Here is a 46,175-nt window from a genome sequence, read left to right on the forward strand (position 1 = left end):
CCAGACGTTGTCACTGTGACTTGGCCGCGATGTGTCGGCAGGGCGTGGAGTCGGCGGAGTTCCGGCGCACCCGCACCCGACGACGGGCGGCCCCTACGGCGCGACCCCTACGCCAGCAACCTTTCCAGCACCACCGCGATGCCGTCCTCCTCATGAGAGGACGTCACCTCGTCGGCCACCGAGCGGAGCTCCTCGTGGGCGTTGGCCATGGCCACTCCCCGAGCGGCCCAGGCGAACATCGGGATGTCGTTCGGCATGTCGCCGAAGGCGATCGTGTCCGCGGCCTTCAGGCCCAGGCGGCGGGCGGCCAGGGACAGCCCCGTGGCCTTCGAGAGGCCCAGCGGGAGCAGCTCCACGATGCCCTCGCCCGCCATGGCCACCGTCACGAAGCCACCGGCGGCCTGCCGGGCCGCCTCCGCCAGCTCGTCGTCGCTCAGCGTCGGATGCTGCACGTAGATCTTGTTGAGGGGGGCCTTCCAGAGGTCGGAGGCGTCCTCGAACGGCGTCGCCGGCAGCGTTCCGGTGACCGCGTAACCCGGGCCCACCAGCACCTCGCCGTCCAGACCGTCGCGGCTCGCCGCCAGGTACAGCGGGCCCACCTCGGCCTCGATCTTCGCCAGGGCCACGCCCGCCAACTGCCGGTCCAGGGTCACGGACGTCAGCAGGCGGTGCGCTCCGGCGTCGTAGACCTGCGCGCCCTGACCGCAGACGGCGAGGCCTTCGTAGCCGAGGTCGTCCAGGATGTGCCGGGTCCAGGGGACCGCGCGGCCGGTGACGACGATGTGGGCCGCGCCCGCCGCGGTGGCCGCGGCGAGCGCGTCACGGGTGCGCTGCGAGACCGACTCGTCGGAACGCAGGAGCGTGCCGTCGAGATCGGTGGCGATCAGCCGGTACGGGAACCCGGTCACTTGGCGACCGGCTCCAGGACCTCGCGGCCGCCCAGGTAGGGGCGCAGCACCTCGGGGACCCGGACGGAGCCGTCGGCCTGCTGGTGGTTCTCCAGGATCGCCACGATCGTGCGCGGTACGGCGCACAGCGTGCCGTTGAGGGTGGCGAGCGGCTTGACCTGCTTGCCGTCGCGGACCCGGATGGACAGCCGGCGGGACTGGAACTCGGTGCAGTCCGAGGTCGAGGTCAGCTCGCGGTACTTGCCCTGCGTCGGGATCCACGCCTCGCAGTCGAACTTGCGGGCGGCCGAGGAGCCGAGGTCACCGGTGGCGACGTCGATGACGCGGAACGGCAGCTCCAGCGAGGTCAGCCACTGCTTCTCCCACTCCAGCAGGCGCTGGTGCTCCGCCTGGGAGTCCTCGGGGGCGACGTACGAGAACATCTCGACCTTGTCGAACTGGTGCACACGGAAGATGCCCCGCGTGTCCTTGCCGTGCGAGCCGGCCTCGCGGCGGAAGCACGGGGAGAAGCCCGCGTACCGCAGCGGCAGCTTGTCGGCGTCGATGATCTCGTCCATGTGGTAGGCCGCGAGCGGGACCTCGGAGGTGCCGACCAGGTACAGGTCGTCCTTGTCGAGGTGGTAGACGTCCTGGGCCGCCTGACCGAGGAAGCCGGTGCCCGCCATGGACTGCGGGCGGACCAGCGCCGGGGTGAGCATCGGGGTGAAGCCGGCCGCGGTGGCCTGGGCGATCGCCGCGTTCACCAGGGCCAGCTCCAGCAGGGCGCCGACGCCGGTGAGGAAGTAGAAGCGGGAGCCGGAGACCTTCGCGCCGCGCTCGACGTCGATCGCGCCGAGCAGCTGGCCGAGCTCCAGGTGGTCCTTGGGCTCGAAGCCCTCGGCACCGAAGTCACGGATCGTGCCGTGCGTCTCGAGGGTGGCGAAGTCCTCCTCGCCGCCGACGGGCACGTCGGGGTGGACGAGGTTGCCGAGCCGGAGGAGCAGCTGCTGGGTCTCGGCGTCGGCCGCGTCGCGCTCGGCGTCGGCGGCCTTGACGTCGGCCTTCAGCTGCTCGGCACGCTTGAGCAGCTCTGCCTTCTCGTCGGCGGTGGCCTTGGGGATCAGCTTGCCGAGCTGCTTCTGCTCGGCGCGCAGCTCGTCGAAGCGGACGCCGGAGGACCTGCGCCGCTCGTCGGCAGACAGGAGGGAGTCGACGAGCGCGACGTCCTCTCCACGGGCGCGCTGGGACGCGCGCACACGGTCGGGGTCCTCACGAAGCAGGCGAAGGTCAATCACGTGGCCAAGGCTACCGGTGCGGGGTTGTCGCTCACGAATCACTATTCCGAGGAGCCGTGATGCGTCGCTTACGTTCCGTTATGCGTGAATTGCGCAACGTGTCAAGGAAAAGTGTCTCACTCCCTGGGACGGAGCACCCGTGGGGCGCCCGGTTGACCGGATTCCCTTGTGGGGAGCGGGACTTACTGGTCTCGCTGTCCACAGGAATCCACACCCTCACGAGAGTTATCCACAGGCTGTGTGGAAGGACTGTGGATTTCGGAATTGATCACTCCGGAAGTCTTCGCCGGACTGAGGAATTCCCGGGTCAAAGGTGGTCGACACCCGCCTTCGGGTGGAAAAAGGTCGCCCTAAAAGATGAACCAAAGGAAACGAGTGGACGAAGGGTGACCTGCCGGACGGTGGCCCCATCGGGGACTTGTAGGGCGATTTGTCGACCGACTCGCACACCCTTGTCGACTTGTCCCCAGGTCGAGAAGCGGACCTGTGGATAACTTCTGTGGATAACGAAGATATGCAGGTAGTACCGACCGGCAGCAGCCTACGACTCCGCCGAAACCGTTCTGCAACCCGGCCGCCCCAGGGCTGGCCGTCCTGGAACCGGTCTCCCTAGAACCGGCCGTCCTGGCAGCGCGCCACCCAGTCCGCCGCCGCCATGAACTCGCCGTCCGACGTGCCCGGCAGCGTCGGCCTCGCCTCGCCGGGGGTGATGTCGGCGCGCGGATAGGAGCCGAGAAAACGCGCCTGGAGGCAGATCCGCTTCAGGCCCATCAGCGCCTCCGCCATCCGGCGGTCGGAGATGTGGCCCTCGGCGTCGATGCAGAAGCAGTAGTTGCCGATGCCGGCACCGGTCGGCCGGGACTGCAGCAGCATGAGGTTGATACCGCGGGAGGCGAACTCGCCGAGCAGGTCGCGCAGGCCACCGGGGTGGTCGTCCCGCTGCCACAGCACCACCGAGGTCTTGTCGGCGCCGGTCGGCGCTGCGGGCCGGGCCGGGCGGCCGACCAGCACGAACCGGGTCTGCGCGTTCTCCGCGTCGTGGATCTCGGTCTCCAGGGCCTCGAGACCGTACCGGGCGGCGGCGAACTCGCCGGCGAAGGCGGCGTCGTAGCGTCCCTCCTGGACCAGGCGGGCGGCGTCCGCGTTGGAGGCGGCCGACTCCCAGACGGCGTCCGGGAGGTTCGTGCGCAGCCAGTTGCGGACCTGCGGCTGGGCCGCCGGGTGGGCGGAGACCGTCTTGATGTCCGTGAGCTCGGTGCCGGGCCGGACGAGCAGCGCGAAGGTGATGGAGAGCAGCACCTCGCGGTAGATCATCAGCGGTTCGCCCGCGACCAGTTCGTCCAGGGTGGTGGTGATGCCGCCCTCGACCGAGTTCTCGATCGGAACGAAAGCCGCCTCGGCCTCGCCGGCCCGCACCGCGTCCAGTGCGGACTGCACCGACACGTACGGGATCAGCTCGCGGGTGGCCGCTTCCGGAAGCGTGCGCAGGGCGACTTCGGTGAAGGTGCCCTCGGGGCCGAGATACGCATAGCTCGCTGGCATAGCCTCACCCTAATGGCCGCGGGGCGCCCGGGCTCAGGCGTCTCACCAGAGCCACTCGACCGTGTGGTTTGAGCCCCGAAAACCCAGTCGGTCGGGTCAACCCCGTAACTCGTCGGGCTCCGGACCGGCGCGCACTCGGAACTCCCCCCGGCTCCTCCGCTCCGGGCCCCCTCCGCTCCGGGCTACCCCTCCAGCAGACGCTGTCCCACGTACTCGCCCTTCGCCGCCCCGCCCGGCACCGCGAACAGTCCGCTCGCCTCGTGCCGGATGAACCTCGACAGCGCGTCACCCCGGTCGAGCTTGCGCTGCACCGGGACGAAGCCGCGCAACGGGTCCGCCTGCCAGCAGACGAAGAGCAGGCCGGCGTCCGGTGTGCCGTCCGCGTCGAAGCCGTCGTGGTAGGAGAACGGGCGCCGCAGCATGGCCGCGCCGCCGTTCTGGTCGGGCCGGGTGATCCGGGCGTGCGCGTTGATCGGGACGGCGTACCCGCCCTTGGCGTCGGTCTTCTCCAGGTCCATCGCCGTCGTCTCGCCGCCCCCGGACAGCGGTGCGCCGTCGGCCTTGCGGCGCCCGATGACCTGCTCCTGGGCGGTGACCGACAGCTTCTCCCAGTCGTCCAGGAGCATCCGGATGCGGCGTACGACGGCGTAGGAGCCGTTCGCCATCCAGGCGGGGTTGCCCGTGGCCGGGACGAAGAGCCGCTGGTCGAAGTCGGGGTCGGCCGGCTTCGGGTTGCGGGTGCCGTCGAGCTGGCCCATGAGGTTGCGGGCCGTCATGGGGTGGGCGGTGGCGCCCGGCGTGCGGTTGAAGCCGTTCATCTGCCAGCGGATCCGGGCCGCGCCGCCCGCGTCCTTCTGGATCGCGCGCAGGGCGTGGAAGGCGACCAGGGCGTCGTCGGCGCCGATCTGCACCCACAGGTCGCCGTCGCTGCGTGCCTTGTCGAGACGGTCGGAGGAGAAGTCCGGCAGCGGGTCCAGTGCGCTCGGCCGCTGCTTCTCCAGGCCGGTCCGTGCGAAGAAGCTGTGCCCGAAGCCGAAGGTGACGGTGAGCGAGGAGGGACCCGCGTCCCGGGCCACGTCGGTGTCGTCGTGCGGGGCGGCCTCGCCCGCCATCAGCCGCTCGGCCGTCGTCGACCAGCGGCGCAGCAGGGCCGCCGCCTCCTTGCGGCCCGCGCCCGCCACCAGGTCGAAGGCGACGAGATGGCCGCGTGCCTGGAGCCCCTCGGTGATGCCGGGCTGATGTTTCCCGTGAAACATCGCCCGATCGGATCCCACCGAGGTCAGCGGGGTGGCCTGGGCGGGCGCGGAGGCATAGCCCACGGCCCCGCCGGCCGCGCCGAGGACGAGCCCGGTGGCACCCGCGGTGCCGAGCAGGGCGCGCCGGGAGATGCCGCCGCTGTCGGAGACGGGCTCCGGCAGGACGGACTCGGGCTTGCGGGCCTGGGGGACGGACTGGTCGGGCATGGTGTCGTTCAGCCGATCTGCGCGTTCTTGGAGACGGTCACCTGGTCGATGTCGGAGGTCCGCACGGTGACGGCGATCTGCCAGTCGCCGGCCATGGGGATCTGTACTCCGCTCGCCGACCAGTGGCCGGTCGTGATGTGGTCGGGACTCACCGGAAGCGGGCCGATCTTCTTCGCCTCGAGGGTGAAGGAGACCTTCACCTCCGGGATGTCGAAGGCCTGGCCGTTGGGTCGCTGGACGTAGACGTGCATCTCGTTGCCGCCCACGCGCGCGGGGTCGAGGTCGATGCTGACCACGCCCTTGCCGTCGGTGCCGCCGGTGTCGAAGGGCATGTCCAGGGTGAGGGCACTGCCCGAGGGGGTGGTGGCGGAGCTGGACGACGAGCTCGCGGCCTTGGCCTCCTGCTCGGTGCGGCCCGGCTCGGTCTGGGTCAGCGCGGTGGTGACGGCGAGCAGGACGATCGCGACACCGGCCTCGGCGAACACCGAGCGGCGCAGTCCGAAGCGGTTCGGATCGGCGTCCCGCAGCCGTTTCTGCCGGGCGGCGTCCATCGCGGCCCGCTGCCGGGCGAGCTGGTCGGCGCGCCGGGAGTCGCCGTCGCCGGATGCCTTGCCAGTACCGATCCCCTTGCTCGCACCGGCTCCCTTGCTCGCACCGGCTCCCTTGCTCGCACCGGTTCCCTTGCTCGCACCGGATGCCCTGGACGCGGACACCTGCGCCTTCTCGGCCGTCTCGGCCTGGCCGCCCCTCTCGGCCTTCTTCGTCTTCCCCGTGGTGGCGACCACGTCCCCCAGCCGCCCCGTCCACCGCCGCGAGACCGACGCGATCCCGATCAACAGCGCCACCAGTCCGATCTTGACCAGCAGCAGCTGCCCGTACCCGGTGTCGGTGAACGCCGACCAGGAGCCCAGCTGGCGCCAGGACTGGTAGGTGCCGGTGGCGACCAGTGCGAGGACGGAGCCGAAGGCCACGCGGGAGAAGCGGCGGACGGCGACGGTCTCGACCGGGGTCTCGGCGGGTGCCCGGTAGAGGGCGACCAGGAGGGCGGTGAGGCCGCCCAGCCAGGCGGCGACGGCGAGCAGGTGGACGACGTCGACGGGCATGGCGATGCCCGACTGGAGTCCGACCGAGGCGTGCTCGGCCATCGCCCAGCTGCTGGCGAGTCCGGCCGCGACGACCGCGCCGCCGATCGCGAGCCCGAAGGTCAGGTCCCGCTTCTCCTCGCCCTCCTCGCGCCGGGTGTAAGCACCGAAGAGGACGGCGATGAACAGCGCGGCGGCGGCGAGCAGCAGCAGCCGGGAGACCAGCGCCGCACCGGTCTTGGTCTGCAGCACCTGGCCGAGCAGGTCGAGGTCGAAGATGTCGCCGACCTTCCCTGAGGTGGTGTACGAGCCGCGCAGGAGCAGCAGCCACAGCGTGGCCGCGGTGAGCGCCAGCCAGCCGCCGACGACCAGCCGCTGCAGGGCCCGTACGCCCGCGCCGCGCCGCCAGCAGGCGAGCACGAAGGCCGCGCCGCCCGCGAGCACGATGAAACCGGCGTACGACACGTACCGCCCGAAGCCGTAGAGCCAGCCGACCACCCCGCCGCCGGCCGCGGGGGCGTCACCGGAGACGACGGTCTGCGAGGGCGCCCCGATGGAGAAGGTGTAGGCGCCGGAGACGGGGTGGCTGTCCGCCGAGACGACCTGGTAGGTGACCGTGTAGGTGCCCTTGCCGAGGCCGTTCCGGAGCTGCACGGCGTACGTGGTCCCGCTCACGTTGGCGGGTGCGCCGGTCTGCACCGGCTTGCCCTTGGGATCGAGGACGCGCAGGGAGTCGCCGTTCATCGCGACGTTCTCGGAGAAGGTCAGCGACACCTGGGTGGGCGCCTTCTTGACCACCACCCCCTGTGCGGGGTCGCTGCCGGTCAGCGCCGCGTGCGCGGAAGCCGGTGGAGCGCCCGCCAGCAGCGCGCCGGCGACGGCGAGGAACAGCAGCAGCACGGTACGCAGGCGGGGGGTGATGGTCCGCGTCAAGGTGGTCCCTCCGTCAGTGGCCGGTCGACGGGTTGTACGTCGCGGACTTCACCGGCATCTCGACGGTGAGGGGCCCGGACTTGGCAAAGGTGAGTTTCACGGTGACCGTCTGGCCCTGCCTCGGCTTGCGCTTCAGCTTGTCGAACATCAGATGGTTGCCACCGCTTTTGAACACGAGTTGACCGTGCGCGGGTATGAGGAAGGCGGACTTCTCCTCCATGGCCCCGCCCATGGTGCTGTGCATGGTCACCTGCCCGGCGGCGTTACTGGTCACCGAGGTCAGCTCGTCCTTCGCCGCGCCCTTGTTGGTGATCGTCAGGAAGCCCGCGGCCATGTCGGCGGAGACCGGCTGGGGCATGTACGGTCGGCTCACCGACAGTTCGGCCGCCGACGACCCGGAGCCGGATCCGGAGCAGCCCGCGAGGACGAGGGACCCCGTGAGCGTCGCCGCGGTCAGGACGGCACGGCGCCTCACGGCTTGGCCCCCTCGACCAGCTTGGGCAGGTCCTTGGTGTAGTCGTCGACCGTGGCGTCCTCGCCGTAGAGGACGTAACCGCCGTTCGTCTTCGGGGAGAAGGCGATGACCTGGGTGCCGTGGACCGAGACGAGCTTGCCGTTCTTGTCCTTCGTCGTCGGCTCCACGGAGATGCCCACGGAGCGGGCGCCCGCCTGGACGGTGGCGAAGTCGCCGGTCAGGCCGATGAACTGCGGGTCGATGCCCTTGAGCCACTTGCCCAGCTCGGCCGGGGTGTCACGGCCGGGATCGGTGGTGACGAAGACGACCCGGAGGTCGTTCTGTTCGGCCTTGGGCAGCGCCTTCTTGGCGACGGCGATGTTGCTCATCGTCGTCGGGCAGATGTCGGGGCAGTGCGTGTAGCCGAAGTAGAGCAGGGTCGGGTGGCCCTGGGTCTCCTTGCGGAGGTCGTACTTCTTGCCGTGGGTGTCGGTGAGGACCAGGTCCGGCTTGTCGAACGGCTGGTCGAGGACGGTGCCGGCCTTGCCCGCGTCGGACCCCGCCGAGACGACGGTGACCGGCGACTTGCCGTCGTCCCCGCTGCCGCAGGCGGAGAGGGTCAGGGTGGCGGCGGCGAGCAGCACGGCCGCGGCGAACGTCTTCTTGCGCATAGAAAAATGTCCCAGATGTGAGTACTCCGGCGCGCACCGGGGTCGTACGACAGCGTCGCACGACCCCCGTGCGCGGCCCGGAACGGTGGGGCTCAGGCGGTACGGCGGCGGCCCGCGAGGACGCCGTAGGCCACGCCCGCGACACCGACGACGATGCCGACGATGCCGAGCACGCGCGCGGTGGTGTCGGTGCCGTGGGAACCGGAGTCCGTGGCGGCGGTTTTCTCGGTGGTGTCGGAGGCGCCCTTGGCGCTCGCCGTGCCGTGGTGGTCGTCGGTCGCGGCGGACAGCTGGAGCACCGGGGCCGGGTTCTCCGGCTCGTCCTGGCCGGTCTGCGGCACCTCGATCCAGCGGACGGTCTCCTTGTCGGAGTACGTCTGGACCGCCTTGAAGACGAGCTGGTCGGTGTTCTCGGGCAGGGCGCCGAGGGAGAGCGGGAACTTCTGGAAGTAGCCGGGTTCGATGCCCTTGCCGTCGGCGGTCCAGGTGACCTTGGTGACGGCCTCGTCGATCTTCTCGCCGTGCATGGTCAGCGGCTTGTCCAGCTTGGACTTGGTGACCTTCGCGGTCCAGCCGGGGACCGGCTCGGGCATGACGGAGGCCAGCGGGTGGTCCGCCGGGAGGTTCACCTCGAGCTTGGTGGTCGAGGCGTTGTCGCGCTCGTTGGGGACCTTGAAGTCGACGACCGCGTAGCCGCCCTTGGCCGCGGCGCCCTCGGGCTGCACGGTGACGTGCGCGAAGGCGGGGGCGGCGACGGTGAGGACGGCCGTGCCCGCGACGGCGGCGACGGCGGCGATACGAGAAGCCTTCATGGCAGGGAGTACTCCACTCCGAGTGAAATCCGGTGCTGAAGAGGTACGCGTGCGCGTGGTGGTGCCACTCGGAGGCGGCTGTGCGCACGCGCGCGTGCCGCGCGACGGCGGCCCCTCTCCCACGGAGTGGCAGGCGGTCGCGTCGCGTCAGGCGGCGAGAGCGAGGGCGGCGGGCGGGCCGCGCCGGATCACCGTGTGCTGGAGTGCGGTGGTGTGCGGGGCGGGGGGCTCGTCCCGGTCGGTGCGGCGGACGGACGGGCCGACGCCGGTCGCCGGGAGCAACCCGGCGCACAGGGCGTGCGCCAGCGCGAGCGCCGCGCGCAGGGATCGTACGAGCGCCCCCTCTGTGACTCCGTACGCCGACAGTTCGATCAGCCGGAGCAGGGCCAGGTCGCCGCGGCGCAGCAGCCAGCCCGCGGCGAGGGCCGCGAGGAGGTGCCCGAGCAGCATCGGCAGCGACGGCAGCAGTCCGGCGGGGGAGCCGGTCGCGTCCTGCGCGCGGGACAGGGCCGGCGAGCCGCCCACGGCCCGGCCGGACGGGTCGATGAGGTGTGCGTTCAGGAGCAGGTGGTAGGCGTGCCCGGGCGTGAGCACGGACGGGCTGGACCCGCACACCAGCCGCGCGGCCCGCTCGACGAGCGTGCCGTCGCTCAGCGACGCCGCGTGCACCGGGCTCACGGCCGCGTTCGCGCCCATGGAGCCCATCGACGAGCCCATCGACCCCATGGCCATGCCGCCGCCTGCCATCGCGGTCCCGTGCTGGCCCAGCCCGAACAGGGTGTGCAGCACGGTCTGGCCGAGTGCGAGGACCGCGGCGATGCCCGGCAGCGAGCGGGCCCGCCCGGTAAGCGGTGCCACGAGCAGCAGGGAGCCGAGGAAGCCCGCGCCCAGCGTCCACAGCGGCACGCGCGCGCAGGAGGCCAGAGTGTGCCCGGCCGCGGCCAGCACGACGCAGACCGCGGCGAACACCGCGGCCCGCAGGATCCGGAGCCCGGCTCCGGGACGCGTCGTGCGCGCGTGGGGGGCAGTCATGGCGGGCCCATCATCCCACTGCTCTCACCGGGGTCCTGCGGCAGGGCGCCGGACGCGCGCCCCCTCATACACCGGTTCCTCCCTCGGCGCATCGGCCGGATGGGCGGGGTCACGCCCACGGAACGCTTACGGCCCCTTACGGGCGGCAATACGTAACGGTATGTCGAGCCGCGGCCAGGAGGCTGGAGCATGAGCATCTGGTGGTCACTCCATCTGCGCCGCGAGGCCGCGAGCGTGCCGCTCGCCCGGCGGCTGTTGATCGGCACGATGGAGACGGCGGGTGTCGACCCGGAGATCTCCTACGACCTGTCCGTCGCCCTGAGCGAGGCCTGCGCGAACGCCGTCGAGCACGGTGGGGACGCCGCGCACGAGGGCTCCTCGGAGGCGTACCGGGTCACCGCGTACCTCGATGGCGAGAAGTGCCGTATCGAGGTGGCCGATTCGGGGCCGGGCCTCACCCGGGTCCCGGACCTGCGGCCACCGCGCGCGGACGCGGAGCACGGCCGCGGGCTGTGCCTGATCCGGGAGTTGGCCGATCACGTCCAGATCGGGGCCAAGCCCGGCCGCGGCGGGACGGTGGTCAGCTTCGACAAGGTCCTCAAGTGGAAGAAGGATCCCTCACTGCTCACGGCCTGACGGCACCCGCGCGGGTGGAGTTCATGGGCGGGTGGGGCGAAGACCTCATGGAGCACCGCCGGATTCGGGACGAGCGCGGTCCGCGTCCGTGCCGGGGCACGTACGCTTCCCCGGTCCTCCCGTTGTGATCGTCTTCGCCCGGAGTCCGCATGCCCAGAACCCGTACGCCCGCAGCAGTGTCGATCCTCTCGGCCGTGGCCGCCGGTGCGCTGCTCGCCGGCTGCTCGGCCTCGGTGAAGGTGGGCACGTCCGCGCCGAAACTGTCCCGGGAGAAGCTGGCCTCCACCGTCTCCGCGAAGCTCGCCGCCGCGACGGGCCGGCCCGAGCCGCACATCACCTGTCCCGAGGACCTCGCGGGCAAGGTCGGCACCACCACCCGGTGCACGCTCACCGCGGACGACGGCAGCACCCTGGGTGTCACGGTGAGGGTGACCTCCGTCGAGGGCGGCCGGATCCACTTCGACTTCAAGGCCGACGACAAGGCTTCTCCGGCCGCCGGCTGACCCGCGCGCCTCGCCCGCCGCCGGTCACCCGCCCGTGCCGGGTCACCGGCCCGTGCCGAGCACCTTGGCCAGTGCGTCCAGGGCCTCCGGGTAGATCCGTTCCCGGGGTGTGCCGTAGCCGACGACCAGGCCCTGGGGACGGCCGGGGCCGGGGGCGTGCCAGTGGGTGCCGAGGGTGCCGACGGCGAGGCCCTCCGCCTCCGCGCGGGCCAGCACCCCGGCCTCGTCGGGCACGTCGATCAGGGCGTGCAGCCCGGCCGCGATCCCCCGGACGCCCCGGTGCGCCCCCAGCCGGTCCAGGAGCTGGTCCCGGCGCCGCCGGTACCGCAGCCGGCACGCGCGTACGTGCCGGTCGTAGGCGTGGCTGTCGATCAGCTCGGCGAGGGCGAGCTGCCCGATGGTCTCGGTGTGGTGGTCGCTGTGCAGCTTGGCGTCGGCGACCGCGTCGACCAGATGCGGCGGCAGCACCATCCAGCCGAGGCGCAGCGCGGGGCCGAGCGTCTTGGAGGCGGTGCCCAGGTAGACCACCTGGCCGGGTGCCATGCCCTGCAGGGCGCCGACCGGCTGCCGGTCGTAGCGGAACTCGCCGTCGTAGTCGTCCTCGACGACGAGGCCGCCCCGCATGCGTGCCCAGTCGGTGAGCGCCCGCCGCCGTTCCGGGTGCAGGGTCACGCCGGTCGGGTACTGGTGGGCCGGGGTGACCACCACCGCGGCGGCCTCGCCCAGCGCGTCGGTCCGCACCCCGCGCCCGTCGACCGGCGCCGGCAGTAGCGTTCCGCCGTTGTGCCGTACGACGTCCCGGTGGAACGGCAGTCCCGGGTCCTCCATGGCGACCGGGGCGCCGCCCAGTACGCGCGTGAGGAGCGCGAGGCCCTGCACGTAGCCGGAGGTGACGACGATCCGCTCCGGGGGCGCGAGCACCCCGCGGGCCCGCCCGAGGTATCCGGACAGCGCGGTGCGCAGTTCGATCCGGCCGCGTGGGTCGCCGTAGTCGTACGCCAGCGAGGGCGCCGTCGCGATGGCGCGGCGCAGCGCCCGCAGCCAGGCCGCGGCCGGGAACGCGCCGACGTCCGGGCTGCCGGGGCGCAGGTCGAGACGGGGGGCACGCGCGTGTGCGTCGCCCCGGGGCGACGCGGAGTCCTGGGACGGTGGCAGGGCCGCGACCCGGGTGCCGGAGCCCTGGCGCGCGGTCAGGTACCCCTCGGCCACCAGCTGGTCGTAGGCCGCCTTCGCCGTACCCCGTGACACGCCGAGGTCGGTAGCGAGGCGCCGGGTGGCCGGCAGCCGGGTGCCGGGCGCGAGCCGCCCGTCCCGTACGGCATCCCGGAGCGCCCGCTCCAGGCCGACCCGGCGGCCGTCCGCCGAGTCCGGCTCCAGATGCAGGTCGACGCCGACACCGGACCAGAAGTCGTCCACGAGAACCCTCCCCCTAGGCACACGAACGGCCGGGCGCCACCCGGGTGCCCGGCCGTCAGTCTCGTATCAGCCCTTCAGCGACGCCATCCACGCCTCGACCTCGTCGGAACGGCGCGGCAGACCGGCGGAAAGGTTCCTGTTGCCGTCCTGCGTGACGAGGATGTCGTCCTCGATGCGGACGCCGATGCCCCGGTATTCCTCCGGGACCGTCAGGTCGTCGGCCTGGAAGTACAGGCCCGGCTCGACGGTGAGCACCATGCCCGGCTCCAGCGTGCCGTCGACGTACGTCTCGGTCCGCGCGGCGGCGCAGTCGTGGACGTCCATGCCGAGCATGTGGCCGGTGCCGTGCAGGGTCCAGCGGCGCTGCAGGCCCAGCTCCAGGACGCGCTCGACCGGGCCCTCGACCAGGCCCCACTCGACGAGCCTCTCGGCGAGCACGCGCTGGGCGGCGTCGTGGAAGTCGCGGTACTTGGCGCCCGGCTTCACGGCCGCGATACCGGCCTCCTGGGCCTCGTACACGGCGTCGTAGACCTTCTTCTGGATCTCGCTGTACGTGCCGTCGACCGGCAGCGTGCGCGTGACGTCCGCGGTGTAGAGGGTGTGGGTCTCCACGCCCGCGTCGAGCAGGAGCAGGTCGCCGGAGCGGACCGGGCCGTCGTTGCGGACCCAGTGCAGGGTGCAGGCGTGCGCTCCGGCCGCGCAGATGGAGCCGTAGCCGACGTCGTTGCCCTCCACGCGCGCGCGGAGGAAGAACGTGCCCTCGATGTAGCGCTCGGACGTGGCTTCCGCCTTGTCCAGGACCTTCACGACGTCCTCGAAGCCGCGGACGGTGGAGTCGACGGCCTTCTGCAGTTCACCGATCTCGAAGTCGTCCTTGATCAGGCGGGCCTCGGAGAGGAAGACGCGCAGCTCCTCGTCGCGCTCGGCGGTGACCTTGTCGGTCAGCGCGGCCTCGATGCCGGCGTCGTGGCCGCGCACCACGCGCACCGGGCCGGTGGCCTCGCGCAGCCGGTCGGCCAGCTCCCGCACGTCGGCGGCCGGGATGCCGTACAGCGCCGTGGACTCGGTGAGGGAGTGGCGGCGGCCGACCCACAGCTCACCCTGCCCGGAGAGCCAGAACTCGCCGTTCTCGCGGTCGGAGCGGGGCAGGAGGTAGATCGTCTCCTCGTGGCCGTCCGCGGTGGGCTCCAGGACCAGGACACCGTCCTCGGTCTGGTCGCCCGTGAGGTACGTGTACTCGACGGAGGAGCGGAAGGGGTACTCGGTGTCGTTCGAGCGGGTCTTCAGGTTGCCCGCCGGGATCACCAGGCGCTCGCCCGGGAAGCGGGCGGAGAGGGCGGCTCGGCGGCGCGCGGTCTCGGCGGCCTGCGGGATCGGCTTCAGGTCACGCAGCTCGGTGTCGGCCCAGCCGGACTTCATGTTCTCGGCCAGCTCGTCGGAGACGCCCGGGTACAGGCCGTTCTTCCGCTGCTTGATGGGCTCCTCGGCCTCGGTATCCGGGCCCTCTGCGGTAGCAGAGTCGGGCACAGCCGGGTTGAGCTCGTCGGACACGTGATCCTCCTCGATACGCCATGTGATCTCCCCCGGGGCCCGCGGCGCTCCTGCTTGTGGCCGAGCGGGGACCTCCATCATCGTACGGTCGTACCAGGAGCGGGCGGGGGCCGGATGCCCTGTTATGCCCGGTCATCACAGGTGGGCTCAGTCGAAGCGGGCCGCCAGCAGCACCACGTCCTCCTCGCTGTCCGCCGCGTCCAGGCCGCCCGGCAGGACCGTGCGCAGCACGTGGTCGGCGACGGCACCGGGGTCGTGGCGCAGCACGCGCGGGATGCTCGCGGCGGCGGCGTGCAGCCGGGCGAAGGCCCGGTCCATCGGGTCGCCGGTACGGTGCAGCAGCCCGTCGGTGTAGAGCAGCACCGTCTCCCCGGCCTCGGCCTGGACCTCCACGCTGGGCGCCTCCCAGCAGGCCAGCATGCCGAGCGGCGCGGAGACCGAGGTCTCGGCGAACTCGGTGCGCCGCTCGCCGATCAGCAGCGGCGGGCTGTGGCCGGCGCCGGCCAGGGTGACCTTGCGCAGGGCGGGCTCGCAGTAGGCGAACAGGGCGGTGGCCGAGCGGGCGGGCTCGGTCAGCCGCAGCAGCAGCTCCAGGTCGGACAGGACGGCGACCGGGTCCTCGCCCTCCATCACCGCGTACGCGCGCAGGGAGGCGCGCAGCCGGCCCACGGCGGCGACGGCGCTCGGGCCGGATCCGGTGACCGAGCCGACGGACAGGCCGAGCGCGGCGTCCGGCAGCGGCAGCGCGTCGTACCAGTCGCCGCCGCCGCGCGGGCCGGTGCGGTGCCGGGCGGCGAGCTGGACGCCTGCGACGCGGGGCAGCCGGGTGGGCAGCAGCTCCTCCGTGAGGGTCGCCACGCGCGCCCGTGTGCGTTCCACCTCCAGCAGCCCGGCGAGGTGCTCGGTGGCGTGGCGGACGTAGAGGCCGGCGAGGTGCCGCTGCCGCTCGTGGGGCTCGGCGGGTTCGTCGTAGAGCCAGACGGCGGCGCCGAGGCGGCCCGCGGAGTCGGTGGCGAGGGGGAGGGCGTAGCTGGCGGCGTAGCCGAGGCGGGCGGCGACTTCGCGGTGCCGGGGGTCGAGGCCGTCCTCGGCGAGCAGGTCGGGGTGGACGATCTCGCTGCCGGCCGCGGTGTCGTAGGGCAGGGCGCCGCGCGGGACCGTCTCGATGTGGCCGAGGTCGGCGCGGGCGAGGCCGAGGCCGACGGTGGTGCGGGGGCCCAGGCCGTCGGCCGGTTCCAGGACGACCAGGCCGCGGCGGGCGCCGACGAGGGCGGCTCCGGCGCGCAGCAGCTCGTGCAGGGCGGGGTCGAGCGCATGCGTCCGGGAGAGGCGCTCGGTGAGTTCGTGGAGGGTCGTGAGGTCGGAGACCCAGCCGGCCAGCCGGTCCTGGAGGAGGGTGCCGGGCGCGGGGCCGTTCGGAGCGGGGACGGGAGCGGCGCCGGGGGCGGGGGGTGCGGGTGCGGGTGCGGGTGCGACAGTGTGTGCGGGCGTGGGAACCGCGGGATCGATTCCGGCCACTTTCGGAGGGTGTGGGGCGTTCATGGCGTCCGGCCCTGAGGCCGGTGCGTAGCGCTGAAAAGCATCGCAAACCCCCATGTGATTCTGCGCCGCTAGCAGTGTCTCCACATGTACACGCACTCGTAAGGGGATGTCCAGCATTGTCCTGCGGGGATTCCTGGTGTCCGTGGGGCGGGAGAGGGTTTCTCCCGAACCCCTTGCCTTACTGCCAAGTTGGCTGAAAACTGCCTCAGGTATCGGCTCATTGCGGTCGACTGGCCTTGCTCGACAGAGCGTCACAGCGGTCGTGATGGGTACGTACTCGGTGAAGGCCAGGGGTGGTTGGGGACCACCCGGAACCTGGCGACGGACCCGGGCGTCATAGCCACCGACGGCCGAGCCCCATCCTCCCGTGGTGGAGGCGGAGAGAACCACGCGCGACGCAAAACGCCAGACTTCGCCACCCCACGCCGCAGCCGTGCTTTTGATGGACGCACCACGGACGCGGACGCGGCCCCTGCTCGACCCCGTGGGGTTCCCCCTGTCGTGTGCAGGGGCGTGATGCGCCAACAGGTACGCACAGTGAAGTGATCGACGCATGGTGTGATGTGGACCACGGTGTTGCCAGCGGTGCAACGGAAAGGAACGAGCGCTCATGCGCGAGATCCCCGGAAGGCGACGCAGGCTCCTGTCCCGGCGGACCGACGGGAGGCCTGAGCTGATCGACGCGGCCCTGACCTTCGCGACCGAATGGCAATGGCCCGTACTCCCCGGGGTGGCCCCGGACCCGCAGGGCCGGGCCCGCTGCGCCTGCCCCGACCCGGAGTGCACGGTGCCCGGTGCACACCCCTTCGACCCCGGCCTGCTCGCGGCCACCACCGACGCCCGCATGGTCCGCTGGTGGTGGACCAACCGGCCGGCCGCGCCGATCGTCCTCGCCACCGGCCGGACGGCGCCCTGCGCGGTCAGCCTGCCGGCGCTCGCCGCCTCCCGCGCCCTCGCCCTGCTCGACCGGCGGGGCATGCGCCTCGGCCCGGTGATCGCCTCGTCGGCCCGCTGGGCGCTGCTGGTGAAGCCGTACTCCATGGAGCAGTTGGGCGAGCTGCTGTACGCCAAGGACTTCGTCCCCGGCTCGCTGCGCTTTCACGGCGAGGGCGGCTATGTCGCCCTGCCCCCGTCCGAGACCGGCCAGGGCGCCGTCCGCTGGGAGCGGGCCCCGCTGCCCGGCTCGGCCTCGCCCTGGGTGCCGGACGTGGAGGCCGTGGTGGACGCCGTGGTCGACGCCCTCACTCGTACGGGTGTGAGCGCACCCGAGTTGTAGGGGTGTCGGGCGCGGCCGAGGTGGCCGGAGCCCCGCCGCTCGTTATCTTCCGCACATGGTGCGAATCTCTGGGCGGCACGGCAGGCGAGCGTCGCTGCACGGCCGGCCGGACTCCCGAACGCTGCGTCTGCTCGCCCTCGTGGGCGGTGTGACGGCGGCCGTCGTGCTGCCGTTCGCCGTGGCGTCCGCCGGACAGGTGGGCGACGCGGCCCGCCATGCGGTGGCCGGGACACCGCAGGACCCCGCCCGCCCCCGGCACCAGGACGCCAAGGATCCCTCCGCCGCCCCCAGCCGGTCCGCCGGGCTGCTAGGCATCGGCCTGGCCACCGCCGCCCGGTGCGGCCCGGCACTGACCTCGCCCGACGGCATCGAGGCACAGACCTGTGTACTGACGCAGGGCGCGGACACCTGGGCGCGCACCTACTACCGCAACGCCACCGGCGAGGCGCTGGACTCCGTGCTCAGCCTGATGGGCCCCGGCGGCCGGACCGTGCAGATGCGCTGTGCCACGGGCGCCGACGACGAGCCGGCCACCTGTGAGACGCCCCGCGAGCACAGCAGGGGCGGACCGGACGCCTACTCGGCCGTCACCGAGTTCTCCGGGCGCGGGGCCGACGGCGCTCTGCTGCTGCGCTCGGGCAGCAGCTCCTAGAAGCGGCACCACAACTCCCGCCACCGGACAGAGCGGTTGACGGGCCGCGGCGCGGCGTACACCGGATACGCACATGGAAAGACCCGGTTGCTGGCGACGGGGGATGCACCAGCAACCGGGCTACTGGAACGGTAACAAGAGATCGGCGGTTCGCAAATTCGATCCGGGTCATTCGGCCACCGATTTCCCTGTCACGACGGCGAGTTGTGACAGGAGTCACCTGCCGGTGCGAGCCGTGTCTCGACTGACCGGCCGGTCAGTCGAGACACTCGCGCGCATGGCGTCAGCTCAGGGTGACCTGCCGGTTGGTCAGCCCGCCGCGCGCCCGGCGCTCGTCCGCCGTGAGCGGCTCGGTGGCCGCGAGGGCCACGGCGAGGCGCTCGGCGAACTCGGCGGCCGGCTTCTCCACGTCCTCCGCCGTGACCCCGCTCGGCAGGTCCCACACCGGCACGGTGAGGCCGTGAGCACGGAAGGAGCCCACGAGCCGGGTGCCCTCGCCGAGGCTCGAACGGCCCGCCGCGTGCAGCCGCGCCAGAGCGTCCAGAAGCTGCTCCTCCGCGTGCGGCATCACCCAGCGCAGGTGGTTCTTCTCCGGGGTCTCGCACCAGTACGCGGCGTCGACGCCGGACAGCCGCACCGTCGGGATGGCCGCGGCGTTGGCCCGCTCCAGGGAGGCGGTCACCTCCGGGGTGGAGTTCTCCGCGTCCGGCACCCAGAACTCGAAGCCGCTCTGCACGACCGGCTCGAACGCCGCCTCGGCATCGAGCAGGTCCTGCAGCCGCGGACCGTCGGCGGGGGCACGGCGGCCCTGCACCGGGGTGCCGGGCTCCGCCCGCAGCGCGCGCTCGAGGGTGTCGGCGAGATCGCGGCTGATGTCGCCGGACGCCGTGTCGTTCTGCAGGCCGAGCAGGACCGAACCGTCGTCGCGGCGCAGCGCGGGCCAGGCCATCGGCAGCACCGTGGCGAGCGTGACCGACGGGACGCCCTCGGGCAGGCCCTCCTTCAGGGTCAGCTCCACCGTCGCGGCCGGAACCAGCTCACGCAGCGCCACCCAGTCGCACTCGCCGGGCAGTCCCTCGAACGGGCGCTGCACCAGCTCGGTCACCGCGTGCGCCGCGGCCCTGCCGTGGCACGCCTTGTAGCGTCGGCCGCTGCCGCAGGGGCAGGGCTCGCGGGCGCCGACCACCGGGATCTCACCGTCCGTGAGCTGCGGCGGCTTGGCCTTCGTCTGGGGTCGCTTCTTGGCCATCGTGGCTGTCTCCCGGTTACGGCTGGTCTCGTACGGCGGGAGCCTAGCCGTTCAGGCCATGACCGGCCGGAACCTCAGGACAACGCACACCTGCACGGCGCCGGAGGTGTGAACCTGTGGAGAACTCCGTCACCCCTCGTGATCCGCGGCGTTCGCTCCGCGATCCCCGGCGGTCCCGGGTGTCCTCAGTCCAGGTCCTCGAACGCGTCCGCGAAGTCCAGTTCGGCCAGGGCCGGCAGTGCCGACGCCGTGACGCGCGTAGCGAAACCGTCGCGGCGGCACCCGGCATCGGGATCGTGCACGTCCCCGTGGACCACCACCCAGACCGTCACCTCGCCCCGGACGTCGTCCCGGACGCCCCAGTCGTCGGCGAGCGCGGTGATGATGTTCAGCCCGCGGCCGCCGTGCGCGGTCACCGACGGGGTGGCCGGCGCCGGGCGGGTCGGGCCGCCGCCGTCCGTGACCTCGACGATGAGCCGGCCGCGCGGGTCGACCTGCCACGCGGCGCGCACGTCACCGTCCCCGGCCGGTGCGTCGCCCAGGGGCCGCCCGTGTTTGCAGGCGTTGCTCAAGAGCTCCGAAAGGATCAGTACGGCGTCGTCGATGACCGAATCGGCCACACCACCGCTGCGCAGCTGCGCCCTCATCCGGTGCCGCGCCTTCCCCACGCCCGCAGGGCCATGGGGTACGGCCATGCTCGACGACGTGGGCACCTCCTGTGCCACCACCAACGCCACCCCCGAGACCTCCTTCGCCCCACGCCACGGTGTGGATGCCCCCTTGGCCTGTACCGGAAACCGGCCAATCCCCTTCCGGTGACGCATTCGACACGGCCCTGTACGGAGCGAACGCGCCGGTGCACACCCTGTGACGAAAAGCCCTTTTCTCTGGTCGTCGCCTGGCTGGATCTCAGTGGTTGTGGCCGAGAAGTGAGGAAAACAGGGCGCCCACAACCGGGTCAAGACAGGTGCACAGCTCTTTACCGGTCTCTTGAGGTCACACCCGTCCCAGTTGGCGCAGCACCGCGCGCGGGCGGTTGGTGATGATGGCGTCGATGCCCAGCTCGACGCAGAGGTCGACGTCCTCCGGCTCGTTCACGGTCCACACATGCACCTGGTGGCCCGCCTTTTTCAGCCGCTCCACATACGCGGGGTGGTTGCGCACGATGCGCATCGAGGGGCCCGCGATCCGCACCCCCGCGGGCAGGCGCCCGTCGCGCAGCCGGGGTGAGACGAACTGCAGCAGATAGACCGTCGGCAGCGTCGGCGCGGCGGCACGCACGCGGTGCAGCGACCGCGCCGAGAAACTCATGATCCGCACCGGTGACTCGGCGGCCGAGGCCGGGGCGTGCAGGCCGAACCGCTTCAACAGCTCCAGCAGCCGCTCCTCGACCTGACCGGCCCAGCGCGTGGGGTGCTTGGTCTCGACGGCCAGCTCCACCCGCCGCCCGGAGTCGGCCACCAGCTCCAGGAGCCGCTCCAGGGTGAGCACCGACGTCTCCTCGCGGTCCTCCGGCCGGTGCTCCCAGTCGGGCTCCTCGTCCCGCCCGCGCCAGGCCTCCCGGCCCTTCCAGGAGCCGAAGTCGAGGGCGGCGAGATCGGCCAGCTCGAGCGCCGAGACGGCCCCGCGGCCGTTGGAGGTGCGGTTCACCCGCCGGTCGTGGACGCAGACCAGATGGCCGTCCGCGGTCAGCCGCACGTCGCACTCGAGGGCGTCGGCGCCGTCCTCGATCGCCTTCCGGTAGGCGGCCAGGGTGTGTTCGGGCGCGTCTTCGGAGGCGCCCCGATGGGCGACGACCTGGACGGAGCGCTGTGGTGCTTGGGTCACCGCGTCATGGTGCCACCGTCGCGGGGTACACGTGGCGGCGCGTACGCGTCCGAAGGGCGAACGGACACGCACACCCTGACCATTTATGTAACTTTTGCTCGTAATGACCTAAGTAAAGGGTGGTCCTGGACCCACAGCCACCGCTTATGGTGCTCTGACGGCCCATGGGAAAAGCTGACTGCATACACCGGGAACAACAGGACCATGCGCAGCAGCATCGCGACGGGCCCACGACGAGCGTGACCGCCCCCGCCGAGCGTGACCGAGTGTGACCGAAGCGACCGAGGACAACAGCCGTGGATCGAGGAGTAGAGCTGTGAGCACCGAGAACGAGGGCAACGCGGTACCCCCGGCCCCGTCCGCACCTCCCGTGCCGGTGGCCTCTCCTGCTGGTTCCCCGCAGGGCTCCGCACCCGAGGGCAGCGAGCCGACGGCACCGCTGCCACCGGTGCCCCATGACGCACCCGCCGCACCGACCGCACCCGGCGCTGCCCAGCCCGCGGGACCGGCCCCCGCCGGCTCCTGGCCGCCTCCCCCGCCCTCCACCCCGTCCTACGGCGAAGGCGCCTCCTACGGCGACAACCTCGCCGGCACCGGAGGCGCGGGTGGCGCGGGCGGCTGGGGAGCGTCGTACCAGCAGCCCGCCCCCAAGCCGCGCAACGGGCGCGGCGGGCTCGTGGCAGCGGTCCTCGTGGCCGCGCTCGTCGCGGGCGGCCTCGGCGGCGGCCTCGGCTACACGCTGGCCAGGGACCACGACGACCAGGGCTCCACCACCGTCTCCGCCTCCGACAGCAGCGCCGCCCAGATCAAGCGCGCCCCCGGCACGATCGCCAACGTGGCCGCCAAGGCACTGCCCAGCACGGTCACCATCGAGGCCGAGAGCACCAACGGCCAGGGCGGCACCGGCACCGGCTTCGTCTTCGACAAGCAGGGCCACATCGTCACCAACAATCACGTGGTGGCCGACGCGGTGGACGGCGGCAAGCTCACCGCCACCTTCCCCGACGGCAAGAAGTACGACGCCGAGGTCGTCGGCCACGCACAGGGCTACGACGTCGCCGTCGTCAAGCTCAAGAACGCCCCGTCGGACCTCAAGCCGCTCGCCCTCGGCGACTCCGACAAGGTGGCCGTCGGTGACGAGACCATCGCCATCGGCGCCCCCTTCGGCCTGTCCAACACGGTGACCACGGGCATCATCAGCGCCAAGAACCGCCCCGTGGCCTCCAGCGACGGCAGCTCCACCAGCAAGGCGTCCTACATGAGCGCCCTGCAGACCGACGCGTCCATCAACCCCGGCAACTCCGGCGGCCCGCTGCTGGACGCCGCCGGCGCGGTCATCGGCATCAACTCGGCGATCCAGTCGTCCAGCAGCGGCGGCTTCGGCGGCTCCGGCCAGTCCGGCTCCATCGGCCTGGGCTTCGCCATCCCGATCAACCAGGCCAAGTACGTCGCCCAGCAGCTGATCAAGACCGGCAAGCCGGTGTACGCCAAGATCGGCGCGTCCGTCTCCCTCGAGGAGTCGACCGACGGCGCGAAGATCACCGACCAGGGCACCGGCGGCTCCGCCGCGGTCGAGTCGGGCGGCCCGGCCGACAAGGCGGGCCTCAAGCCCGGGGACACGATCACCAAGCTCGACGACATGGTGATCGACAGCGGCCCGACCCTCATCGGCGACATCTGGACCCACAAGCCCGGCGACAAGGTGACGCTCACCTACAAGCGGGGCGGCCAGGAGCACACCACCGAGCTGACCCTGGGCTCCCGGGTCGGCGACAGCTGACCCGGACGACCGGTACACGCGCGTAGGGGTGCCTCTCGGGGGAGGCACCCCTTCCTTCTGCTCCCCCCACACCGGCCGTGCCCGCGCAGCGCGGCCGGGTCAGAGCCGGAAGACCCCCCGCCAGATCCAGCCGGCACCGAGGACCGTCTCCCGCAGGGAGTCGCGCATGACCCGCGAGTCGAACAGCACCACCTTGCGCCGACGGCCGTCCGGACCCTTCTCGTACGTCCACTGCCGTTGCACGGACGGCCCACGACTCCACTGCCGCGACAGACCCCGCCGCGGAGGATTCCCCACCAGCGCCACCTCCCGCACCTCGTCGAGGGCGCGCACCTCGCGTTCGAGCGGGACCGGACGCAGGCGCGTCCTCATGGTCCGCTCCACCTCTCGGGCGGAGAAGGCATCGCCCCAGTAGGGCACCACGACCTGCCACTCCGCCACCAGCTCCGTCCCGGAGCCTTCACGCACCCGGAACGGCACCCCCGTCCCGTTGAGAGCGAGCAGTGCGGCCCGCAGTTCCTGGGTGGGCACCGGAGTGACCCCGTTCTCGGGGTACTTGGTGCCACGGAGCCGATCGAGAAAACCCATGCCACCACCTTGTCATGCCCACCCGGCCGTCTCCGTACGGCCCACACCACCCGTCGAGGCCGCGATCCCGGTACGCTGTACCCGCTCCGCCCCAGGTGGGTGGGGTGGGGAGGCGTGCCCGAGCGGCCTAAGGGAACGGTCTTGAAAACCGTCGTGGCAGCGATGTCACCGTGGGTTCAAATCCCACCGCCTCCGCTCTGACAGCAGCGAGAACGGCCCCCGACCTGGGCAGTAGGTCGGGGGCGTTTTCACGCCTGGTCGCCGGGACTGCCCGGTGTTCCTCTTGGCTCCCCGCTCTGTCGGGCACGACCGGGGCACGGCCAACTTCTGCTCCGTAGCCCTCTCTGGATCGGTCGGTGGCTTCGTGCTCGGGTTGGCCTCCGCGGTTGTCCCAGCCCGTAACGAAGTCACACGAGCGCCGCCGGGGGTCGCTCTCGTCCGGTCGTGTTCGCCGCTGTCGGTGTCAGGCAACCACGACAGGCCGCACGACCTGCGCCGCGCCGTGAGCAACTTCAGTCGTCTGCTGTGACCGAGCAGTCCTTGAACGGGATGCTGAGGAGTTCACAGGCGGCGGCATCCTCCTGCGCGGCGCCCTCCGCGTCCGTGGATCGAGGCTCCTGCAGATACGCCGCCGCCGCACGAGTCGCGCCGCCGAAACAGGTCGGATTCTGCTCGACGATCAAGCCGAGGATCTGCACGTGGGCCGATTCCGCGTGCGTGTTCATGGAGTTGAGGTAGTCCTCGTCATGGGCTTCGCGTTTCTTCTGCTTCCGCAGCTGAATGGCCCGCTTCCCGAAGTCGTCGCCGGCCTGCCGGCACGTAGCGGACTGCTCGGATGCGCTGTCGTGCCGCGCCGCTCCGACGGCGTACCCGCCTGCGGCGAGCGTGAATGCTCCTGCGCTGACCAGCGCGATCACCGAACGCTTCATGGTCGGGGATCGTATATGCGCAGGTGAGGACACTGATCATCGTGTGAGAGGCGCGTAGCCAGTCGATGCGATGACGTGACCGCCCCGTGTTCTGTGAAGTGCCGGTCCGGGGCCGTCGCCGGCGACGTGACTGACCGACGTGACGTCGCACCACCTGCGTGCCTCGCACGGTACGTGGGTCGTGGACCGGTACGGCGCCCGGCTCGGCGGACACGATGGGGTTCAACTCCCACCGCCTCCGCAGAGACCGTAAGCATGCAGATCGGAAGGGGCACCCCTCGGACGAGGGGCGCCCCTTCTGCTCGGATGCTCATGCCGTCAGCTGTTGTTCTTCATCTGGGATCCGGTTCCTCCCGGCTCCTTCGGCACCCAGGCGGGAGCGTGGGTGGCGTCTTTGAAGTCGGTCGACTTCATGAGGATCCGCCAGTCCTCCTTGCCCGCGCCGCCATCGAGTCGAACGGTGAAGTCTTTGACCTGATGGGTGTCGTGGAAGTACAGGACGACGACCTGCCGTTCCGAACCGCCGTCATAGAAATCGCCTGTCACTTTTCCGCGGGCGCCGGTGCCGAAGCCCTTGACCCAGTTCTCGGCGGTCTTCCGGGCCTCCGCCTCGCTGCTGTCCGTGGTCGCCAGAGCGCGAAGGTCTTCCGTCCTGCCATCGGCGATGTCCCACGCCAGCTTCTGTACCGCCAGCAAGGAGCCGGTGGAGGGGTAGCCGACCACGCGCAACGGCTCATGGTCGGCGTAAGCCTGCTCGTAGGACGTGTCCGGTCTGCCGGCGTCAGCTGAGCCGTTGTCGAACACAGCGCACCCGGAGGCGAGTACTGCTGCTGCTGCAACCCATCCGGCCGCTGCCTGGCTCCGCTTCAACCTGGGCATCCCATGTCCTCGCTAGTTGCGGTCCTTGGGCCTGACGATCGTGACCTTCTCGATCGGGTTCGAGGTACGGCTGTACCGCTGGATCACCTCGGCAAGAGTGGTCTCGTTCTTCAGGCCGTGCTGCACGATCCTCGCGTGCCCCTGCACCATGGCCGACACGATCGCCACGTGGTTGTAGACCCTCTCCTTCTTCCACTTGAAGAAGACGAGATCGCCCAGATGAGCGTTGTACTCGTGCGGGACGATCGAGGAGTGCCGCCACTTGGTCACGTGCCGCCGGAGGTAGTCGGCGCTCGTCCAGGCCCAGCTCTTACCGAACCCGTACCTGCCCTGCCACCACGCGTTGTCCGCCTTCCGGCCGCCGGGGCGCATCTGCATGCCGCCCCCGTGGTACAGGGCCTTGGAGACGAAGTTGGCGCAGTCGGTTCGGTACTCCCACCTGGTGTCCAGGTTGTTGTAGGCCCAGTTGGACGTCCCATGGCCGTCGATCGTCGAGGCTGCGGCGACCGGATCCGCCGACGCGGGGGTCGGGCCGGAGTCAGGGCCGTAGAGGTGTTCGTCGATGAGCGGCTGCGGCTCCTCCTCCTGGTCGGCGGGGATGTTGCCGCTCGCGTCGGGAAGGTGCGGGTCGGCTGAAGGCGCGGGCCAGCCACGGGAGGTCCACACCGCGTCGGGAACGTCCGCGGAGGCGGTGTCGGAAACCTCTGTGGAGGCGGTGTCGGAAACGTCCGTGGAGGCGGTGTCGGAGACGTCCGCGGAAGCGTTGTCGGAAGCGTCCGTGGAGGCGGCGTTCGCTGTTTCCGTGATGGCCCCGGTGGTGTCGGGAGCGACCGTGGAGGCGTTCGCTGTTCCTGTGACGGTGCCGGTGACGGTGAGGGCGAGCACTGCTGCGCCGGTGATCGTACGGCCGAGCTTGTTACGCAAGAGTCGAGTTCCTTCCCCCTGTGAATGGGTCCCGGCCGCCCGACCGGGTCAAGATCGGTGCGGCTGCGGGACCCGCTGAGGTTACCCACCGGTAGCCGATGCGTGGCAAGGGAATTTCAGTCTTTGGCCTGAACTCGGCGGTTTAGTCGGTCTTGTCGGCTATGTCACGGGGTGGAATTCGAGAACCCGCTAGGAGGATGGAGAGGTGGATGCGGAGGTTCCCGGCCGGCCGGTTTCAGGTGCTGTGACCTGCCCGGCGCGCGACTTCCGCTGGGAAGCGTCGGATTCAAGCCAGATCGAGACGCCCGCGTGCCCCCCGCTCGTTTACGGCGTCGATCGGACCGGTGCTCTTCCCGGGCGTCACACCTCGCTGTCCCGGGCCAGTTCCTCCCAGGCGAGCGCACGCAGTGCGGCGTCCGCCTCCCGGCCGGACGGCACCTGCGGGGTGGGCTGGAACCAGACGACCGTGAGGGCGGACCGGTACAGCACCGGGTCGTGGCCGGGGTCGACCGGGGTGGACCGGAAGGTGCCCGTGCAGGCCACCGCCGGAAGGAGCTCCATGGGGCCGAAGGGGCCTGCCGGGCCGTCCGGGTGGGTGCGGGGCGGCGGCACCAGGTGGACGGGGGTGCGCGTGAACTCCTCTGCGGCAAGGTTCACGAATCCCTGGATCTTCCTGTCGTTGAGCAGCTTGAACGGGTAGCCCTCCAGCAGGCCGCCGTAGGTCGAGGACAGGCGCAGCTCGGTGAGGTCGAGGGAGCGGCCGGAGCCGAGGAGGACGCTTGTCAGGGACATGCGCCCACCTTAAGGAGCGGGCGAGCGCAGGGGCCTCCGGATTTCAGGGCCGGTGCCCTGTCATCCGTGCTGCCGAGGCGATCGTCGCGCGGGCCTCCTGTTCCGACAGGCCGGTGTGGAGGGCGGCCTCGGTCAGGGGGGTGGCCAGGGTGGGGCCGAGGCCGTTCTCGTAGGCGCGGCAGGCCGCCCAGAACAGGCGGGTGTTGCGCTGGCCCTCGTGGGCCGAGAGGACGAACTGGATCAGGCCGCGGCCGTGGTCACCGGGGGTCGGCGGGGCCGGGTGCGGGGTGCGGGGCGGTGGGAGCAGCAGGCGGAGGAGGGACGGCGGGCAGGCGGCGGGGGCCAGGTGTGCGGTGCCGGGGGCGGCGGTGTAGACGCCGTGCTCGGTGCGGGAGCCGGGGCCGACCAGGTAGCCGCCGGCGCCCCGGATGTCGATGCCGGGGGCGAGGCGGCCGGCCGAGTTCGGTACGACGACGTCCGGCGGTCCGGTCAGCCACAGGTGCCGGCCTCCGCTCGGGGTGAGGACGACGACCGTCTCGGGGATCGTGAACAGGTGGCGCAGGGCCAGTTCGCGCAGGGCGGCCGAGGAGTCGGTGCCGGTCTTGGTGTCCAGGTCGACGCCGATCAGGCGGTACGGGGGCAGGCCGCAGGCGATGCCGTAGCCGGTGGCCCAGGGTGCCGCGGCGAACAGTTCGCGGATGCGGGCGGGGTCGGTCGAGGCGTCGTGGACGCCGTGGCCGAGGCGGCCGCACGCGCCGTGGCAGCGCGGTCCGGTCGGCTCGGGGTCGTCGTGGTGGGGGGAGCGCAGGGCCGGGAGTTTCGTCCGGGACAGGGGGATGACGGCCAGGCCGCGCTCGGCGGCTGAGAGGGCGTGCGCGAGGGCCAGTGTCGTGGCCTGCCGGTCGGGGGTGGCCATGACTCTATGTTCGTACGTACGTTCGAAAAAGGGAAGAGGGGTCCGTGCGACGCGCCGAGGCAGGGGGTCCTGGCCCGGGCGTGCGCCGGAACGATTCCCCGCTTGTGCCGCTTGGTGAGCGATCATCCGCATCGGTCCCGTGATGGCACTAAAAATGGCGAAACGGGTTTATCGACTTGTCCTCACGCTTGCGTGCGAATCGCGGCTTCCGGGATGGTTCGCCGGGGATTCGGTGGGCAACTCTGGTTGCGCGACGTCGTTCACGACAGTCGAGGTGGTCGGCCAACTGCCTTGGCGCCCGCCGTAGTTCACGTACTACCGGCCTTCGGGCCGCAGAGTGCATGGTTCTGGAGGAACACATGGCAAGCATCCGTACCGCCCGCGTTCTCGCCGCCGTCTCCGCTCTCCCGCTCGCAGCCGCCCTCTTCACCGGCATCGCCTCGGCGGACAACGGCGCCATCGCGGGTGACGGATCGAACGCGGGCGTGGCGTCCGTCGTAGGCAGTGGGGTGGGCCTCGAGAACAGCGGCAACTCGTCCACCACGAACCAGAACGCGGTCGGCTCCGGCGCCTCGAACCAGAGCAACACGGCGCAGGTCAACGGGTCCGCGTTCACGGCCATCCAGCAGGGCAACGAGAACGTCGCCGTCCACTTCACCCGCCTCTGGTGAGCCCGGCGCGAGGTCCCTCGTGGTGAGGGGTCTCGCGGGGTGTGCTTCGGGGTCGTAACGCGTCCGCGCGGCGGTACTTCGGTGCCGCCGCGCAGACGTGTGCGGGGACACCTTGACACCCTCGAGTATCTGACGGACAGTCAGAAATCGTGTCAGCTCCAGAGCGTCCACGTTCCTGTCGGGCACCCGCCCGTCCAGGGCGTCCGAAGCCGGGAGGCCCGCCGTGCACCTCGCCCCGACCGAGCGGCAACAGCACCTGCGCACCCGGCTCCGCGCCTACTTCCAGGCGGTGACCGCCGAGCACCGGGACACCGCCGACCCGCGCGCCCTGCTCCGCCGCATCGGCGCGGACGGCTGGCTGGGACTCGGCTGGCCGGTCGAGTACGGCGGCCGGGGGCGGGGCGCCGACGAGCAGTTCGTGTTCTTCGACGAGGCGTACCGGGCCGGCGCCCCGATCTCCATGGTCACGCTCAACACGGTCGGCCCCACCCTCATGAGGTACGGCAGCGAACGGCAGAAGGCCCACTTCCTGCCCCGCATCCTCAGCGGTGACCTGGTCTTCGCGATCGGCTACACCGAGCCCTCCGCCGGCACCGACCTCGCCTCGCTGCGCACCCGCGCCGTACGGGACGGCGACGGCTGGCGGATCGACGGGCAGAAGGTCTTCACCTCCGGCGCCCAGCACGCCGACTGGATCTGGCTCGCCTGCCGCACCGACCCTGACGCCCCCCGGCACCGGGGCATCTCCGTCCTCCTCGTCCCGACCGACGCGCCGGGGTTCTCCTGGACCCCGATCGAGACCGTGGGCGGCCAGACGACGACGGCCACCTACTACGACGGCGTCCGCGTACCCGCCGGGAACCTGGTCGGCGCGGAGAACGGGGGCTGGCGGCTCATCACCGGCCAGCTCAACCACGAGCGGGTCGCACTCGCGGCCATCGGCATGCAGGCCGAGGAGTTCCTCGCAGCCGTGCTCACCGCCGCCCGTACCCCTGATCGGGTGACCGGCCGGCGCAGGATCGACGAGCCGTGGGTGCGGGAGCGGCTGGCCGAGGCGCATGCCCGGCTGGCGGCGACCCGCCTGCTCAACTGGCGTCTGGTCGCGGATGTGGGGTCGGGCGGGCTCGGCCCCGGCGACGCGAGCGGTGTGAAGTTCGCGGGAACCGAATCGGCGGTCGCGGTGTACCGGATATGTCAGCACGTGCTCGGGACGGACGGGCTGGCGGGGCTGGTCCGTTCCGGGTCGCCGGGCGTGTTCGGGGACGGCGAGCTGGAGCGGCTGAACAGGGCGGCACAGATCAACACGTTCGGGGGCGGGGTGAGCGAGGTGCAGCGGGAGATCGTCGCGCAGACGCGGCTCGGGATGACGAGGGGGCGGCGGTGAGCGAGGTATCGGGGGAGCGGGACGCGCTGACGGCACGGCTCAAGGAGTACGAGGGCCGGCCGGCCGCCGTCGGCGGGGTGGGCAAGGACCCGGTGAACGCGCCGATGATCCGGCACTGGTGCGAGGCGATGGGCGACACCGACCCGGCCTACGCGGGCCCGGACGCCGTCGCCCCGCCCACGATGCTCCAGGTCTGGACGATGGGCGGCCTCTCCGGCCACGAGGGCCGCACGGGTGCCTACGACGAACTGCTCGGCCTCCTGGACGAGTCGGGCTGCACGGCGGTGGTCGCCACCGACTGCGAGCAGGAGTACCTACGGCCCCTGCGGCCGGGCGACGGGATCACCTTCGACGCGGTGATCGAGTCTGTCTCCGACCGCAAGACCACGAGGCTCGGCACGGGGTACTTCGTCACGACCCGCATGGACGTACGGGTGGACGGCGAGATGGCGGGCACCCACCGCTTCCGCATCCTCAAGTACGCCCCGGCCCGCTCGAGTCCCCCGGCCCGGCGCCCCCGGCGCCCCCGTCCGGTGGTCAACAGGGACAACGCCGGCTTCTGGCAGGGCGTGGCCGAGCACGCCCTCCTCATCCAGCGCTGCACGGACTGCGGCACCCTGCGCCACCCGTGGCTGCCGGGCTGCAACGCCTGCGGCGGCCTGGACTGGGACACCGTCGAGGCGAGCGGCGAGGGCAGCGTCCATTCGTACGTGGTGATGCACCACCCGCCGTTCCCGGCCTTCGACCCTCCCTACGCGGTGGGCCTGGTCGAGCTGGCCGAGGGGGTACGGATGGTGGGCACCGTGGTGGGGGTGCCGTACGACAAGGTCCGCATCGGCCTGCCGGTCCGGGTGGAGTTCCGGACCTGTGAGGACGAGGAGGGCGCGCTGGTCCTGCCGGTCTTCCGGGTCGTCGAGGGAGAGGGCTGACATGGACTTCACGCCCACAGAGGCGCAGGCCGAGGCCCGGGACCTGGCCGCGCGGATCTTCGGCGACCTCTCCACCCACGAGCGGCTGAAGGCGGCCGGCACCGGCAGCGACCCCGAGCTGTGGAAGGCGCTGTGCGCGGCGGGCCTGATCGGCGCGGTGGCCGACCTGGGCCTGCTCGGCCTGGTGCTGCTCCTGGAGGAACAGGGGCGTACGACGGCCCAGGTGCCCTGTGCGGCGAGCTGTGCCTACGGCCTGCTGGCGATCACCGCCCACGGCAGCGCCGAGCAGCGGGCCCGGCTGCTCCCGGCCATCGAGGACGGCTCGGCGGTGGTCGCCGGGGCGTTCCCGGCGCAGGGCGGTGTACGGGCCTCGGCGCCGGCTGTGGAGGGCGGCTCAGTGGTCGCCGGGGCGTTTCCGGCGCCGGGCGGTGCGCGGGCCCCCGGGCCGGCCGTGTTGACCGGCACCGTTCCCGTCGTCCCCTGGCTGCGGGACGCCACGCATGTGCTGGTCGCCGACTCCGGCCGTCGGCTGTGGCTGGTCCCGCTCGGCGAGGGCACCGGGGTCGTCCCGGTGGAGCTGACGGCTCCCTGGTCCGCGGCCCGGCTCACCCTGGACCGGGCACCGGCGGAGCCCCTGGGCGGCCCGGAGGCCTACGCCGACGTCCTCGCCACCGCCCGCACCGCCTTCGCCGGGCTGCAGGCCGGGGTGTGCGCGGGGTCGCTGGCGCGGGCCGTGGCGCATGTCGGCGCCCGGGAGCAGTTCGGGCGTCCGCTCGACACCCGGCAGGCCGTCCAACTCCGGGCCGCAGAGGCTCATATGGACATCGAGGCGATACGGGTGACGGCGTACGAGGCGGCCTGGCGGCGGGACGCGGGGCTGCCGTACGCCACGCATGCGCTGACGGCGGCCTGGTGGGCGTCCGAGGCGGGGCAGCGGGTGGTGCACACCGGCCAGCATCTGCACGGAGGCGCGGGAGCCGACCTGGACCATCCGGTGCACCGGCACTTCCTGTGGGGCCGGCAGCTGGACGCCTATCTGGGCTGCGGGGCCGAAGCGCTGCAGGAGTTGGGGGAGTTGGTCGCGCGTGAGGAGTGAGGCATGACGACGACATCGAGGGGGGCGCCGGCGGCGGGCGTGGAACTGCCCCCGCTGGAGATCCCCATCACCCGCACACTGATCGTGGCCGGGGCCATCGCCTCCCGGGACTACCAGGACGTGCACCATGACGCGGAGCTGGCCCGGCAGAAGGGCTCGCCGGACGTCTTCATGAACATCCTGACGACGAACGGCCTGGTCGGCAGGTACATCACGGACCGCTTGGGTCCGGGGGCGGTGCTGCGGAAGGTCGCCATCAGACTGGGGGTGCCCAACCACCCGGGGGACACGATGGTGCTGACCGGCAGGGTCGAGCAGGTCGACGGCGACACGGCGACGGTCCGGGTGACCGGCGCCAACAGCCTGGGCCACCACGTGACCGGCACGGTGACGGTCACCCTCCCGGCACGGGCCGAGCCCGCGGACCCGGTAGCGGCCCCCGCCGAGGAGGCCGTGTCATGAGCCTGCGCTCGGCCGACGGCCTCGGCGGACGGGCGGCGATCGCCGGGATCGGTGCCACCGAGTTCTCCAAGGACTCCGGCCGCAGTGAGCTGCGGCTGGCGGTGGAGGCGGTGCGGGCCGCGCTGGACGACGCGGGACTGAGACCGGCGGACGTGGACGGGATGGTGACGTTCACGATGGACACCAACCCGGAGATCACGGTGGCCCAGGCCTGCGGGATGGGTGAGCTGTCCTTCTTCTCCCGGGTCCACTACGGCGGCGGAGCGGCCTGCGCGACCGTCCTGCAGGCGGCGCTCGCGGTGGCCACGGGCATGGCGGAGGTGGTGGTCTGTTATCGCGCCTTCAACGAGCGGTCGGGCCGCAGATTCGGGGCGGGCGTGCAGCACCGGGAGCCGTCGGCGGAGGGCGTGGCGCTCGGCTGGGTGCTGCCGTTCGGACTGCTCACCCCGGCCTCCTGGGTGGCGATGGCGGCCCAGCGGTACCTGCACGCGTACGGGCTGACCCCGGAGGCGTTCGGGCAGGTGGCCGTGGTGGACCGCAGGTATGCGGCGACCAACCCGGCGGCCTACTTCCACGGCCGTCCGATCACCCTCGCCGACCACGCCGCGTCCCGCTGGATCGTGGAGCCGCTCAGACTGCTGGACTGCTGCCAGGAGACGGACGGCGGGCAGGCGATCGTCGTCACCTCGCTCGAGCGGGCCCGGGACCTGCCGCACCCGCCGGCGGTGATCGCGGCGGCCGCCCAGGGGGCCGGCCGGGGCCAGGAGCAGATGACCAGCTTCTACCGGGGCGACCTGTCCGGCCTGCCGGAAATGGGCGTGGTGGCACGCCAGTTGTGGCGCACCTCCGGGCTCGGCCCGGCCGACATGGACGTGGGGATCCTCTACGACCACTTCACCCCGTTCGTGCTGATGCAGTTGGAGGAATTCGGGTTCTGCGGGAAGGGGGAGGCGGCGGACTTCGTGGCCGAGGAGAGGCTGCCGCTCAACACCCATGGGGGGCAGCTGGGGGAGGCGTACCTCCACGGAATGAACGGCACGGCGGAGGCGGTGCGCCAACTGCGGGGCACGGCGGCGAACCAGATACCGGGCGCGTCCCGAACCCTGGTGACGGCCGGCACCGGGGTCCCGACCTCGGGCCTGATCCTGACGGCGGACGGCTGAGAACAGGGCAACCGGAACCGGGGACTCGGCCGGCCCAAGTCCCAGGGGCGGGTGCTCTCGGACCGACCTGAGGGGCGGATGTCCGGCCTGGGGTCGATCCCGGTGGGGCGGGTGTCCGGTCCGGGGTCGGCCTCGGGGGCGGGTGTCCGGTGTCGGGCTGGTCTCGGGGGCGGGTGTCCGGTGTTGGGTCGGTCTCGGGGACGGACGCAGGCCTCGGGCGGCCCCCCCGGAGACGCGTGCCGAAGCCCGCACCCCTCGTCACCGGGATCGGGAGATGCTCGGCACGCAGCCCCACCCCGCAGGGGCTCCCCCGTGTCTCAGGGTCGACCCGCAGACGGAGTCGTTCCGCAGTCCACCTTCAGGAGGTGGAGCCGGCCCCACCCCTACAACCTGAGGGGGACTCGTCTTCGGGACCTGCGGGCGATCCGCGGGCCGGGTGCCCGCTCCTAGCGTGGGAGCCATGACCACACCCGTCTGCACCAGCGCCTCGGCCGCCGCCGCACCAGCGCGGCAGACCAAGTACCCGTCGTTCGCGTCGTACGTCAGGGCCCGCCAGCCGGTGCTGCTGCGTACCGCGCGCTCGCTGACCGCGAACCCCAGCGATGCCGAGGACCTGCTGCAGACGGCGCTCGCCAAGACCTATGTGGCCTGGGAGCGGATCGAGGACCAGCGGGCGCTCGACGGCTATGTGCGCCGGGCCCTGGTGAACACCCGTACCTCGCAGTGGCGCAAGCGCAGAGTGGACGAGTTCAGCTGCGACGAGCTGCCCGAGCCGGAGCCCGTGCCCGAAGGCGACGACCCGGCGGAGCGGCAGGCGCTGCACGACGCCATGTGGCGGGCGATCATGAAGCTGCCGGCGCGGCAGCGGGCGATGGTCGTCCTGCGGTATTACGAGGACCTCAGCGAGGCCCAGACCGCCGAGGTGCTGGGAGTCTCGGTGGGCACCGTGAAGTCGGCGGTGTCGCGTGCGCTCGGCAAGCTGCGCGAGGACCCGGAGCTGGTCCTGGTGCGCTAGCGGCCGGATTCCGGGCGGGACGAATTGGCCTCCCCCTAGTGACATACCGCGCGGTATGTGCGCAGAATCAGCGGAACCTCTACCACCGCGTAGGCAATGTCGCCCGGGAGGACTGTCGTGCTGAGCACCATGCAGGACGTACCGCTGTTGATCTCGAGAATCCTGACTCATGGATCGGCGGTCCACGGCTCGTCGCAGGTGACCACCTGGACCGGCGAGGCCGAGCCGCAGCGACGCAGCTTCGCCGAGGTGGGCGCCCGCGCCGCCCAGTTGGCGCACGCCCTGCGGGACGAGCTGGGGGTGACCGGGGACGCGCGGGTCGCGACCCTCATGTGGAACAACGCGGACCACGTGGAGGCGTACTTCGCCATCCCGTCCATGGGCGCGGTGCTGCACACGCTCAATCTGCGGCTGCCCGCCGAGCAGTTGGTGTGGATCGTCAACCACGCGGCCGACAGGGTCGTCATCGTCAACGGTTCTCTGATCCCGCTGTTCGCGCCGCTGCTGTCCCAGCTGCCGACGGTGGAGCACATCGTCGTCTCGGGCCCCGGTGACCGGGCCCCGCTGGCGGGCGCGACCGCGCGGGTGCACGAGTACGAGCAGCTGATCGCCGGCCGGCCGACGACGTTCGACTGGCCGGAGCTGGACGAACGCCAGGCCGCCGCCATGTGCTACACCTCCGGGACCACGGGCGACCCCAAGGGCGTGGTGTACAGCCACCGTTCGATCTACCTGCACTCCATGCAGGTCAACATGACCGAGTCGATGGGTCTGACCGACCAGGACACCTCGCTGGTCGTCGTCCCCCAGTTCCATGTCAACGCCTGGGGCCTGCCGCACGCCACCTTCATGACCGGCGTCAACATGCTGATGCCGGACCGCTTTCTGCAACCCGCGCCGCTCGCGGAGATGATCGAGGGCGAGCGGCCGACCCATGCGGCGGCCGTCCCGACCATCTGGCAGGGCCTGCTCGCCGAGCTGACGGCCCGTCCTCGTGACGTGACGTCTCTCACCCAGGTCACCATCGGCGGCTCCGCCTGTCCGCCGTCCCTCATGGAGGCCTTCGACAAGCTGGGGATGCGGGTCTGTCACGCCTGGGGCATGACCGAGACCTCCCCGCTCGGCACGGTGGCCCGCCCGCCGGCCCACGCGGTGGGCACCGAGGAGGAGTTCGCCTACCGCCTCACCCAGGGCCGTTTCCCGGCCGGTGTCGAGGCCCGCCTCACCGGCCCCGGCGGCGAACGCCTGCCCTGGGACGGCGAGTCGGCCGGCGAGCTGGAGGTGCGCGGTTCGTGGATCGCGGGCTCCTACTACAACGGCCCCGACGCCGAACCGCTGCGTCCCGCCGACAAGTTCAGCGAGGACGGCTGGCTGAAGACGGGGGACGTCGGCACCATCTCCCCCGACGGCTTCCTCACCCTCACCGACCGGGCCAAGGACGTCATCAAGTCCGGCGGCGAGTGGATCTCCTCGGTCGAGCTGGAGAACGCCCTGATGTCCCACCCGGACGTCGCCGAGGCCGCCGTGGTGGCCGTGCCCGACGAGAAGTGGGGCGAGCGCCCGCTGGCCACGGTCGTCCTGAAGGCCGGCGCCACCGCCGACTTCGCGACCCTGCGCGCCTTCCTCGCCGAGGAGGGCCGTATCGCCAGGTGGCAGCTGCCCGAGCGGTGGACGATCGTCGAGGCGGTGCCGAAGACGAGCGTGGGCAAGTTCGACAAGAAGGTGCTGCGCAGGCAGTACGCGGACGGCCGGCTGGACGTCACCGAGTTGTGAGCCGCCGGGTGCGCCGGGCGGATCCTCCTGCCCGGCGCACTCCCGTGAACCTCCCGGATCCGACCGGTCGGGTCCGGGGCCTCACCGCCGCCCCGCCGGGACGGCCGCCGACACCCACCCCAGCACCAGCCACACACCCGCCACCGCGCACACCCCGGACCAGCCCCAGTGGCCGAAGGCGGGGCCCGCGGCGGCCGAGGCGAGGGCGCCGCCGGCGAAGCCGGAGACGACGTAGGCGGTGTTGGCGGTGGCCGGGGTGGAGGTGGTGGTCAGGGCCAGGGTCTGGTTGGCGACGTGGGAGGCGACCAGGGCCGCGTGGACGGCGATCGCCGCGGCGAACAGCGCCACCAGGACGTGTCCGCCGAGCCAGAACAGCGGCACAGATATGGCCGCCAGCAGATACGCGGCGCCCACGACCCGCGCGGCGCCGAACCGGTCCACCAGGCCACCCGCCACCGGTGCCACCGCGGTGGCGGTCAGGCCGAAGAGGCCGAAGAGACCGGCGGTCGCGGTCGACAGGCCGTAGGACGGGCCGGTCAGCAGGAGCGCGAGGGAGGTCCACAGCGCGCTCCAGGCGCCGAACATCCCGGCCTGCCGCAGGCACGCCCGCCGCAGCTCGGGCGAGCGGCGCAGCAGCCCCGGCAGCTCGGCGATGCCCGCGAACAGCGACCCCTGCCGCGCGCGCCGTTCCGAGGGCAGGGCCAGGGCGGTGGCGAGACCCAGGGCGAGGGTCAGGACGGCGGACCCGCCGAACACCCAGCGCCAGCCGAAGGCCTGTCCGGCCAGGCCGCCGGCGACCCGGGCCGCGACGATGCCGGTGAACAGCCCGGCGATGACGGCCGCGACATGCCGGGCCCGGCGGCCGGCGGGGGCGCGCTCGGCGACCAGCGGTACCAGCAGCTGCGGTACGACGGTCGCGGCGGAGGCGGCGAACACGGCGACCGCCAGGGCGGCGGTGCCCGGTGCCATGGCCGCGAGTGCCAGGGCGAGCGTGGTGGCCACGGAGAGGCCGGCGACGAGCGGGCGCCTGTCGACTCGGTCGCCGAGCGGGGCGAAGAAGAGCAGCCCGGCCGCGTAGCCGAACTGTGCGACCGAGGCGATCCAGGTCACGGCCGACGGGACGGTGCCGAAGTCGTGGGCGATCAGGGGGAGCAGCGGGGCCGCGAGGTAGATGTTGGCGGCCGTGACGGCGGTGCAGACGGCGATCAGCAGCAGGAACAGCCGGCCGGATGCGGGGGCCCGGTCCGGGGCGGGGGTTCGGCCCCGACGGCCGGGGCGGGTGCTGGTGCGGAGGGGGCGGGTACTGGTCGCTGACGGCATGAGCGGGAGCACTCCTTCGAGCGGACTCTCACAACTAACTGGTTGGTTGGTAGCTGCCAACAGCGTGCACCCGGCCCGCTTCCCCGTCAACCAAATAGTTGGTTACCTGTCTGCCGCAGTCCTACCCTGTTCCCATGGCAGCAGTGAGGGACCCCGAGGCCACCAAGGCCCGCATCTTCGACGCGGCGGTCGCCGAGTTCGCCCGGCACGGCATCGCGGGCGCACGCATCGACCGCATCGCCGCCGAGGCCAAGGCCAACAAGCAGCTGATCTACGCCTACTTCGGCAACAAGGCGGAGCTGTTCACGCAGGTCCTCGGCAGGTGCATGGTCGACCTGGCCGCCGCCGTGCCCGTCGACCCCGACGACATCGACGGCTACGTCGACCGCCTCCTCGACTACCACGCCACCCACCCCGAGCTGCTGCGCCTGCTCTTCTGGGAGGGCATCGAGTACGGCAGCGCCGAGCTGCCCGACGAGCCGCAGCGCCAGGAGCACTACGCCCGCAAGGTCACCGCGCTCGCGGACGGGCAGGCCCGTGGCGTCATCACGGACGCCTTCCCGCCCGGTGACCTGCTCATCCTGCTGACCGCGCTGACCAACTGGATGGTGGTCGTGCCGCAGATGCGACGCATCCTCACGGGTACCGACGACACCGACCGCGAGCGCCTGCGGGCCTCCATCAAGGAGGCGGCCCGCAGGCTCACCGCACGCTGAGCGCCGGACGGTGCCGATCCGCCGGCCGGGCGGTCAGTTGGTGCCGACCCGCGCCAGCAGGTCCACGATCCGTGCCTGCACCTCGTTGCTTGTGGACCGCTCCGCGAGGAACAGCACCGTCTCGCCCGAGGCCAGCCGGGGCAGGTCGGCCGGGTCGACGGCGGCGGTGTAGACGACGATCGGGGTGCGGTTGAGCTGCCCGTTCGCGCGCAGCCAGTCCACGATCCCGGCCTGTCGGCGGTGCACCTGCATCAGGTCCATCACCACCAGGTTCGGCCGGAACTGCCCTGCCAGCGTCACCGCGTCGTTCTCGCTCGCGGCCCGTGCCACCTGCATCCCGCGCCGCTCCAGCGTCGAGGTCAGCGCCAGCGCGATCTCCGCGTGCTCCTCGATGAGCAGCACCCGCGGCGGATGCTGCTCGCTGTCCCGGGGAGCTAGTGCCTTCAGCAGTACGGCGGGGTCGGCGCCGTACGCCGCCTCGCGCGTCGCCTGCCCCAGCCCCGCCGTGACCAGCACCGGCACCTCGGCGGCGACGGCGGCCTGGCGCAGCGACTGCAGGGCCGTCCGCGTGATCGGCCCGGTCAGCGGGTCCACGAACAGCGCGGCGGGGAACGCCGCGATCTGCGCGTCGACCTCCTCACGGGAGTGCACGATGACCGGCCGGTAGCCCCGGTCGCTCAGCGCCTGCTGGGTCGTCACGTCCGGAGCGGGCCACACCAGCAGCCGACGAGGGTTGTCCAGCGGCTCCGGGGGCAGCTCGTCGTCGAGCGGCTGCAATCGCGGAGTGTCCGCGATCTCCACCGCCCCACCGGGGCCGTCCAGCGGCTCGGGCCCCTCGGCCGCGTTCGCGTCCGGGGCGCCTATGGCGTACGACCGTCCGGCGCCCTCGGTGCCCGGGGCGAGCCGGGACTGCCCGGGGAGCGACGGCTGCGGAACCGGCTGCGCGGGCGCCGCCTCGGCCGGCGGATGCGGCCGGGCCGCCTGCTCGGCCTGCGGCTGCTTCTGCGACGGGGCCTGCGTCTGCGACGGGGCCTGTGGTTCGGGGCGTGCGGCGGGGTCCGGGGGCGTGCCGAGCTTGCGCCGGCGGCCGGAACCGCCCGGCGCGTGCGGGGGCGGCGTCGCCGTCACCTGCTGCACCTGCGCGGCCTGCCGGGCGAACGGCACACCCTGTCCCAGCGTCCGCACGCTGATCGCCCGGCCCTGCGTGGAGTTCGGGTCGGCCGCCGCTCCGGCGGCCTCGGCGGGAAGGGGCTGCGCGGCCCGCTGCGGCGCGCCGGGCGCCTGCGGCACACGCGTGCCGGCCCCGGACGTGCCATCCGTGCCGGGCCACTGCTGCGGAACGGCGGCTCCGGCCTCGGCGGGCAGCGGCTGGGCGGCGGGCGCCACCGGAGTACCGGCGGGCGGAGTCGCGGACTGCGCCTGGCCGGGGGCCGGGGGTACGGGCTGTCCGGCGGTGCCCTGCGCGGGCACGGCCGCCTGCCGGCCGGGCGCGGCACCGGGACCCCCCTGGGCCTGAGCGGGCACCTGCCCCTGAGCCGGCGCCGGGCCGCCCTGCACGGGGATGCCCTGTCCGGCCGTACCCTGCGCCGGAACGCCGTGGGCGGGAGTGCCTTGGGCGGTGGTGCCGTGGGCGGGAGTCGGCGTGGCCGGGGCCGCCGGGGCCTGAGGTGCCCGGCCGGGAGCGGCTGCCGCCGGGGCCGCCTGGGGGGAGGCCGGCTGAAGGGGAGTCCCCTGAGGAGAGGTCCCCTGCGGGCCGACTCCCTGAGGGAGAACCGGCTGACCGGGTCCGGCCTGTCCGGGAGGCTGCTGGGCCGGGGTCGGCGACGCCGGTACGGGCTGAGCGGCACCCGGGGCGACCGCGGATGCGGTTCCCGGCGCCACCGCCTGCGGGGCCTGCGCCGGCTGGGCCACGGCCCGACGGCGCCGGCCGGTCGGGGCGGCGGTGGGATGCGGCTGCGGCGGGGTGTGGTCCGCGCTCTGGTCGAGCGGTACGGCGTCGTGCCGGCCGTCGTCACCGGGTGCGCCCTCGTGGGCCACCGGCAACGGGGCGGGCGCCTGCACCTGCCCGGGCGGGGACGCGGGAACCGGGACCGGCCCGGTCACGGCACCGGGACCGACGGGTACGCCCGCACCGGCCCCCGGCACGGCACCGGGACCGACGGGTACGCCCGCACCGGCCCCCGGCACGGCACCGGCACCCGGCTCGGCCCCTGCCGCCGCATCCGCGGACTCCGGAGAGCGGTCGGCCTCGGCCGGCGGCAGGGCGAAGACCGTACGGGCGCCGCCGGCCTCCTGCGCGGCGGCACGTTCCGCGGCGGCGGCCAGCGCACGGCGGCGCCGCCCGGTTGGCTGAGCATCCTCTGCCGCAGCGCCCTCGGCGACGGAAGCGGCGGAAGCAGCGGCCTGCGGCACCGGCTGCCCGGCGCCGGCCGCGGGCAGCGCGGGCGGCAGGGCGGCCTGCGGGGCGCCCGAGTCACGGCGGGCGCGTCGGCCCGTGGGCGCGGGCACGCCCTGTGGCGGCACGGTGCCGCCGAGTCCCGTGTTGGAGGCGGCAGCGCCCGCGGCATGCTCGGCCGCTGTCACGACGGCACCCTCGGCCACACCGTCGCCGTCACCGGAACCCGGTTCCGCGGGGCGTCCACGGCGCCGCCCGGTCCCGTTGGACGCGGCCTCCGCGCCCTCGGCCACCACGGCTCCGCTCTCCTCGGCGGCCGCGGCGGCACGCCTACGGCGGCGTCCGGTCGGCGCGGTGTCCGCGTCACCGGCCTCGCCCACGCCGGGCACGTCGCCCTCCAGGAAGGCGTCCGTGGACCCGCGCCGGGCCCGCCGCCGTCCGGAGGTGTCGTCGGCGGCCGGCGCACCGCCCGCATCCCCGGCTTCGGGGGCCGCTGCGCCGTCCGGGACGTGGCTGCCGTCCGGAAGCTGTGCGGCGACCGCCCCGGCCCCGCCCCCGAGCGGCACCTCGAGCACGTATGCGCTGCCGCTCATGCCCGGCACCTCGTGCGTCTGCAGCACCCCGCCGTGGGCGCGCACGATCCCGCGCACGATCGGCTCGTGCACCGGGTCTCCCCCGGCGTACGGACCGCGCACCTCGATCCGCGCGACCTCGCCGCGCTGCGCGGCGGCGACCACGACGGTGTTGTCCATGTAACCGCCCGCCGAGACGGGCGCGTTGCCGGTGGCGTCGACACCGGCGACGTCCGCCACCAGGTGTGCGAGAGCGGTGGCGAGGCGCTGCGGATCGACCTCCGCCTCGATGGGCGGCGCGTGCACGGCGAACTGCAGCCGCCCGGGACCGACCAGCTCCACCGCCCCGTCCACACCGGCGGCGACGACGGCGTCGAGCATCACCTTCGTCCGGGTGACCTCCTCGCTGCCGGCGTCCAGCCGCTGGTAGCCGAGGACGTTGTCGATGAGCGTGGTGATCCGGGAGTAGCCCGCCGAGAGATGGTGCAGCACCTGGTTGGCCTCGGGCCACAGCTGGCCCGCGTCGTCGGCGGCCAGGGCGGCCAGCTCGCGCCGCAGCTCGTCCAGCGGCCCGCGCAACGACTGCCCGAGCAGGGTCAGCAGCTGCTCGTGCCGCCCGGCGAGGGCCTCGTGGCGGTCGTTCTCGCGTTCGGCGAGCGCGGCGTACCGCTCCTCGCCGGCCGCCAGCTCCTCCGCGTGCTTCTCGCGCAGCTCCTCGATCTCGGTGACGTGCTCCTGGCGCAGCGCGGTCAGGTCGGAGGCGTGCTCCTCGGAGAGCTTCTCCAGCTCCTCCGCGTGCGCCTTCTCCAGCGCGGCCTTCTCCTCCGCCAGGGATTCGTACGGGCGCCGGTCGGTGAAGGTCATCACGGCACCGACGAGCTGGTCCCCGTCCCGCACCGGCGCGGTGGTGAGGTCGACGGACACCTGTTCGTCGCCCTTGGACCACAGCACCTGCCCGCGCACCCTGTGCTTGCGCCCGGAGCGCAGGGTGTCGGCGAGCGGCGACTCCTCGTACGGGAAGGGCGAACCGTCGGCGCGCGAGTGCAGCACCAGGGTGTGCAGCTCCTTGCCGCCCAGCTCACCGGCCCGGTAACCCAGTATCTGGGCGGCGGCCGGATTGACGAGCACGATCCGCCCGTCGGTGTCGGTGCCCACGACACCTTCCGCTGCCGCCCGCAGGATCATCTCGGTCTGCCGTTGCGACCGCGCCAGCTCCGCCTCGGTGTCGACCGTTCCGGACAGGTCCCGTACGACGAGCATCAGCAGCTCGTCGCCGGTGTACCCGTAACCGTCGTACGCCTGCTGCCCGTTCTCCAGGTTCGCGCTCGTGACCTCGACCGGGAACTCCGTCCCGTCGGTCCGCCGCGCGACCATCCGCGTCGGCTTGGTCCGCCCGCGCGGGTCCATGTGATCGGGGAGCCGCATGGACCCGGGGATGAGCTTGGAGTCGAACTGCGGCAGCAGATCGAGCAGCCCGCGCCCGACGAGTGCCGTGCCCGGAGCCTCGAAGGCCTCCAGCGCGATGGTGTTGGCGTTGACGACGGTTCCGTTGGCGTTGACCAGGACCAACGCGTCCGGCAGCGCGTCGAGTATGGCTGCGAGGCGAGCAGCGCCTCGGGATGGCCTGCTGCTCACGAGACGCCTTCCTCCCTGTTACCGCACCTTGCCGACCGCTCGGGCCATCTTGCCAACCGGCCCGCGACGTGTCACGCGAGGGAGTCTAAGGGCACCGGTTGCGCTCGCGACGCCGGATGAGAGGGAGGTCCCACGAGTAAGTGACGGCGAACGCGTGATCGGGTGCCCCGACTCCGCCAGACTTTCGCGGGACCTTTACGGGAACGTCGTTCTCGCCGAGGGGGCCCTTCACGCCACGGCCCACCACCGCCCGGCCACGGATGCGACCGGCTCCCACGTGACCGACCGGCCGCCCGGCCGTCCGCCTACGCGGCCGGTGTCCCCATTCCCGGCAGCAGCGGCACCATCCGGTCCCACCGGCCGATCTCGCACCCGTCCCTGCGGTCGTAGGTGGCGTCGACCGGACGGCCGGCCCAGACGCCGGTGACGTGGGCGGTGGCCGGGCCGCCGTGGACCATGGTGCAGGTGGTGCCGGGCGGCACCGGAGCGAAGGTGTCCCGGCCCCAGACGGTGTGCTCGTCCAGGGCCCGGCAGGCTTCGGCGGGGTCCGGGTGGCTGCCGCCGTCCGGGTGACAGAACAGCTCGAACGTCCCGTCCCGCCCGTGGCCGGCGTGCCGCACGACCACGGTCAGGTGATCACCGGCCCGGTCCTCGGGTCGCACGGGCGGCGGCACGGCGGGCGCGGCGGCGGCGGGTACGGCGGTGAGACCGGCCAGGGACGAGAGCGCCGAGACGGCGACGAGGGCGGGCGTGATCACGGCCCGCGCGGCACCGCGGCGAAGCCCGGGGCGGCGCTGAAGGAGGGAATCCATGCCCTGCCCAACGCCCGGACCCCCCGGACGTTGCGCACCGCCCCCGCCCCGCCGCACCCCGTCCTGGTCCCGCCGCGCCTCCCACCTCGCGCCTCGCCGAAGGAAGCCCTTTGCCCTGCGGCCCGACTGCCTAGTACCGTGGGGGGCGATTGGTGACGCGGTGCTCGACTGTGTCATCATCTGCACGCACCACTCGCGCGCTCGTGTGAGCGGTTGTGCTGGAGGCGTCGCCTAGTCCGGTCTATGGCGCCGCACTGCTAATGCGGTTTGGGCCTTAAAGCCCATCGAGGGTTCAAATCCCTCCGCCTCCGCACCGATCCCGAAGCCCCGGTCCCCAGGACCGGGGCTTCGGCGTTCCCCGCCCTTGGCTCCACTCCTCCCGCAGATCCGCGTTTCCGCAGGTCACAAGGGGTGTGCGAATCGGATTTCACATGACGGCGGCAGTCATGTAATGTTCTTCCTGTCGCCGGGACGGGCCGAAAGGGCCGGGAACGAAGGCAAAAACTAAAGACAAGCACTCGTAGCTTAACGGATAGAGCATCTGACTACGGATCAGAAGGTTGCAGGTTCGAATCCTGCCGAGTGCACGCAGATCAAAGGCCCTTCAGGTTCATCCTGAGGGGCCTTTGACATCAACGGCTGACATCAACGCAGCCCGGAGCGCCGATCACTCCTCGGTGTGCGGCTCCTGCTCGCCGCCCATCTCCTCTTCTGACTCATCCAGTCCGAGGGCATCGTCCATCCGGTCGGCGGCGGCCTTGAGCGTCGTGCTCATCACGTGCGCGTACGTGTCCAGCGTCATCGTGATCGTGCCGTGCCCGAGCGTCTCCATGATCGTGCGAGCGTCCACACCCTGTGAAAGCAGCAGCGACGCGCACGTGTGCCGGAGGTCGTGCACCCGCACCCGTCGTACGCCGGCGTCGCGACACAGGATGGTGAGCATCCGGTTCAGGCTGCGCGGGTCCGTGACGCGACCGGTCGCCGTGGTGAAGATCAGCCCGTCCGGCTGTCCCGGTGTCGGCTGCCACTTCTTCCCCCCGACCTTGCGCTCCCGATCCTGCTGGGCTCGGTGCTGTGCGAGTGCCCGTACGCAGTGCTGCGGGAGGGACACCGTTCGGATCGAGCGCATGGTCTTGGGGCTGCCGAAGATCAGCTCACGCCGGATGCGCTGGACGTTCCGGCGGACGCGGAGCTGACCGTTCGTGAGATCAACATCCGCCCAGGTAAGGGCGAGCGCTTCGCCCCGCCGCAGGCCCGTCGACACGAGCAGCAGCCACAGGGCGTAGAGGCGGTGGGAGCGGGCGGTCTTGAGCATGAGGCGAGCTTCCGCGGCGTCCAGCGGACGCACCTCCGTGCGGGTCACGGTGGGGGTCTCCACGATCCGCGCGACGTCCCGGGCGATCAGCCACCTCTCGGATCGCCTGCTGAAGCGAGGACCGGCGGCGTCTTGAGCAGCGGCGATGGGGCTGCGCCCCGACATCAACGCCTGACATCAACCACTGCGTACACAGGCGCACAACAACACAGTTGAGGGTGCTTCACGGCTGGTCGGGCTCCCGCCCAGCCGAGGTGCACGCGCCTACGGATCACCACAGGTCAGCGACTCAGCGCGCCGAAGGTGCGCTGAGTCGCTGACCTGCACTTATGTGCAGTTCCTCGTAAACGGGTAGGTCAGAGCCTTGCGATCGTCAGGCAGGCTGCTCGATTTGTGGGGACGGGGGGTCAGGAAGGCTTGACCGCCGAGACCGGGGTGACGGTCACCTTGTTGTCGCACTCGGCCCACACCCCGTCGTTCAGGGCGACCTGGTGCTTCCCGGAGTGCGGCAGCCCGATGACCATCGTCGGATACGTCACCGGGTCCTTGCCCGACACGCAGTAGCCGTCGGCCTCCCCCTGGACCTGGACGAAGGTCAGCTTCACCCACGCCTTGCCGTGCGGCCGGACCGTCACGGTGGCCGCCCTGCCGGTGGGGGTGACCTTGAGCGGGGTGTTGTGGGCGGGGGAGCCGTTGCCGGCGCCCGCGACCGTCGGATGGCCCTTCAGGACGCACGTCCTCCGGGAGGCGTTGGTGAACTGCACGACCGCCGCCCCGGTCCCGGTCCCGACGGGCCGGTGGACGGCCTGCCAGGCGCTGACCTGGAGGGCGGAGGCCGGGCAGGTGGGCGCCGGGGTGGAGGTGGTGGTGCTCGCCGCCATGGCGGTGCCGGGCAGGATACCGGTCACCGCCGCCGCGACGGCCGTGACCGCCGTCGTCGCCAGAGCCGCCCTGCGAATGCCGTTGCTGTGACGCATGCTGTCGTCCCCCTGAGTCGTCTCGTCCGCGGGTTTCGGTCGTCGGTTGTTGCCCCGCGGTACGCGTGGTCGTGGTACGTGAGTGCAGACAGGGCGGGAGAGCGGCAGGGTTCCGTGCGGCGACTACTTGTGACGGAACGGTGACGACAGACTGCACCCGTGCAGATGGCCGTCAAGTCATACGCGCGCGTCAGGCATTGCTCTGCAATGCCTTAGTGATCATTTCAGAATGACTTGCGGAGCCGTCGAAGGCAGATGACGCTGCAGGCGAGTTCGAGTAGTCCCTGGTGGAGGTCGGCTCGTTGCTCG

Annotated in this window: 40 protein-coding genes and 4 tRNA genes (1 of these 44 only partly in view); 18 read left to right on the forward strand and 26 right to left on the reverse strand. The window is 72.2% G+C overall.

The features are described from left to right. A tRNA-OTHER gene (locus ACIHEJ_RS28920) sits at positions 1-3 on the forward strand; it begins 105 nt to the left of the window's first position. Positions 4-107: 104 nt separating this feature from the next. Here the strand turns inward: ACIHEJ_RS28920 and ACIHEJ_RS28925 are convergent. The 9 genes from ACIHEJ_RS28925 to ACIHEJ_RS28965 form a co-directional block, all read right to left on the reverse strand. Beyond that, entirely contained in the window at positions 108-908 is an 801-nt protein-coding gene (locus tag ACIHEJ_RS28925; RefSeq protein ID WP_400139869.1) for an HAD family hydrolase, read from the reverse strand. Further along, positions 905-2,182 (reverse strand): serine--tRNA ligase, encoded by a 1,278-nt coding sequence (serS, locus tag ACIHEJ_RS28930; RefSeq protein WP_400139871.1) that lies wholly within the window; start codon positions 2,180-2,182, stop codon positions 905-907. The genes ACIHEJ_RS28925 and serS overlap by 4 nt, the downstream gene beginning before the upstream one ends. Before the next feature lie 609 nt (positions 2,183-2,791). Then, positions 2,792-3,724: a prephenate dehydratase gene (gene pheA / locus ACIHEJ_RS28935; RefSeq protein WP_400139873.1), complete on the reverse strand. Its 933-nt coding sequence runs from the start codon at positions 3,722-3,724 to the stop codon at positions 2,792-2,794. Between the two features lie 182 nt (positions 3,725-3,906). Then, positions 3,907-5,187, reverse strand: a complete 1,281-nt coding sequence (gene efeB, locus ACIHEJ_RS28940; RefSeq protein WP_400139875.1) for an iron uptake transporter deferrochelatase/peroxidase subunit — start codon at positions 5,185-5,187, stop codon at positions 3,907-3,909. An 8-nt stretch (positions 5,188-5,195) separates the two neighbouring features. Beyond that, positions 5,196-7,202: a copper resistance CopC/CopD family protein gene (locus ACIHEJ_RS28945; RefSeq protein WP_400139877.1), complete on the reverse strand. Its 2,007-nt coding sequence runs from the start codon at positions 7,200-7,202 to the stop codon at positions 5,196-5,198. Positions 7,203-7,215: 13 nt separating this feature from the next. Further along, the gene (locus tag ACIHEJ_RS28950; protein WP_400139879.1) at positions 7,216-7,677 is read right to left on the reverse strand and encodes a copper chaperone PCu(A)C; all 462 of its coding nucleotides are present in this window, start codon (positions 7,675-7,677) and stop codon (positions 7,216-7,218) included. Continuing rightward, positions 7,674-8,327, reverse strand: a complete 654-nt coding sequence (locus ACIHEJ_RS28955; RefSeq protein ID WP_400139881.1) for an SCO family protein — start codon at positions 8,325-8,327, stop codon at positions 7,674-7,676. The genes ACIHEJ_RS28950 and ACIHEJ_RS28955 overlap by 4 nt, the downstream gene beginning before the upstream one ends. A 92-nt stretch (positions 8,328-8,419) precedes the next feature. Beyond that, positions 8,420-9,139, reverse strand: a complete 720-nt coding sequence (locus tag ACIHEJ_RS28960) for a YcnI family protein (protein ID WP_400139883.1) — start codon at positions 9,137-9,139, stop codon at positions 8,420-8,422. A 147-nt stretch (positions 9,140-9,286) separates the two neighbouring features. Further along, complete coding sequence (locus ACIHEJ_RS28965) at positions 9,287-10,171, reverse strand: hypothetical protein (protein ID WP_400139885.1); 885 nt, start codon at positions 10,169-10,171, stop codon at positions 9,287-9,289. Between the two features lie 189 nt (positions 10,172-10,360). Between ACIHEJ_RS28965 and ACIHEJ_RS28970 the strand changes: the two genes are divergently transcribed. Continuing rightward, positions 10,361-10,807: an ATP-binding protein gene (locus tag ACIHEJ_RS28970; RefSeq protein ID WP_400139887.1), complete on the forward strand. Its 447-nt coding sequence runs from the start codon at positions 10,361-10,363 to the stop codon at positions 10,805-10,807. A gap of 149 nt (positions 10,808-10,956) precedes the next feature. Then, positions 10,957-11,310 carry a DUF4333 domain-containing protein gene (locus ACIHEJ_RS28975; protein WP_400139888.1) on the forward strand — a complete coding sequence of 118 codons (354 nt, stop codon included), beginning with the start codon at positions 10,957-10,959 and terminating at the stop codon, positions 11,308-11,310. A gap of 42 nt (positions 11,311-11,352) precedes the next feature. On the opposite strand, the gene ACIHEJ_RS28980 is transcribed toward ACIHEJ_RS28975, so the two are convergent. From ACIHEJ_RS28980 to ACIHEJ_RS28990, 3 genes are all read right to left on the reverse strand, one after another. Continuing rightward, a complete protein-coding gene (locus ACIHEJ_RS28980; RefSeq protein WP_400139890.1) occupies positions 11,353-12,726 on the reverse strand; it encodes a PLP-dependent aminotransferase family protein in 1,374 nt (457 codons plus the stop codon). Positions 12,727-12,792: 66 nt separating this feature from the next. Then, positions 12,793-14,277, reverse strand: a complete 1,485-nt coding sequence (locus ACIHEJ_RS28985; RefSeq protein WP_400139892.1) for an aminopeptidase P family protein — start codon at positions 14,275-14,277, stop codon at positions 12,793-12,795. Positions 14,278-14,424: 147 nt separating this feature from the next. Beyond that, entirely contained in the window at positions 14,425-15,936 is a 1,512-nt protein-coding gene (locus ACIHEJ_RS28990) for a PP2C family protein-serine/threonine phosphatase (RefSeq protein WP_400139894.1), read from the reverse strand. 493 nt (positions 15,937-16,429) lie between these two features. On the opposite strand from ACIHEJ_RS28990, the gene ACIHEJ_RS28995 reads away from it, so the two are divergent. Both ACIHEJ_RS28995 and ACIHEJ_RS29000 read left to right on the forward strand, forming a co-directional pair. Next, positions 16,430-17,095 (forward strand): bifunctional DNA primase/polymerase, encoded by a 666-nt coding sequence (locus ACIHEJ_RS28995; protein ID WP_400139896.1) that lies wholly within the window; start codon positions 16,430-16,432, stop codon positions 17,093-17,095. Positions 17,096-17,150: 55 nt separating this feature from the next. Beyond that, complete coding sequence (locus tag ACIHEJ_RS29000; RefSeq protein ID WP_400139898.1) at positions 17,151-17,747, forward strand: hypothetical protein; 597 nt, start codon at positions 17,151-17,153, stop codon at positions 17,745-17,747. Between the two features lie 283 nt (positions 17,748-18,030). Here ACIHEJ_RS29000 and ACIHEJ_RS29005 read toward each other — a convergent pair whose 3' ends face one another. From ACIHEJ_RS29005 to ACIHEJ_RS29015, 3 genes are all read right to left on the reverse strand, one after another. Continuing rightward, positions 18,031-18,996 carry a DUF5926 family protein gene (locus ACIHEJ_RS29005; protein ID WP_400139900.1) on the reverse strand — a complete coding sequence of 322 codons (966 nt, stop codon included), beginning with the start codon at positions 18,994-18,996 and terminating at the stop codon, positions 18,031-18,033. Between the two features lie 185 nt (positions 18,997-19,181). Next, entirely contained in the window at positions 19,182-19,820 is a 639-nt protein-coding gene (locus ACIHEJ_RS29010; RefSeq protein WP_400139902.1) for an ATP-binding protein, read from the reverse strand. A gap of 172 nt (positions 19,821-19,992) precedes the next feature. After that, positions 19,993-20,823 carry a glycerophosphodiester phosphodiesterase gene (locus ACIHEJ_RS29015; RefSeq protein ID WP_400139904.1) on the reverse strand — a complete coding sequence of 277 codons (831 nt, stop codon included), beginning with the start codon at positions 20,821-20,823 and terminating at the stop codon, positions 19,993-19,995. A 316-nt stretch (positions 20,824-21,139) separates the two neighbouring features. Between ACIHEJ_RS29015 and ACIHEJ_RS29020 the strand changes: the two genes are divergently transcribed. Next, the gene (locus ACIHEJ_RS29020; protein ID WP_400139906.1) at positions 21,140-22,603 is read left to right on the forward strand and encodes a S1C family serine protease; all 1,464 of its coding nucleotides are present in this window, start codon (positions 21,140-21,142) and stop codon (positions 22,601-22,603) included. A 99-nt stretch (positions 22,604-22,702) separates the two neighbouring features. On the opposite strand, the gene ACIHEJ_RS29025 is transcribed toward ACIHEJ_RS29020, so the two are convergent. Next, positions 22,703-23,191 (reverse strand): hypothetical protein, encoded by a 489-nt coding sequence (locus ACIHEJ_RS29025; protein WP_400139908.1) that lies wholly within the window; start codon positions 23,189-23,191, stop codon positions 22,703-22,705. A gap of 108 nt (positions 23,192-23,299) precedes the next feature. On the opposite strand from ACIHEJ_RS29025, the gene ACIHEJ_RS29030 reads away from it, so the two are divergent. After that, positions 23,300-23,386: transfer RNA gene (locus tag ACIHEJ_RS29030), tRNA-Ser, on the forward strand. A gap of 317 nt (positions 23,387-23,703) precedes the next feature. Here the strand turns inward: ACIHEJ_RS29030 and ACIHEJ_RS29035 are convergent. From ACIHEJ_RS29035 to ACIHEJ_RS29055, 5 genes are all read right to left on the reverse strand, one after another. After that, positions 23,704-24,120 (reverse strand): hypothetical protein, encoded by a 417-nt coding sequence (locus ACIHEJ_RS29035; RefSeq protein WP_400139910.1) that lies wholly within the window; start codon positions 24,118-24,120, stop codon positions 23,704-23,706. Positions 24,121-24,438: 318 nt separating this feature from the next. Next, the gene (locus tag ACIHEJ_RS29040) at positions 24,439-24,924 is read right to left on the reverse strand and encodes a hypothetical protein (protein WP_400139912.1); all 486 of its coding nucleotides are present in this window, start codon (positions 24,922-24,924) and stop codon (positions 24,439-24,441) included. Positions 24,925-25,011: 87 nt separating this feature from the next. Further along, positions 25,012-25,923: an amidase domain-containing protein gene (locus ACIHEJ_RS29045; protein WP_400139914.1), complete on the reverse strand. Its 912-nt coding sequence runs from the start codon at positions 25,921-25,923 to the stop codon at positions 25,012-25,014. A gap of 360 nt (positions 25,924-26,283) precedes the next feature. Further along, positions 26,284-26,715, reverse strand: a complete 432-nt coding sequence (locus ACIHEJ_RS29050) for a hypothetical protein (RefSeq protein ID WP_400139916.1) — start codon at positions 26,713-26,715, stop codon at positions 26,284-26,286. A gap of 43 nt (positions 26,716-26,758) precedes the next feature. After that, a complete protein-coding gene (locus ACIHEJ_RS29055; protein WP_400139918.1) occupies positions 26,759-27,631 on the reverse strand; it encodes a bifunctional DNA primase/polymerase in 873 nt (290 codons plus the stop codon). A gap of 359 nt (positions 27,632-27,990) precedes the next feature. On the opposite strand from ACIHEJ_RS29055, the gene ACIHEJ_RS29060 reads away from it, so the two are divergent. The 8 genes from ACIHEJ_RS29060 to ACIHEJ_RS29095 all read left to right on the forward strand — a co-directional run bounded on the left by ACIHEJ_RS29060 (position 27,991) and on the right by ACIHEJ_RS29095 (position 36,124). Further along, positions 27,991-28,302 carry a hypothetical protein gene (locus ACIHEJ_RS29060; protein ID WP_400139920.1) on the forward strand — a complete coding sequence of 104 codons (312 nt, stop codon included), beginning with the start codon at positions 27,991-27,993 and terminating at the stop codon, positions 28,300-28,302. A gap of 223 nt (positions 28,303-28,525) precedes the next feature. Continuing rightward, positions 28,526-29,686 carry an acyl-CoA dehydrogenase family protein gene (locus ACIHEJ_RS29065; protein WP_400139922.1) on the forward strand — a complete coding sequence of 387 codons (1,161 nt, stop codon included), beginning with the start codon at positions 28,526-28,528 and terminating at the stop codon, positions 29,684-29,686. Next, on the forward strand, positions 29,683-30,615 hold the full coding sequence (locus ACIHEJ_RS29070; RefSeq protein WP_400139924.1) for a bifunctional MaoC family dehydratase N-terminal/OB-fold nucleic acid binding domain-containing protein: 933 nt from the start codon (positions 29,683-29,685) through the stop codon (positions 30,613-30,615). The genes ACIHEJ_RS29065 and ACIHEJ_RS29070 overlap by 4 nt, the downstream gene beginning before the upstream one ends. Position 30,616: 1 nt before the next feature. Then, entirely contained in the window at positions 30,617-31,711 is a 1,095-nt protein-coding gene (locus ACIHEJ_RS29075; protein ID WP_400139926.1) for an acyl-CoA dehydrogenase family protein, read from the forward strand. Positions 31,712-31,714: 3 nt separating this feature from the next. Beyond that, positions 31,715-32,173 (forward strand): MaoC family dehydratase, encoded by a 459-nt coding sequence (locus ACIHEJ_RS29080; protein ID WP_400139928.1) that lies wholly within the window; start codon positions 31,715-31,717, stop codon positions 32,171-32,173. Then, positions 32,170-33,336: a lipid-transfer protein gene (locus ACIHEJ_RS29085; RefSeq protein ID WP_400139929.1), complete on the forward strand. Its 1,167-nt coding sequence runs from the start codon at positions 32,170-32,172 to the stop codon at positions 33,334-33,336. The genes ACIHEJ_RS29080 and ACIHEJ_RS29085 overlap by 4 nt, the downstream gene beginning before the upstream one ends. 460 nt (positions 33,337-33,796) lie before the next feature. Then, the gene (locus ACIHEJ_RS29090) at positions 33,797-34,351 is read left to right on the forward strand and encodes a SigE family RNA polymerase sigma factor (protein ID WP_400139931.1); all 555 of its coding nucleotides are present in this window, start codon (positions 33,797-33,799) and stop codon (positions 34,349-34,351) included. A gap of 117 nt (positions 34,352-34,468) precedes the next feature. Beyond that, entirely contained in the window at positions 34,469-36,124 is a 1,656-nt protein-coding gene (locus ACIHEJ_RS29095; RefSeq protein WP_400139933.1) for a long-chain fatty acid--CoA ligase, read from the forward strand. 81 nt (positions 36,125-36,205) lie between these two features. Here ACIHEJ_RS29095 and ACIHEJ_RS29100 read toward each other — a convergent pair whose 3' ends face one another. Then, positions 36,206-37,444, reverse strand: coding sequence for an MFS transporter (locus ACIHEJ_RS29100; RefSeq protein ID WP_400139935.1), 1,239 nt, complete (start codon positions 37,442-37,444; stop codon positions 36,206-36,208). 134 nt (positions 37,445-37,578) lie between these two features. On the opposite strand from ACIHEJ_RS29100, the gene ACIHEJ_RS29105 reads away from it, so the two are divergent. Beyond that, positions 37,579-38,160: a TetR family transcriptional regulator gene (locus ACIHEJ_RS29105; protein WP_400139937.1), complete on the forward strand. Its 582-nt coding sequence runs from the start codon at positions 37,579-37,581 to the stop codon at positions 38,158-38,160. Positions 38,161-38,193: 33 nt separating this feature from the next. Here the strand turns inward: ACIHEJ_RS29105 and ACIHEJ_RS29110 are convergent, their stop codons facing one another. Then, positions 38,194-42,762 carry a PAS domain-containing protein gene (locus ACIHEJ_RS29110; protein ID WP_400139939.1) on the reverse strand — a complete coding sequence of 1,523 codons (4,569 nt, stop codon included), beginning with the start codon at positions 42,760-42,762 and terminating at the stop codon, positions 38,194-38,196. A 305-nt stretch (positions 42,763-43,067) separates the two neighbouring features. After that, a complete protein-coding gene (locus tag ACIHEJ_RS29115) occupies positions 43,068-43,574 on the reverse strand; it encodes an SSI family serine proteinase inhibitor (RefSeq protein WP_400139941.1) in 507 nt (168 codons plus the stop codon). A gap of 220 nt (positions 43,575-43,794) precedes the next feature. Here ACIHEJ_RS29115 and ACIHEJ_RS29120 point away from each other — a divergent pair. Both ACIHEJ_RS29120 and ACIHEJ_RS29125 read left to right on the forward strand, forming a co-directional pair. Further along, positions 43,795-43,885, forward strand: a tRNA-Ser gene (locus ACIHEJ_RS29120). A 203-nt stretch (positions 43,886-44,088) separates the two neighbouring features. Continuing rightward, positions 44,089-44,161, forward strand: a tRNA-Arg gene (locus tag ACIHEJ_RS29125). A gap of 80 nt (positions 44,162-44,241) precedes the next feature. Here the strand turns inward: ACIHEJ_RS29125 and ACIHEJ_RS29130 are convergent. Both ACIHEJ_RS29130 and ACIHEJ_RS29135 read right to left on the reverse strand, forming a co-directional pair. Beyond that, positions 44,242-44,937, reverse strand: coding sequence for a site-specific integrase (locus ACIHEJ_RS29130; RefSeq protein WP_400139943.1), 696 nt, complete (start codon positions 44,935-44,937; stop codon positions 44,242-44,244). 359 nt (positions 44,938-45,296) lie between these two features. Continuing rightward, the gene (locus ACIHEJ_RS29135; RefSeq protein WP_400139945.1) at positions 45,297-45,866 is read right to left on the reverse strand and encodes a DUF4232 domain-containing protein; all 570 of its coding nucleotides are present in this window, start codon (positions 45,864-45,866) and stop codon (positions 45,297-45,299) included. Positions 45,867-46,175 lie beyond the last annotated feature (309 nt).

Origin of the sequence: Streptomyces sp. NPDC052301, from assembly GCF_044593395.1 — a bacterium.
Lineage (GTDB): Bacteria > Actinomycetota > Actinomycetes > Streptomycetales > Streptomycetaceae > Streptomyces.

What these genes read in the sequence shown, in the direction of transcription:
- pheA (WP_400139873.1), bottom strand. Translation starts at nt 3,724, where the DNA reads ATGCCAGCGAGCTATGCGTATCTCGGCCCCGAGGGCACCTTCACCGAA.
- efeB (WP_400139875.1), bottom strand. Translation starts at nt 5,187, where the DNA reads ATGCCCGACCAGTCCGTCCCCCAGGCCCGCAAGCCCGAGTCCGTCCTG.
- ACIHEJ_RS28955 (WP_400139881.1), bottom strand. Translation starts at nt 8,327, where the DNA reads ATGCGCAAGAAGACGTTCGCCGCGGCCGTGCTGCTCGCCGCCGCCACC.
- ACIHEJ_RS28960 (WP_400139883.1), bottom strand. Translation starts at nt 9,139, where the DNA reads ATGAAGGCTTCTCGTATCGCCGCCGTCGCCGCCGTCGCGGGCACGGCC.
- ACIHEJ_RS28965 (WP_400139885.1), bottom strand. Translation starts at nt 10,171, where the DNA reads ATGACTGCCCCCCACGCGCGCACGACGCGTCCCGGAGCCGGGCTCCGG.
- ACIHEJ_RS28970 (WP_400139887.1), top strand. Translation starts at nt 10,361, where the DNA reads ATGAGCATCTGGTGGTCACTCCATCTGCGCCGCGAGGCCGCGAGCGTG.
- ACIHEJ_RS28975 (WP_400139888.1), top strand. Translation starts at nt 10,957, where the DNA reads ATGCCCAGAACCCGTACGCCCGCAGCAGTGTCGATCCTCTCGGCCGTG.
- ACIHEJ_RS28990 (WP_400139894.1), bottom strand. Translation starts at nt 15,936, where the DNA reads ATGCTGGACATCCCCTTACGAGTGCGTGTACATGTGGAGACACTGCTA.
- ACIHEJ_RS28995 (WP_400139896.1), top strand. Translation starts at nt 16,430, where the DNA reads ATGCGCGAGATCCCCGGAAGGCGACGCAGGCTCCTGTCCCGGCGGACC.
- ACIHEJ_RS29000 (WP_400139898.1), top strand. Translation starts at nt 17,151, where the DNA reads ATGGTGCGAATCTCTGGGCGGCACGGCAGGCGAGCGTCGCTGCACGGC.
- ACIHEJ_RS29005 (WP_400139900.1), bottom strand. Translation starts at nt 18,996, where the DNA reads ATGGCCAAGAAGCGACCCCAGACGAAGGCCAAGCCGCCGCAGCTCACG.
- ACIHEJ_RS29010 (WP_400139902.1), bottom strand. Translation starts at nt 19,820, where the DNA reads ATGCGTCACCGGAAGGGGATTGGCCGGTTTCCGGTACAGGCCAAGGGG.
- ACIHEJ_RS29025 (WP_400139908.1), bottom strand. Translation starts at nt 23,191, where the DNA reads ATGGGTTTTCTCGATCGGCTCCGTGGCACCAAGTACCCCGAGAACGGG.
- ACIHEJ_RS29035 (WP_400139910.1), bottom strand. Translation starts at nt 24,120, where the DNA reads ATGAAGCGTTCGGTGATCGCGCTGGTCAGCGCAGGAGCATTCACGCTC.
- ACIHEJ_RS29050 (WP_400139916.1), bottom strand. Translation starts at nt 26,715, where the DNA reads ATGTCCCTGACAAGCGTCCTCCTCGGCTCCGGCCGCTCCCTCGACCTC.
- ACIHEJ_RS29055 (WP_400139918.1), bottom strand. Translation starts at nt 27,631, where the DNA reads ATGGCCACCCCCGACCGGCAGGCCACGACACTGGCCCTCGCGCACGCC.
- ACIHEJ_RS29060 (WP_400139920.1), top strand. Translation starts at nt 27,991, where the DNA reads ATGGCAAGCATCCGTACCGCCCGCGTTCTCGCCGCCGTCTCCGCTCTC.
- ACIHEJ_RS29075 (WP_400139926.1), top strand. Translation starts at nt 30,617, where the DNA reads ATGGACTTCACGCCCACAGAGGCGCAGGCCGAGGCCCGGGACCTGGCC.
- ACIHEJ_RS29080 (WP_400139928.1), top strand. Translation starts at nt 31,715, where the DNA reads ATGACGACGACATCGAGGGGGGCGCCGGCGGCGGGCGTGGAACTGCCC.
- ACIHEJ_RS29085 (WP_400139929.1), top strand. Translation starts at nt 32,170, where the DNA reads ATGAGCCTGCGCTCGGCCGACGGCCTCGGCGGACGGGCGGCGATCGCC.
- ACIHEJ_RS29090 (WP_400139931.1), top strand. Translation starts at nt 33,797, where the DNA reads ATGACCACACCCGTCTGCACCAGCGCCTCGGCCGCCGCCGCACCAGCG.
- ACIHEJ_RS29100 (WP_400139935.1), bottom strand. Translation starts at nt 37,444, where the DNA reads ATGCCGTCAGCGACCAGTACCCGCCCCCTCCGCACCAGCACCCGCCCC.
- ACIHEJ_RS29105 (WP_400139937.1), top strand. Translation starts at nt 37,579, where the DNA reads ATGGCAGCAGTGAGGGACCCCGAGGCCACCAAGGCCCGCATCTTCGAC.
- ACIHEJ_RS29115 (WP_400139941.1), bottom strand. Translation starts at nt 43,574, where the DNA reads ATGGATTCCCTCCTTCAGCGCCGCCCCGGGCTTCGCCGCGGTGCCGCG.
- ACIHEJ_RS29135 (WP_400139945.1), bottom strand. Translation starts at nt 45,866, where the DNA reads ATGCGTCACAGCAACGGCATTCGCAGGGCGGCTCTGGCGACGACGGCG.